This window comes from Serratia marcescens (genome assembly GCF_001902635.1).
In the GTDB taxonomy this organism is placed as follows: domain Bacteria; phylum Pseudomonadota; class Gammaproteobacteria; order Enterobacterales; family Enterobacteriaceae; genus Serratia; species Serratia marcescens_F.
In genome coordinates this window covers 1-55,953 of sequence record NZ_MJAO01000024.1, presented here as the reverse complement: position 1 = coordinate 55,953, position 55,953 = coordinate 1, and the positions used below count along the sequence as shown (strand labels likewise).

General features: G+C 58.7%; 57 protein-coding genes and 2 pseudogenes (1 of these 59 only partly in view). 28 read left to right on the top strand and 31 right to left on the bottom strand.

All coding sequences use genetic code 11. The features are described from left to right. Window positions 1-168, top strand: the 3' portion of a protein-coding gene (locus BHU62_RS20285) for a GlxA family transcriptional regulator (RefSeq protein WP_088776073.1). Its footprint begins 813 nt before the window's first position; 168 of the gene's 981 nt are visible here — the last part of the coding sequence; the start codon falls outside the window, past its left edge; its stop codon occupies window positions 166-168. 2 nt (window positions 169-170) lie between these two features. Here BHU62_RS20285 and BHU62_RS20280 read toward each other — a convergent pair whose 3' ends face one another. The 4 genes from BHU62_RS20280 to BHU62_RS20260 form a co-directional block, all read right to left on the bottom strand. After that, window positions 171-443, bottom strand: coding sequence for a hypothetical protein (locus BHU62_RS20280; protein ID WP_025160263.1), 273 nt, complete (start codon window positions 441-443; stop codon window positions 171-173). Window positions 444-516: 73 nt separating this feature from the next. Then, a complete protein-coding gene (yddG, locus tag BHU62_RS20275; RefSeq protein WP_073533986.1) occupies window positions 517-1,410 on the bottom strand; it encodes an aromatic amino acid DMT transporter YddG in 894 nt (297 codons plus the stop codon). A gap of 92 nt (window positions 1,411-1,502) precedes the next feature. Next, entirely contained in the window at window positions 1,503-2,873 is a 1,371-nt protein-coding gene (locus tag BHU62_RS20270; RefSeq protein WP_073533985.1) for an APC family permease, read from the bottom strand. 308 nt (window positions 2,874-3,181) lie between these two features. Beyond that, the gene (locus tag BHU62_RS20260; protein WP_073533984.1) at window positions 3,182-4,600 is read right to left on the bottom strand and encodes a glutamine synthetase family protein; all 1,419 of its coding nucleotides are present in this window, start codon (window positions 4,598-4,600) and stop codon (window positions 3,182-3,184) included. A gap of 219 nt (window positions 4,601-4,819) precedes the next feature. Between BHU62_RS20260 and puuD the strand changes: the two genes are divergently transcribed. Genes puuD through BHU62_RS20240 form a run of 4 tightly spaced genes read left to right on the top strand, consistent with a single transcriptional unit; the run spans window position 4,820 to window position 8,939 of the window. Continuing rightward, window positions 4,820-5,581, top strand: coding sequence for a gamma-glutamyl-gamma-aminobutyrate hydrolase (gene puuD, locus BHU62_RS20255; RefSeq protein ID WP_025302552.1), 762 nt, complete (start codon window positions 4,820-4,822; stop codon window positions 5,579-5,581). Further along, a complete protein-coding gene (gene puuR, locus BHU62_RS20250; RefSeq protein WP_049288046.1) occupies window positions 5,578-6,135 on the top strand; it encodes an HTH-type transcriptional regulator PuuR in 558 nt (185 codons plus the stop codon). Before puuD ends, puuR begins: the two co-directional genes overlap by 4 nt. A gap of 15 nt (window positions 6,136-6,150) precedes the next feature. Beyond that, window positions 6,151-7,647: an aldehyde dehydrogenase PuuC gene (puuC, locus tag BHU62_RS20245; protein ID WP_073533983.1), complete on the top strand. Its 1,497-nt coding sequence runs from the start codon at window positions 6,151-6,153 to the stop codon at window positions 7,645-7,647. Between the two features lie 11 nt (window positions 7,648-7,658). Beyond that, window positions 7,659-8,939 (top strand): NAD(P)/FAD-dependent oxidoreductase, encoded by a 1,281-nt coding sequence (locus BHU62_RS20240; RefSeq protein WP_073533982.1) that lies wholly within the window; start codon window positions 7,659-7,661, stop codon window positions 8,937-8,939. A 43-nt stretch (window positions 8,940-8,982) separates the two neighbouring features. Here the strand turns inward: BHU62_RS20240 and BHU62_RS20235 are convergent, their stop codons facing one another. Together BHU62_RS20235 and BHU62_RS20230 are read right to left on the bottom strand one after the other, a co-directional pair. Further along, a complete protein-coding gene (locus tag BHU62_RS20235; RefSeq protein ID WP_073533981.1) occupies window positions 8,983-9,738 on the bottom strand; it encodes an SDR family NAD(P)-dependent oxidoreductase in 756 nt (251 codons plus the stop codon). Between the two features lie 315 nt (window positions 9,739-10,053). Next, entirely contained in the window at window positions 10,054-10,482 is a 429-nt protein-coding gene (locus BHU62_RS20230; protein WP_073533978.1) for a universal stress protein, read from the bottom strand. 251 nt (window positions 10,483-10,733) lie between these two features. On the opposite strand from BHU62_RS20230, the gene BHU62_RS20225 reads away from it, so the two are divergent. Both BHU62_RS20225 and BHU62_RS20220 read left to right on the top strand, forming a co-directional pair. Then, window positions 10,734-11,411, top strand: coding sequence for an isochorismatase family protein (locus BHU62_RS20225; RefSeq protein ID WP_073533975.1), 678 nt, complete (start codon window positions 10,734-10,736; stop codon window positions 11,409-11,411). A gap of 490 nt (window positions 11,412-11,901) precedes the next feature. Next, window positions 11,902-12,843: a hypothetical protein gene (locus BHU62_RS20220; protein WP_073533970.1), complete on the top strand. Its 942-nt coding sequence runs from the start codon at window positions 11,902-11,904 to the stop codon at window positions 12,841-12,843. 191 nt (window positions 12,844-13,034) lie between these two features. Here the strand turns inward: BHU62_RS20220 and BHU62_RS20215 are convergent, their stop codons facing one another. After that, window positions 13,035-13,679 (bottom strand): Qnr family pentapeptide repeat protein, encoded by a 645-nt coding sequence (locus BHU62_RS20215; RefSeq protein WP_073533967.1) that lies wholly within the window; start codon window positions 13,677-13,679, stop codon window positions 13,035-13,037. Window positions 13,680-13,830: 151 nt separating this feature from the next. Continuing rightward, the gene (locus BHU62_RS20210) at window positions 13,831-14,040 is read right to left on the bottom strand and encodes a hypothetical protein (RefSeq protein WP_073533964.1); all 210 of its coding nucleotides are present in this window, start codon (window positions 14,038-14,040) and stop codon (window positions 13,831-13,833) included. 139 nt (window positions 14,041-14,179) lie between these two features. On the opposite strand from BHU62_RS20210, the gene BHU62_RS20205 reads away from it, so the two are divergent. After that, window positions 14,180-14,530 (top strand): GFA family protein, encoded by a 351-nt coding sequence (locus tag BHU62_RS20205; protein ID WP_073533962.1) that lies wholly within the window; start codon window positions 14,180-14,182, stop codon window positions 14,528-14,530. A 13-nt stretch (window positions 14,531-14,543) separates the two neighbouring features. Here the strand turns inward: BHU62_RS20205 and BHU62_RS20200 are convergent, their stop codons facing one another. The 5 genes from BHU62_RS20200 to BHU62_RS20180 all read right to left on the bottom strand — a co-directional run bounded on the left by BHU62_RS20200 (window position 14,544) and on the right by BHU62_RS20180 (window position 18,913). Then, entirely contained in the window at window positions 14,544-15,716 is a 1,173-nt protein-coding gene (locus BHU62_RS20200; protein ID WP_073533959.1) for a Gfo/Idh/MocA family protein, read from the bottom strand. Window positions 15,717-15,730: 14 nt separating this feature from the next. Next, a complete protein-coding gene (locus tag BHU62_RS20195) occupies window positions 15,731-16,654 on the bottom strand; it encodes a TIM barrel protein (RefSeq protein ID WP_073533957.1) in 924 nt (307 codons plus the stop codon). A 181-nt stretch (window positions 16,655-16,835) separates the two neighbouring features. Then, window positions 16,836-17,873, bottom strand: coding sequence for a LacI family DNA-binding transcriptional regulator (locus BHU62_RS20190; protein WP_415915717.1), 1,038 nt, complete (start codon window positions 17,871-17,873; stop codon window positions 16,836-16,838). A gap of 66 nt (window positions 17,874-17,939) precedes the next feature. Further along, the gene (locus tag BHU62_RS20185; protein ID WP_073533952.1) at window positions 17,940-18,356 is read right to left on the bottom strand and encodes a DUF2000 domain-containing protein; all 417 of its coding nucleotides are present in this window, start codon (window positions 18,354-18,356) and stop codon (window positions 17,940-17,942) included. A 98-nt stretch (window positions 18,357-18,454) separates the two neighbouring features. After that, window positions 18,455-18,913, bottom strand: coding sequence for a hypothetical protein (locus tag BHU62_RS20180; protein ID WP_073533950.1), 459 nt, complete (start codon window positions 18,911-18,913; stop codon window positions 18,455-18,457). Window positions 18,914-19,139: 226 nt separating this feature from the next. Between BHU62_RS20180 and BHU62_RS20175 the strand changes: the two genes are divergently transcribed. Together BHU62_RS20175 and BHU62_RS20170 are read left to right on the top strand one after the other, a co-directional pair. Continuing rightward, window positions 19,140-20,330 (top strand): CynX/NimT family MFS transporter, encoded by a 1,191-nt coding sequence (locus BHU62_RS20175; RefSeq protein WP_073533948.1) that lies wholly within the window; start codon window positions 19,140-19,142, stop codon window positions 20,328-20,330. 277 nt (window positions 20,331-20,607) lie between these two features. Then, window positions 20,608-21,723 (top strand): AI-2E family transporter, encoded by a 1,116-nt coding sequence (locus BHU62_RS20170; protein WP_073533946.1) that lies wholly within the window; start codon window positions 20,608-20,610, stop codon window positions 21,721-21,723. A gap of 61 nt (window positions 21,724-21,784) precedes the next feature. Here BHU62_RS20170 and BHU62_RS20165 read toward each other — a convergent pair whose 3' ends face one another. Continuing rightward, window positions 21,785-22,204, bottom strand: coding sequence for a GNAT family N-acetyltransferase (locus BHU62_RS20165; protein WP_073533944.1), 420 nt, complete (start codon window positions 22,202-22,204; stop codon window positions 21,785-21,787). Between the two features lie 113 nt (window positions 22,205-22,317). Between BHU62_RS20165 and BHU62_RS20160 the strand changes: the two genes are divergently transcribed. Beyond that, window positions 22,318-22,608, top strand: a complete 291-nt coding sequence (locus tag BHU62_RS20160; RefSeq protein ID WP_073533940.1) for a hypothetical protein — start codon at window positions 22,318-22,320, stop codon at window positions 22,606-22,608. 30 nt (window positions 22,609-22,638) lie between these two features. On the opposite strand, the gene BHU62_RS20155 is transcribed toward BHU62_RS20160, so the two are convergent. The 3 genes from BHU62_RS20155 to BHU62_RS25065 all read right to left on the bottom strand — a co-directional run bounded on the left by BHU62_RS20155 (window position 22,639) and on the right by BHU62_RS25065 (window position 24,761). Further along, window positions 22,639-23,541 (bottom strand): HNH endonuclease, encoded by a 903-nt coding sequence (locus BHU62_RS20155; protein WP_073533938.1) that lies wholly within the window; start codon window positions 23,539-23,541, stop codon window positions 22,639-22,641. Between the two features lie 151 nt (window positions 23,542-23,692). Further along, window positions 23,693-24,136, bottom strand: coding sequence for a cell envelope integrity protein TolA (tolA, locus tag BHU62_RS20150; protein ID WP_073533936.1), 444 nt, complete (start codon window positions 24,134-24,136; stop codon window positions 23,693-23,695). A gap of 217 nt (window positions 24,137-24,353) precedes the next feature. Then, window positions 24,354-24,761, bottom strand: coding sequence for a hypothetical protein (locus BHU62_RS25065; RefSeq protein ID WP_139282306.1), 408 nt, complete (start codon window positions 24,759-24,761; stop codon window positions 24,354-24,356). A gap of 327 nt (window positions 24,762-25,088) precedes the next feature. Here BHU62_RS25065 and uspF point away from each other — a divergent pair, with 327 nt between their 5' ends. Continuing rightward, complete coding sequence (gene uspF, locus BHU62_RS20140; RefSeq protein WP_073533934.1) at window positions 25,089-25,523, top strand: universal stress protein UspF; 435 nt, start codon at window positions 25,089-25,091, stop codon at window positions 25,521-25,523. A gap of 163 nt (window positions 25,524-25,686) precedes the next feature. Here uspF and tnpA read toward each other — a convergent pair. The 3 genes and pseudogenes from tnpA to BHU62_RS20125 form a co-directional block, all read right to left on the bottom strand. Next, a pseudogene (gene tnpA / locus BHU62_RS20135) lies at window positions 25,687-26,146 on the bottom strand (IS200/IS605 family transposase). Between the two features lie 186 nt (window positions 26,147-26,332). After that, a complete protein-coding gene (locus BHU62_RS20130) occupies window positions 26,333-26,893 on the bottom strand; it encodes a hypothetical protein (protein ID WP_078062089.1) in 561 nt (186 codons plus the stop codon). Between the two features lie 60 nt (window positions 26,894-26,953). Beyond that, window positions 26,954-27,097: pseudogene (locus BHU62_RS20125) on the bottom strand (NlpC/P60 family protein); the annotation flags it as partial. 130 nt (window positions 27,098-27,227) lie between these two features. Here BHU62_RS20125 and BHU62_RS20115 point away from each other — a divergent pair. Next, window positions 27,228-28,327, top strand: a protein-coding gene (locus tag BHU62_RS20115) for an IS3 family transposase (protein ID WP_088776072.1) whose coding sequence is annotated in 2 segments (ribosomal slippage) — window positions 27,228-27,480 and window positions 27,480-28,327 — 1,101 coding nt in all. Because the reading frame shifts where the segments join, the coding sequence is not laid out codon by codon here. 490 nt (window positions 28,328-28,817) lie between these two features. Here BHU62_RS20115 and icd read toward each other — a convergent pair. Further along, window positions 28,818-30,071 carry an NADP-dependent isocitrate dehydrogenase gene (icd, locus tag BHU62_RS20110; RefSeq protein WP_015377612.1) on the bottom strand — a complete coding sequence of 418 codons (1,254 nt, stop codon included), beginning with the start codon at window positions 30,069-30,071 and terminating at the stop codon, window positions 28,818-28,820. Window positions 30,072-30,202: 131 nt separating this feature from the next. On the opposite strand from icd, the gene rluE reads away from it, so the two are divergent. The 4 genes from rluE to mnmA all read left to right on the top strand — a co-directional run bounded on the left by rluE (window position 30,203) and on the right by mnmA (window position 32,586). Continuing rightward, window positions 30,203-30,829 carry a 23S rRNA pseudouridine(2457) synthase RluE gene (gene rluE, locus BHU62_RS20105; RefSeq protein ID WP_073533929.1) on the top strand — a complete coding sequence of 209 codons (627 nt, stop codon included), beginning with the start codon at window positions 30,203-30,205 and terminating at the stop codon, window positions 30,827-30,829. Beyond that, window positions 30,801-30,923, top strand: a complete 123-nt coding sequence (locus BHU62_RS25535; RefSeq protein WP_265341106.1) for a hypothetical protein — start codon at window positions 30,801-30,803, stop codon at window positions 30,921-30,923. The genes rluE and BHU62_RS25535 overlap by 29 nt, the downstream gene beginning before the upstream one ends. Before the next feature lie 9 nt (window positions 30,924-30,932). Continuing rightward, window positions 30,933-31,379, top strand: coding sequence for an NUDIX hydrolase (locus BHU62_RS20100; RefSeq protein WP_073533927.1), 447 nt, complete (start codon window positions 30,933-30,935; stop codon window positions 31,377-31,379). Between the two features lie 106 nt (window positions 31,380-31,485). Beyond that, complete coding sequence (gene mnmA / locus BHU62_RS20095; protein ID WP_073533925.1) at window positions 31,486-32,586, top strand: tRNA 2-thiouridine(34) synthase MnmA; 1,101 nt, start codon at window positions 31,486-31,488, stop codon at window positions 32,584-32,586. A gap of 47 nt (window positions 32,587-32,633) precedes the next feature. On the opposite strand, the gene kup is transcribed toward mnmA, so the two are convergent. Next, window positions 32,634-34,502 (bottom strand): low affinity potassium transporter Kup, encoded by a 1,869-nt coding sequence (kup, locus tag BHU62_RS20090; RefSeq protein ID WP_073533923.1) that lies wholly within the window; start codon window positions 34,500-34,502, stop codon window positions 32,634-32,636. A 331-nt stretch (window positions 34,503-34,833) separates the two neighbouring features. Between kup and hflD the strand changes: the two genes are divergently transcribed. After that, a complete protein-coding gene (hflD, locus tag BHU62_RS20085) occupies window positions 34,834-35,460 on the top strand; it encodes a high frequency lysogenization protein HflD (RefSeq protein ID WP_004941196.1) in 627 nt (208 codons plus the stop codon). Window positions 35,461-35,482: 22 nt separating this feature from the next. Beyond that, window positions 35,483-36,853, top strand: a complete 1,371-nt coding sequence (gene purB, locus BHU62_RS20080) for an adenylosuccinate lyase (protein ID WP_073533922.1) — start codon at window positions 35,483-35,485, stop codon at window positions 36,851-36,853. A gap of 51 nt (window positions 36,854-36,904) precedes the next feature. On the opposite strand, the gene BHU62_RS20075 is transcribed toward purB, so the two are convergent. The 3 genes from BHU62_RS20075 to BHU62_RS20065 all read right to left on the bottom strand — a co-directional run bounded on the left by BHU62_RS20075 (window position 36,905) and on the right by BHU62_RS20065 (window position 39,708). After that, on the bottom strand, window positions 36,905-37,609 hold the full coding sequence (locus BHU62_RS20075; RefSeq protein WP_073533921.1) for a GNAT family N-acetyltransferase: 705 nt from the start codon (window positions 37,607-37,609) through the stop codon (window positions 36,905-36,907). Window positions 37,610-37,624: 15 nt separating this feature from the next. Beyond that, complete coding sequence (locus BHU62_RS20070) at window positions 37,625-38,077, bottom strand: GNAT family N-acetyltransferase (protein WP_073533920.1); 453 nt, start codon at window positions 38,075-38,077, stop codon at window positions 37,625-37,627. Between the two features lie 116 nt (window positions 38,078-38,193). Further along, window positions 38,194-39,708, bottom strand: coding sequence for a PLP-dependent aminotransferase family protein (locus tag BHU62_RS20065; RefSeq protein WP_073533919.1), 1,515 nt, complete (start codon window positions 39,706-39,708; stop codon window positions 38,194-38,196). 139 nt (window positions 39,709-39,847) lie between these two features. On the opposite strand from BHU62_RS20065, the gene BHU62_RS20060 reads away from it, so the two are divergent. Continuing rightward, window positions 39,848-40,612, top strand: coding sequence for a GntR family transcriptional regulator (locus tag BHU62_RS20060; RefSeq protein ID WP_073533918.1), 765 nt, complete (start codon window positions 39,848-39,850; stop codon window positions 40,610-40,612). 21 nt (window positions 40,613-40,633) lie between these two features. On the opposite strand, the gene BHU62_RS20055 is transcribed toward BHU62_RS20060, so the two are convergent. Next, entirely contained in the window at window positions 40,634-41,653 is a 1,020-nt protein-coding gene (locus BHU62_RS20055) for an ADP-ribosylglycohydrolase family protein (protein WP_073533916.1), read from the bottom strand. A 420-nt stretch (window positions 41,654-42,073) separates the two neighbouring features. On the opposite strand from BHU62_RS20055, the gene phoP reads away from it, so the two are divergent. The 3 genes from phoP (at window position 42,074) to BHU62_RS20040 (ending at window position 45,414) form a co-directional block, all read left to right on the top strand. Further along, a complete protein-coding gene (phoP, locus tag BHU62_RS20050; RefSeq protein WP_004941169.1) occupies window positions 42,074-42,745 on the top strand; it encodes a two-component system response regulator PhoP in 672 nt (223 codons plus the stop codon). A gap of 5 nt (window positions 42,746-42,750) precedes the next feature. Then, window positions 42,751-44,208: a two-component system sensor histidine kinase PhoQ gene (gene phoQ / locus BHU62_RS20045; RefSeq protein ID WP_073533912.1), complete on the top strand. Its 1,458-nt coding sequence runs from the start codon at window positions 42,751-42,753 to the stop codon at window positions 44,206-44,208. An 84-nt stretch (window positions 44,209-44,292) separates the two neighbouring features. Then, complete coding sequence (locus tag BHU62_RS20040; protein ID WP_033638200.1) at window positions 44,293-45,414, top strand: cupin domain-containing protein; 1,122 nt, start codon at window positions 44,293-44,295, stop codon at window positions 45,412-45,414. A gap of 41 nt (window positions 45,415-45,455) precedes the next feature. On the opposite strand, the gene BHU62_RS20035 is transcribed toward BHU62_RS20040, so the two are convergent. The 5 genes from BHU62_RS20035 to pepT all read right to left on the bottom strand — a co-directional run bounded on the left by BHU62_RS20035 (window position 45,456) and on the right by pepT (window position 52,078). Beyond that, entirely contained in the window at window positions 45,456-46,544 is a 1,089-nt protein-coding gene (locus tag BHU62_RS20035) for a malate/lactate/ureidoglycolate dehydrogenase (RefSeq protein ID WP_073534009.1), read from the bottom strand. Window positions 46,545-46,806: 262 nt separating this feature from the next. After that, window positions 46,807-47,064: an immunity protein gene (locus tag BHU62_RS20030; RefSeq protein WP_073533908.1), complete on the bottom strand. Its 258-nt coding sequence runs from the start codon at window positions 47,062-47,064 to the stop codon at window positions 46,807-46,809. Continuing rightward, window positions 47,064-49,220, bottom strand: a complete 2,157-nt coding sequence (locus BHU62_RS25325; RefSeq protein ID WP_236720691.1) for an S-type pyocin domain-containing protein — start codon at window positions 49,218-49,220, stop codon at window positions 47,064-47,066. Before BHU62_RS25325 ends, BHU62_RS20030 begins: the two co-directional genes overlap by 1 nt. A gap of 204 nt (window positions 49,221-49,424) precedes the next feature. Next, window positions 49,425-50,567 carry a tail fiber domain-containing protein gene (locus tag BHU62_RS20020; RefSeq protein ID WP_073533905.1) on the bottom strand — a complete coding sequence of 381 codons (1,143 nt, stop codon included), beginning with the start codon at window positions 50,565-50,567 and terminating at the stop codon, window positions 49,425-49,427. A gap of 281 nt (window positions 50,568-50,848) precedes the next feature. Next, entirely contained in the window at window positions 50,849-52,078 is a 1,230-nt protein-coding gene (gene pepT / locus BHU62_RS20015; protein ID WP_073533902.1) for a peptidase T, read from the bottom strand. Between the two features lie 57 nt (window positions 52,079-52,135). On the opposite strand from pepT, the gene BHU62_RS25060 reads away from it, so the two are divergent. From BHU62_RS25060 to BHU62_RS19995, 5 genes are all read left to right on the top strand, one after another. Then, complete coding sequence (locus tag BHU62_RS25060; protein WP_139282305.1) at window positions 52,136-52,426, top strand: hypothetical protein; 291 nt, start codon at window positions 52,136-52,138, stop codon at window positions 52,424-52,426. Between the two features lie 8 nt (window positions 52,427-52,434). Then, the gene (gene potA, locus BHU62_RS20010; protein WP_073533901.1) at window positions 52,435-53,550 is read left to right on the top strand and encodes a spermidine/putrescine ABC transporter ATP-binding protein PotA; all 1,116 of its coding nucleotides are present in this window, start codon (window positions 52,435-52,437) and stop codon (window positions 53,548-53,550) included. Continuing rightward, a complete protein-coding gene (potB, locus tag BHU62_RS20005) occupies window positions 53,534-54,394 on the top strand; it encodes a spermidine/putrescine ABC transporter permease PotB (protein ID WP_073533900.1) in 861 nt (286 codons plus the stop codon). Before potA ends, potB begins: the two co-directional genes overlap by 17 nt. Further along, on the top strand, window positions 54,391-55,173 hold the full coding sequence (potC, locus tag BHU62_RS20000; protein WP_047727722.1) for a spermidine/putrescine ABC transporter permease PotC: 783 nt from the start codon (window positions 54,391-54,393) through the stop codon (window positions 55,171-55,173). The genes potB and potC overlap by 4 nt, the downstream gene beginning before the upstream one ends. A gap of 227 nt (window positions 55,174-55,400) precedes the next feature. Beyond that, the coding region (locus BHU62_RS19995) for an extracellular solute-binding protein (protein ID WP_139282304.1) at window positions 55,401-55,953 on the top strand (553 nt) is incomplete at its 3' end.

The window sequence follows — 55,953 nt, the reverse complement described above, 5'->3', positions numbered from 1 at the left end:
GCACGCAGGTTGTTGGAACAAGGGGCATTGGCGCCGAAACAGGTGGCGGCGCATTGCGGTTTTTCCAGTGCGGAACTGATGCGGCGGGCGTTTATCCGCCGGCTGGGCGTGACGCCGGCGGACTATCGAAAGATGTTTCTCAGTAAAACGCTGCGGCGCGATGACTGAGATCAGTTCACCGCCGGCACCGCTTTGGCGATGTTTTCCTGGCGGAACGCCACCTCTTCACCGTTTTTGACTTCCCAGCTGGCGACCGGAATGTCGGTCTTAGGCGCCGCCGCAACGACCGAACCGTAAATCAGCTTGTCGTCGCGGCGCAAAATATACACGTCGAGCTGATACTCATGCCGCAGATTCGCCGTGGTCAGGCGCACGGTATCGCCGCGCTCATAGTGATGCGCGTCGATGTCGGGTTGCTGAATAAATTGAATGTCGCTTCTCATCGTCGTCGTTCCTTCAGGCAGCATTGCTAGTTAAATTCTAGTTCAACATTGCGGCACCGGCGGATAATTTCCGTTAATTTCCACGGGTTGCCCGCCAACAGATCAGCGAGCCGAGGGTGACCATCGCCACGCCTTGCCAGAAATTGACGGTCAGCGAGGTGTGCAACACCAGCGCGGCGAACACCGCCGACAGCACCGGGGTAAAATAAGAGACGGTGGCCAGCAACGTCATGTTGCCGTGCAGAATGCCGACGTTCCAGGCGGCGTACCCCGCTCCCATCGCCACCCCGGCGCACAGCAGCGTCACGGTCACGCCGGCGCTGAACTGCATGCCGCTTTCCGCGCTGAAGGCATACTTCAGCCACAGCGCCAGCGCGGTCAACACGATGAACACCACCACGCCGTTGCTGCCCTGGGCGATCTTCTTGGTCAGGTTGCAGTACAGCGCCCAGATCACCGCGCCGCTGAATGCCAGCGCGTAGCTCAGCGGGTTACTGCGCACGTTGGCCAGCATCTGCGCCGGCGACCAGCCGCCCTCGCCGCTCATGATCCAGCCGATGCCGAACAGCGACAACAGCAGCCCCGGCAGCAGCCACCATTTGGCCTTTTGCCCGTTGATCGCCAACGCCATCAGCACGGTGAAACAGGGCCACAGGTAGTTGATCATACCCACTTCTATCGCCTGCAGGCGGGTATTGGCATAGCCGAGCGACAGCGACAGACAAATTTCATAGCTGACGAACAGCAGGCTGCCGATGATGAGATAAGGCCGTGGAAAGCTGCGCCATTTTGGCACGCCGAGCGCTACCAGCAGAAAGGCCGCGCTGACGCTGTAGATCATCGCCGCGCCGCCGATTGGCCCCAGCCCTTCGCTGACGCTGCGGATCAGGCCGACGACGCTGCTCCACAGCACAATGGCCAACAAACCGAACAGCGTGGCGCGGGTGCGCGAGGGCAAAGCGGGCATAAGGCAGGTCCAATGGGTTATTTTTTATCAGGTTTTTCACTCTACTGTCGCACGCGCCAAAAAGAAAGGCGGGAAACTCCCGCCTGATGGATTTATTGCTGCGGCTGCCGCTCGAGCTGCGGTGGCGGCTGGCGAAAACGCCGGGTCAGCCAGGCCAAATAGCCGAAGCCCAGCGTTGCCCAAATAAGCCCCATGGTCAGCGAACTCTTCTCCAGGTTCAGCCACAGCACGCCCACCGTCAGCGCGCCCACCAGCGGCAGGAACAGGAAGTTGAAGCGATCCTTCCAGCTTTTATTGCGCCCTTCGCGGATAAAGAAGTGGCTGATCACCGACAGGTTGACGAAGGTAAAGGCCACCAGCGCGCCGAAGTTGATCAGCGCCGTGGCGGTCACCAGATCGAACGACAGCGCCGACAACGCCACCAGCCCGACCATCAGCACGTTCAGCGCCGGCGTGCGCCACTTAGGGTGGATGTAACCAAAGAATTTCTCCGGGAACACGTTGTCGCGCCCCATTACGTACAGCAGGCGCGAAACGCTGGCGTGCGACGCCAGGCCGGAGGCCAGCGTATTGATAAAGGTCACGCAGAGGAAAATCGACTGGAACAGCTTGCCGCCGACGTACAGTGCGATCTCCGGCAGCGCGGCGTCGGGCTGGTGGAAGCGTTGAATGGACGGGAAAAACAGCTGAATGAAGAACGACACGCTGATAAAGATCACCCCGCCGTACAGCGCGGTCAGGAAGATGGCGCGCGGGATCACCTTGGCGGCGTCGGGCGTCTCTTCGCACAACGTGGTGACCGCGTCAAAACCGAGGAACGAGAAGCACAGAATGGTGGCGCCGGTGATGATCGGCAGCAGGTGCGCATTCTCGCTGAGGAACGGCCGCAGGCTCCACACCGTGCCCATCCCCTCGCCGTTGTGCAGACCGCGCACCACCAGATAGATGAACACCAGAATGATCGCCACCTGCGCCAGTACGAACAGGGTATTGAAGTTGGCCACCAAATTGACGCTCTTGAGGTTGATGGCGGTAATCAGGACAACGAAGCCTACCACCCACACCCAGGGCGGCACTTCCGGGAACAGCGCGGTCAGGTAAATCTTCGCCAACAGCGTGTTGATCATCGGCAGGAACAGATAATCAAGCAACGACGACCACCCCACCAGAAAACCGACGTGCGGGTTGATCGCCTTCTGCGCATAGGTGTAGGCGGAACCGGCGGTGGGAAACTGGCGCACCAGTTTGCCGTAGCTGATGGCGGTGAACAGCACGCCGGCCAGCGCCAGCAGGTAGGAGGTCGGCACATGGCCGTCGGTGAGGCCGGAGACGATACCGAAGGTGTCGAACACCGTCATCGGCGTCAGATAGGCCAGGCCCATCATCACCACCTGCCACAGCTTGAGGGATTTGCGCAGCTGCGGTTTGCCCGCCAGGCCACCGTCGATGGCTTTAATCGTCATGGCGTTTCCCCTCTTGGTCCTCTGCTGTCAACCGTGCAACGTCATTCAGAGAGGCCGCGGGGAAACTGCTGCTCAGGCGGCGGGACAAACGATTCGGGGTCGCTGCCGGGCGGCCGGCGGCCGGCCCGTAGGCGCTGCGGCACAGGCAAACGCCTGCGCATGGGGATGGCTGAGTCATGGTTATTTCCTCGTCGGCGTCCTGTACGCCGTGATAGAAGAAATTCTGTACCGCTGCGCGCAGCCTCACCGGCCACAGGAGAGCCAGTGAAATGCGCCGGACGCGCGCGGTAGTCGCAGGGTGAGCGGGATCAGGCGTTTTTCAGCATCCACTCGATTTCGGTTTCGGTGATCAGGCGCTCGAACTGCACCAGCTCATCGGTTTTGCAGGCCAGATAGACATGGCTAAAGCGTTCGCCCAGTAGCGCATTGAGCACCGGCTGATGTTCGAACTCGTACAGCGCGTCGCTCTGGCGGATCGGGAACGGCAGCCCGTCCTGTTCCAAACCGTTGCCGGTCACCGGTTCAGGCAACGGCAGCGCGGTTTCCAGACCATAGACGATGCCGGCCAGAATGGTCGCCATCACCAGATAAGGGTTGGCATCGGCCCCCGCCACGCGATACTCCACGCGGTGGTTGTCGCGATCGCCGCAGGGAATGCGCAGCGCCACGGTGCGGTTGTTATGCCCCCAGGAGGCCTGGGTCGGTACATACATGCCGGGCTGGAAGCGGCGGTAGGCGTTGACGTTCGGCGCCAACAATGCCATCGAGGACGGCATCAGGGCGATCATGCCGGCCAGCGCCTGTTTCAGCAGCGCCGAATCCTCACCGTCGTCGTCGGCGAACACGTTGTTGCCTTGCGCGTCCAGCATGCTGATGTGCACATGCATGCCGCTGCCGGCGTGCTCCTCATATGGCTTGGCCATAAAGGTGGCCTGCATGTTGTGGTTCTCGGCCACCATGCGCACCAGCCGCTTCAACGCCAGCGCATGATCGCAGGCCTGCAGCACGTCGTCGGTATGATGCAGGTTGACCTCGAACTGCCCCGGCGACGCTTCCGCCACCGCGCCGTCCGCCGGAATGCCCTGCAAACGCGCCAGCTCGTCGATCTCGCTCAGCACGTCGGCGAAGTGGTTCAGGTTATCGACGGAGTACACCTGGCTTTGGGTATTACGCTCCTGGGTGCCCGGCGCGCACGGCGGCTGCAGATACCCCTCCGCATCGCGTTGACGATCGATGAGATAGAACTCCAACTCTACCGCTACCACGGGGGATAGCCCGCGCTGACGCAAACGCTGCCACACACGGTTCAGCACATTGCGCGGTTCAACGTCAAAGGGAGTGCCATCTTCATCCAGCATGGTGAGCAGCACCTGTGCGATATACTGCGGATCCGCCGCCGACGGCGTCAGCGTGCCCGGTACCGGCACGCAGACGTGATCCGGTTCGCCCAATTCCTGCCCTAATCCCCCCTCTTCCACCACGTTGCCGAGAATGTCCATCGCAAACACCGAGGCCGGGAAATAGCAGCCTTTCTCCAGTTTGAGCAGGCCGCCGACCGGAATGCGTTTGCCGCGGAAGCTGCCGTTCAGATCGGTCAACAGCACGTCGACATGTTGGGTTAACGGATAACGTTCCAGGTACTTCTTCACTTCGCGCTGGAACGCACTACTTCGTCTCTCTTCACTGTGCTGAACAAAGTTTTCCACTTCTACGATGTTGGTCTGCATGGTTCACCCGCCGTTTGTGTTTTGCTGTCGTCGATGTTTATTGACCGTCTTGTTCAATATAATGCCCACAAATGAAACGTAGATGAAACAAATTTGTTTTGCAAGTGTTACTTTTGGTTTGAATATTGGCCAATCGACTGCTAGATTTATAGAATATTGAACGAAATCGGCGGTAGAGAAGCTTATCGTTCATAATTTCGAACGTACCAAGGGGATAGCATGGACAATATATTTAACAGACCAGTCATCGGCGTCGTCATGTGCAGGTATAGGTTAAACGGGCACCTCACACAGACCTTGCAAGAAAAGTACCTGAATGCCGTTATCACCGCCGGCGGCTTGCCGATCGCCCTGCCGCACGCGCTGGCGGAGCCGGAAATGCTGGCGGAACTGCTGCCGCGCCTCGACGGCATTTTGCTGCCGGGCAGCCCCAGCAATGTGCAGCCGCACCTTTATGGTGAAAACGGCGATGAGCCTGACGCCGATCCTGGCCGAGACGCGTTGAGCCTGGCGCTGATCCGCCAGGCGTTCGACAGGCGCATTCCCCTTTTCGCCATTTGCCGCGGCATGCAGGAGATGGTGGTCGCCACCCAAGGCACCCTGCATCGCCGCCTGTACGAACTGCCCGAGCTGCTGGAGCATCGTGAAGATCACGACCTGCCGCTGGAACAGCAATACGCCCCCGCCCACGAAGTCATCGTTCAGGAAGGGGGGCTACTTTCGCAACTGATACCGGATTGCAACAGATTCTGGGTGAACTCGCTGCACGGCCAGGGCGCCAAAACCCTGGGCGCGAGCGTTCGCATCGAGGCGCACGCCGCCGACGGGCTGGTGGAGGCGATCAGCGTGCGCGATCAGCCCTTCGCGCTCGGCGTGCAGTGGCACCCGGAGTGGAACAGCGACGAGTACGCCCTGTCGCGCCTGTTGTTTGATGGTTTCATCACCGCCTGTCGGAACTATCAAAAGGAAAAACGCCCATGAGCGACGTCAGCTTGGCACCGGGAAAACGTCTGTCGCAGATCCGTCAACAATTGGGGTTGTCGCAGCGCCGGGTCGCCGAACTGTCTGGGTTAACCCACAGCGCCATCAGTACTATCGAGCAGGACAAGGTCAGCCCGGCCATCAGCACGCTGCAAAAATTGCTGACGGTGTACGGTCTGTCGCTGTCGGCGTTTTTCGCCGAGCCGGAAAAGCCGACGGAGCCGCAGATCGTAATCGGCAGTGACGATCTGATCGAAATCGGCAGCCAGGGCGTTTCGATGAAGCTGATCCACAATGGCGACCCGAACCGCACGCTGGCGATGATGATTGAGACCTACGAGCCGGGCACCACCACCGGCGAGCGCATCAAACACCAGGGGGAAGAGATCGGCACGCTGCTGGAAGGCGAAGTGGTGCTGCAGGTCAACGGCCAGAGCTATCACCTGCTGGCCGGGCAGAGCTACGCCATCAACACCGGCATCCCCCACAGTTTCAGCAACACGTCGGCGCGCATTTGCCGGATTATCAGCGCCCATACGCCGACGACATTCTGATCAACGGAGCCAGGCATGAACTTTCACCATTTGCAGTATTGGCAACAACGGGCGCAGGCCCTGAAGATTGAGCACCAGCTGTTTATCGACGGCCGCTACCAGCCGGCCGCCGCGGGGAAAAGTTTCGCCGTGGAAGATCCCGCCGGTCGCCGTGAGCTGGCACAGGTCGCGTGCGGCGAAGCCGCCGACATCGATCGGGCGGTCAGCGCGGCACGCACCGCTTTTGAACGCGGCGATTGGGCGCAGGCCGCGCCGGCGCAGCGCAAAGCCACGCTGCTGCGCTTCGCCGAGCTGATGGAACAGCATCACGAAGAGCTGGCGCTGCTGGAAACGCTGGACACCGGCAAACCGATTCGCCACAGCCTGCGCGACGACGTGCCGGGCGCCATTCGCTGCATCCGCTGGTACGCCGAAGCGATCGATAAGGTCTACGGTGAAATCGCCCCCACCGGCCGCGATGCGCTGGCGCTGATCGAGCGCGAACCGATCGGCGTGGTCGGCGCCATCGTGCCCTGGAACTTCCCGCTGCTGCTGGCCTGCTGGAAACTTGGCCCGGCGCTGGCCGCCGGCAACAGCGTGGTGCTCAAACCCTCCGAGAAATCGCCGCTGAGCGCCATCCTGCTCGGCAAACTGGCGCAGCGGGCCGGGCTGCCGGACGGCGTGCTGAACGTGGTGCCCGGCTATGGCCACGACGCGGGCAAGGCGCTGGCGCTGCACCGCGACGTCGACGCCCTCACCTTTACCGGCTCCACGCCGGTGGCAAAACAGCTGATGATCTACGCCGGTGAATCGAACATGAAACGCGTCTGGCTGGAAGCCGGCGGCAAGAGCGCCAACATCGTCTTCGCCGATTGCCCGGATCTGGATCAGGCCGCCCGCAGCGCCGCCGCCGGCATCTTTTATAATCAGGGGCAGGTGTGCATCGCCGGCACTCGCCTGCTGGTGGAGGCGAGCATTCAGCAAGCGTTCCTGCAGGCGCTGCGCAAACACGCGGCGGCCTTCGTTCCCGGCGATCCGCTCGATCCCGCCACGGTGATGGGCACGTTGATCGACAGCGGCCACTGCGAGAAAGTGGCCGGTTATATCGAGCAGGGGCTGAACCAGGGCGCCGCGCTGTTCCTCGACGGGCGCCACCATCCGCAGGGCGACCATGCCGGCTATCTGGGGCCGACCATCCTCACCCAAGTGAACAACGCCATGAGCGTAGCGCGCGATGAAATCTTCGGCCCGGTACTGGCGGTGACTACATTCGACGACGAGCAACAGGCGCTGCAGCTGGCCAACGACAGCGACTACGGCCTCGGCGCCGCGGTCTGGACCCGCGATCTGGCGCGCGCGCACCGCATGGCGCGCCAACTGAAAGCCGGTACGGTGTTCGTCAACAACTACAACGACGGCGACATGACCGTGCCGTTCGGCGGCTATAAACAGAGCGGCAACGGCCGCGACAAATCGCTGCACGCGCTGGACAAGTTCACCGAATTGAAAACCACCTGGATCTCGCTGGAATAAGGGCTCATATCATGACTGAACACGTAAAAAGCTATTATGCGGCCACGGCCAACGCCCATCAGCCCTATCCGCAACTGAATGAATCGATCGAATGCGACGTCTGCGTGATCGGCGGCGGCTATACCGGCCTCTCCTCCGCACTGTTTCTGGTGGAAGCCGGTTACAACGTGGTGCTGCTGGAAGCGGCGCGCATCGGATACGGCGCCAGCGGCCGCAATGGCGGCCAGTTGGTCAACTCTTACAGCCGCGACATCGATGTGATTGAAGAGCGCTACGGCGCGGAAAGCGCCCGCTTGCTCGGCAGCATGATGTTTGAAGGCGCGGAGATCATCCGTAGCCGCATCAGCCGCTACGCCATCGACTGCGACTACCGCCCCGGCGGCATCTTCGCCGCACTGAACAACAAACAGTTCCATACGCTGATCGAACAAAAGCGCAACTGGGAGCGCTACGGCAATACCCAACTCGAGCTGCTCGATGCGGATCGGGTACGCCAGGAGGTCGCCAGCGATCGCTACGTCGGCGCACTGCTCGATCACAGCGGCGGCCACATCCATCCGCTCAACCTGGCGCTGGGTGAAGCCGAGGCGATTCGCCTGCAGGGAGGGCGCATCTTCGAACAATCGGCGGTGACGAACATCCGCCACGGCGAACCGGCGCTCATCAGCACCGCCAACGGCCAGGTGAAGGCGCGCTTCGTCATCGTCGCCGGCAACGCCTATCTGGGCGATAAGCTGGAACCGCGGCTGGCGAAGCGCAGCATGCCGTGCGGCACTCAGGTGGTGACCACCGAGCCGCTGGCACCGGAGATAGCGCAGGCGCTGATCCCGCAGAACTACTGCGTGGAAGACTGTAACTACCTGTTGGATTACTACCGCATCACCGCCGATCATCGCCTGCTGTACGGCGGTGGCGTGGTGTACGGCGCGCGCGATCCGGACGACATCGACAACCTGATCCGGCCTAAGCTGCTGAAGACCTTCCCGCAGCTGAAAGGGGTGCGTATCGACTATCGCTGGACCGGCAACTTCCTGCTGACGCTGTCGCGCATGCCGCAGTTCGGCCGGCTGGAGAATAACGTGTACTACATGCAAGGTTACAGCGGCCACGGCGTGACCTGCACCCATCTGGCGGGCAAGCTGATCGCCGAGCTGATGCGCGGCGACGCCGAACGCTTCGACGCCTTCGCCAAGCTGCCGCACCTGCCGTTCTTCGGCGGGCGCAATCTGCAGATCCCGTTCACCGCCATCGGCGCGGCTTACTACACGCTGCGCGACCGCATCGGCGTCTAAAACAGCAGGCCCGGTCATCCTGACCGGGCCTGTGCGTTAACGCTTAAACGATCTTCGGTTGGCCGTCCGAGGCGGTCGCCCCGCCATCGACCGGGATGTTGGCGCCATTGATAAAGCTGGCGTCGTCGCTGGCCAGAAACGCCATCACCGCCGCCACTTCTTCCGGCTCCGCCGCGCGGCCCAGCGCGATGCGCTCATTGAACTTGTCGCGGATTTCCTGCGGCCAGCCATTGGTCATGTTGGTTTTCACCAGGCTCGGGCAAACCGAGTTGATACGCACGCCGTCACCGCCGTGATCCAGCGCCATGGCGCGCGTCAGGTTGACCACCGCGCCTTTCGCCGCGCAGTAATAAGCCGCACCCCAGTCGCCGCCCAGGCCGGACACCGACGCGGTATTGACGATGCAGCCTTTGGTTTTCAGCAGGTGCGGCAACGCGAATTTGGAGCAGAACACCACGCCGTCGATATCGACCCCGGCGATGCGACGCCAGTCGTCGATGCTGGTTTCCAGCACACTGCCCGCCACGTGCACGCCGGCGTTGTTCAGCAAGACATCGATGCGGCCCAGTTTTTCCGCCACCTCGTTCATCATTTTTTCAACCGCGATGTGATCGGACACGTCGATGTGCACCGCCATCGCCCGGCCCTTCGGCAGCGAAGCGGCTACCTTATCTACCGCCTCTTTGGCCCAGTCGGCCAGCACCACGATGGCGCCTTCGGCGGAGAACCGCCGCGCCGCCGCTTCCCCCATGCCGTTGCCCGCACCAGTGATAACCACGACTTTATTGTCAAAACGCATGAGACCTCCTCCATGTGAACGTATTTATATAAGTCATACAAATCTCATTACCCCGAGGATAAGACGCCCCTCCGCTGAGAGCCAGTCAAAACGTGCGGTTTATTAACTAAAAGGAGGTATAGCAGCCATTTCAATGCGCTGGATTAACCTTTATCGGATTTTAGCCAACGCATTGATGGATAAAATAAAATTACGGCAATTCACTATTCGCAGAACGGATTGTCAGCAAGGGGGATTATTGCGGGCGTGAACATATAGCCACCAAGAGATAAGCGATGTGAATGTAAAACGGCAGCCGCCCGCAGGCGGCCGCGGCTATTTCTTCTCGATAGGGATCACCAGCAGATCGACGTTCAGCTCGTTAATCGCCTGGCGCGCCGAGGAAACCAACCGGCTCCAGATATCGTGATGATGACCGAAGATCACCAGATCGAACCCCTTATCCTTCGCCACCCGGTTCAGTTCCTCCGTCAGCGCGCCGCGGCTGACGATCACCTCTTCGACCGGATAGGAGGACTGGCCTTTGATCGCGTTGAGCATGTTCTTCACCCGTTCCGAAAACGTGCGATCGGTGTAGTTGTAATCTCCCACGCCCAGATCGACGTAATACCCGGCGCGATGAATATCGATATAGATCAGGGAAAGCTTGGCATTGAGCGCGGCGGCCAGCCTGGCGCCCTTGCCGAGCAGGAACTCGGCATCTTCGCTGAGATCCGTGGCGACAACGATATGCTGATAAGCCATGATGGCGGCCCTCGCATCAAACCCGTGAACAGAATGGCGCTCCCTGCCGCATGTTTCTCATGCACTTTAAGTTTAGCTCAGCGTCGGGCCCCTCGCCCGCCCGACATTGTTGCATCTATGGAACGATGCATCCCGCCTTTGCGCTCTACCGGATTTTTCTCCCTGCCCTACACTGTAGGCAAGTGCTGAGTTTCAGCCTTATCAATCAAGGCAAATGCCTGCTTACCTTACAATGACAGAAGGAAAAAACCATGAGCACCCCAGCCAACTTCAACGGCCATCGTCCTGTTATTGATGCCAATGACGCGGTCATGCTGCTGATCGATCACCAAAGCGGCCTGTTCCAAACCGTCGCCGACATGCCGATGACCGAACTGCGCGCCCGTGCCGCCGCGCTGGCCAGCATTGCCACCCTCAGCAAACTGCCGGTGATCACCACCGCCTCAGTGCCGCAAGGCCCCAACGGCCCGCTGATCCCGGAAATCCATCAGAATGCGCCGCACGCGCAATACGTCGCCCGTAAAGGGGAGATCAACGCTTGGGACAACCCGGACTTCGTGGCGGCGGTCAAGGCCACCGGCCGCAAAACGCTGATCATCGCCGGCACCATCACCAGCGTCTGTATGGCCTTCCCGTCCATCAGCGCGGTGGCCGAAGGCTATAAAGTCTTCGCGGTGATCGACGCCTCAGGCACCTACTCGAAAATGGCGCAGGAAATTACCCTGGCGCGCGTGGTACAGGCCGGCGTGGTGCCGATCGACACCGCCGGCGTAGCCTCCGAGCTGCAAGGCAGCTGGAACCGTGCCGACGCTCAGCAGTGGGCCGAGGTCTACACCCACATCTTCCCGGCTTACCAACTGCTGATCGAGAGCTATCTCAAGGCCCAGGACGTGGTGAAAAACAACGAACCTCTGGACTCGCAGCGCTGAGGTCATCCTGGTAAAACCCGGCGCCAGGCCGGGTTTTTCTTATCGGCAGCCCGCCCTCTCTGGCAAAAACGCCTAATTTCGCTTGCCGCTGAAAAATTTTTTAAGTAAAAACTGAAAAAAATAAAATCCCCCGATAAAAAGCCATAACCAATGGTTTTAAATAGATAATGCCTTCATTTTTTCAAAAACGAGTGCATGAATGGTGAAAATAAAAATGGTAAGCAACCGGGATTAATAAAAGAGGAATTGAATCCCTTGTGAAATTAATTATGATACTTAACAGTGAAATATCCTCAAGCAGCACACAAACCTATAAAATAGAGTGCTAATAAATCATGCACTCATCATGACCCATTAAATAAAAGCCACCCCGGTCCGCGGGCTTAAATTAAATAATCACCTATACTCTTTCTGCTGCGAAAATATCGCAGGCACCTCTTTATTATTCGTCATGCCTTTTATGACAACCACAGCAATAAAGGAGTTAACTATGGGTACCCTGGTTCAAATTAACGTACAAAATAACAGCCCTGCTCTGCAGAACTTCTTCTTTTTCCAGCAACCTTCCGTTTATGTCGGCGGCGCAGAGGTCTATTCAAACAGCCTTTTATCAACAACTATCCTGCCTTCTTCTCAAGGCGGTAGCGTCTATACCTTCTTGCTGGATTTTCAGTACTACGCCGGCGTGCAACAGCAGGTCGCCCCGCCGCAGATCGGGCAACCGTCCGGTTACTCATCAGCGATTCAGCCGATCGACCTCACCCCAGCGGCAGGAGGAGCCGCAACCAACAACAGCACGAACATGATTGTCAGTCCCGCGCTCGGCCTTACACCTGCGACCCAAGCGCAAGGGGTACAGCCCGGCGCATTCCGCATCGTTTCTCCGACCTATAATCCACTACTGGAAAAGTACAATGGCGGCTCTGCCGTACGGTTGGTCAACGGTACCGTCGTGCTGTCGAACTTCGTTACGGTCAATCCCGGCAGCAACCTGGATTGCCAGCCCATTCTGCAATTCTACGTACAAACCGGGAATTACACGTCAGGCACCGTGATGAACTTCACCAGTTCCTCGGTCAACGCCGCACTGTGCGATGCCACAACGGGTTTCCTGACCTTCAACGTCACCTATAACGCAAACGGCACCTGGACCGTCGTGCCCAGCACCAATCGCGCCGTATTACGTTCCCATACCAGCGAAAGCGCACACGTCCATGCCGTGGCACCAAACGCTGAAATCAAAAACGAAGCAGGAACCAGAGTGATCAGCCAGGGATATGCGAATAACTTCCACTCGCCGATCACCATCAGTAACCTGACTGATCAATCTGCCATTCATCTTCATGGTGAATACCAAATCGGGCAACCCGGAGGGCATTTCACTGGGCGGATGTGTATTGCCAAAGCGGATGGCAGCGCCACATTTAAATAAATAACGCCAGGCACTTAACGACTCTATTATATACATCACCTTCCGGTGATGATTAGATACGTTACGTGTTTTCATGTCACAGTGGTTAATAAGCCTTTAACCACTGTTTTATATCAACGCCATAATCTAACGAGCATTACGAGTACCAACATATATAAACAATGACGCCGGCGGGAGGCGAGCAATAACTTTCAGCCAATAACCGCAATCCCCAATCGTTCCAGCAGCAGCGCCGCCTGGTGGCTGTCCATTTTTACCCCCTGCAGATCGGTAGTACGCAAATCCAGCTCGCCCAGTTCCGAATTGCTCAGATCGCACTGGGTGACATCAGCGGTGCGCCAGTCAAAACCGGAGAACTCACCGCCGGACAGATCGGATCCGCTGAAATTGGCGCCGAGCACTTGTGCGCCGTGCCAGCGGTTTTCCCACAGTTCGCATTTCTCCAACACCACCTTGGCGAAATTGGCGTAACTCAGGTTGCTTTTGGTGATATAGGCGCTGCAAAACCAGGTGCGGCTGGTGATCATATTCATAAAGCTGGCGCCGCGAAAATCCGCCCCCTGCGCGCGGCACTCGCGGATCTCCAGCCCCAACGCGCTGGCGTGGCGGAAATCGGCCATCGACAGATCGCAGCTTCTGAAGCTGGCGTCTTTCAATATGGCGCGGCTGAAATTGCCGCCCTGCCGGCTGTCACGATCGTAAAACTGGCAACCGATAAACTCGGTGCCGGTCAGATCGGCGCCCGAAAAGTCACACAGCATAAAGCTGCCGTTTTCAATCTTCTCACCGGTAAAACGGTTACGGCCGATCTTTTCACCTTTCAACACCAGACTCATCGCAACGCACCTGATTATTTATACAGTAGCGTCGTATTTAACCTTAATTCGACCCGTTTGGGAACCCGAACGTCCGGCGAAAAAAAAGGAGCGCCGATAACGAAGCAAAAAAAAACCGCCCGAGGCGGGCGGTTGGCGCTGTGGCGAGCCGTTATTTCAGGGCTTCCTGAATGGCGTCGGCCATCGGGCCAATGTGCTTTTCCGCCGCCTTCAGCTGGAAGTCCACGCCGTTGCCGTCGTTGGTATCCGACAGTGTGGCCTTGATCAGCTCCAGCGCCGCCTGCACCGCCACCAGCCGCTTGTGCTGCTCGTCCGTGACCGGTTTGGCGCCCATGTTCGTCGGATAGTAATGCTCTAACATCGCGTTCTCCTTTTGATGACGTTAACCCCTAACCTACCAGAAAACCGTGCATTTACTAAGGAAATCGAACCGAACGCGGCCAGGTGGCGATAAATTGCACTATACTGGGCAAACCATCCCTTGCCACAGGTCAATCGCCATGTCATTCCAGGGAAGCTGCCACTGCGGCGCCGTCACCTTTACCGTGGACGCCGAACTGCCTACCGAAGCCCTCAGCTGCAACTGTTCGATTTGCCGCCGTAAAGGGCTGCTGCTGTCCTTCTTTCCCATCACCGCCTTCACGTTGAACAGCGGCGAAGACCAGCTCAGCGCCTATACCTTCAATCAGCACAAGATCCGCCATCAGTTCTGCCGGATTTGCGGTGCCCAGCCCTTCGCCTACGGCGCCGCGCCGGATGGCGCCGCGATGTGCTCCGTCAATCTGCGCTGCGTGCCCACCGTCGCGTTGGAGGCATTGAAGATCAACACCTACGACGGCGCCAGCGTCTGAACGAGCCGAACGCTCAGTCGAAGGCGACCCAACCGGCATCGGCTTCGGCGGAACGCACGCAACGTTCCACCCACTTCACCCCCAGCGCGCCGGCCTGCACGTCCGGATACCAGAATCCTGCCAGGAAGGCCGTGTCGCGCCGGTCGGTGGCGTCCATCGCCAGCGCGAAGCGGCGGTAGAGATTCGACCAGGCTTCAAACAGCCCTTCCGCATGACCGCCGCCGATGCGATCGTCCGCCTGCGCCAGGGCGCTGAGATACGGCATGCCGCGTTCAAGGATCCTTACCGGCTCGCCCTGCACTTCAAAGCGCAGTTGGTTGGGCTGTTCGTCCCACCATTCCAGGCTGGCCTTTTCACCGACGATACGCACCTTTTGGCCGTGCATCGAACCGCAGTTGACCGCCGAGCACCACAGCGAGCCAATGGCGCCGTTGTGGTACTCCATCAGCACATAGGCGTTGTCCTCCAGCGGCGCGCGCGACGGCACAAAGCTTTGCCGGGCGCACATCAGCCGCCGGATCTTCAGCTGCGGCGCCATGGTTTCCGCCAGGAACAGCGTGTGGGTCGCCAAATCGCCCAGCACATAGCTGGGGCCGACAAAGCGCGGATCCACCCGCCAGCGAGTGCTGGGATTGTCCTGCTCTACCGGCGCAGCGTGAAAGCCGTGGGCGAACTGCATATTCACCAAGCGGATCTCCCCCAACAGGCCGTCGGCAATCATTTGCCGGGCCTGCAGAATCAGCTGATGCCCGGCATAGCCGTAGGTCACGCCGATGACTTTGCGCTGCCGCTCGCACAACGCCGCCAGCGCCTGCGCCTCTTCGACGCTGAAACACAGCGGCTTCTCGCACACCACGTGCAGCCCCGCCTCCAGCGCCGCCCGGCAAATGGCGTAATTGGTGTTGTTCGGCGTGGCGATAGACACCGCTTCAATGCCATCCACCCGGGCCGCTTCGGCGCGGAACATCTCGGCGAAGTCCGCATAGCAGCGCTCCGTCGCCACGCCCAGGCTCTGGCCAAAAAGACGCCCGCGTTCCGCGTCGATATCGAACGCCCCGGCCAACAGGGTAAAAGCGCCGTCGCGCAGGGCAGCCGAACGGTGGATGTACCCGATCTGGCTGGTAGCGCCGCCGCCGACCATGCCCCAGCGCAGCGATCTTGCCAAAGGTTTGCTACCGTTGATCATGTGGTGTCTCCCGATTAAAAGCCGAGGCTGCGCAGGTAGCGCAAGCTGGCCGTGACGTCATGCAGGCTGCCCTGCACATTGCGCGGATCGCGCTCCTGCTCGATAGTGATCCAGCCCCGGTAACCGCGCTCGGCCAACAGTGCGCGCAACCGCGGATAATCGATCGCCCCGCTGCCCAGCGGGCACATGACGCCTTCGGCGCAGGCGGTGAAAAAATCGACGCCGCGCGCCAACACCTCACGGAATACCTGCGGATCGACGTCCTTGAAATGCAGATAGTCCAGGCGATCGAAGTGCTTGCTCAACCAGGCCGCCGGATCCAGACCGGCGTAATACAAGTGGCCAGTATCCAGACAAAGTCCGGCGGTGCGATGCGGAATGTCCGCCACCAACCGGTCGATTTCATCGGCGAACTCGATACAGCCGCCGGCATGTGGGTGCACCACCGGCCGCACGCCGTATTCCCGCCAGGCCAGCTCGCTGATGCACGTAATGTGCTCGATCATCCGCCGCCATTCGGCGTCCGCCAGACGCGGCGCCAGATCCGAACGCCCGGCAAATCTGGCGCGCTGCGGATTGCCGAAATCGATAATCACCAGAAACGGCGGTGCAGCGCACTCGTTCTCGGTCGGCTGCGCTTTGGGCGCCAACGACAGGTTGCGGCAGATCCGGTGGGTCAAGGCCAGCAGGCGTTCAACGTTCGCCTCGCTGACCAGATCGTCGAAAATCGTGCCGGCTACCAGCGACAGGTGATGCTGATGCAGCGCGGCGCTCAACGCTTCGCTCTGCGTCGGCAGATAGCCCCACGGCCCCAGCTCGATGCTGCGGTAACCGGCCGTCGCCGCCTCCTGCAGTACGGCGCCATAGGGCGGCAAATGAGGATTGTTCGGATCGTCCACGCCCCAACTGCAGGGCGCATTGGCGATAGGCAAGGTCATGGTGACGGCTCCTTTCTGCGGGGGGAATGACGGCAGTATCAAATAAAAATTTCAAAACAAACAACAATGAAAATTTTATTCTTTGATAGCGATCGCGTTATTTTTGATGTTTTTTTTGATAGTTTTTAATCAAATATAGGCGACACGCGGCCGCGCCGTATGAGGTCGGCGATGACGGCCGTCAGAGGTTTTCTTTGGTGATCAAATCGAAGCGATGGGTGACATGACGCAACCCCGGTTGCTCGGCGGCGGCGGCAAGTGTCTCGACGATCGTGGCCGCCAGTTCGGAAATACGATGGCACAGCAGCAGATCAAGCGTGCCGTCGATCAGCGCCATTTCACCGCCCTGCACCGGGCCGTGGCACACCAGCGTGATGTCATGCTGCCGGCCGCTCTCTCGCAGCGCCTGAGTGATGCCTTCCACGCCGCCGCTTGGCGCATACAGCGCCACCAGCCCTGGATGGGCCGCCAGCAGTTCACGCGTCACCCGGCGCGCGGTCTCGGCATCTTCATGACTGCGCATCGGCTCCAGCACCCGCTGGGCGCTCATCTGCTCGCGCAAATAGGAGCGAAAGCCGATCTCGCAGGTTTCCTGACAGATAAAGCGGTTGTCGCCGATAATCACGCCGACGTCCCCCTGGCGCCGACACAGGCGATCCACCGCCCAGGCGGCGGTGCGGCCGGCCTTGTGATTATCCAGACCGATGTAACCGGAGCGGCTGGGCACCGATAAGTCCGACAGCAGCGCGAAAACCTTGATGCCCGCCTGGGCGGCCTCTTCGACGGCATAGTGGATCAGCGGATGGTCCAGCGCCAACACGCCGATCGCCTCCACCTGATGGCTCAGTTGGGTAATGGCGGCGGCGGTGTCGCCGATGGCGTTGAGATCGTGAAAGATAAACTGCGGCGGCTGCCCCGGCTCATGATAAACCGCCGCTTGCGCCAACAGTTCATCCGCCAATTGGGCATAGAAAGAGTGTTCGCGCCGCAGCAGGATAAACCCCATTTTCACGCACTGCTGCGGCCTGCCCAACACCGCCGACAGACAGTGGGACTTTTCCAGCGCGAACCCCAACTTTTTCGCCGCCTCAATCACCCGCCGCTGAGTGGCGGGCCGCACCGAGGCGCGCTGATTGATCACCCGATCGACGGTAGCGACGCCGACCCGCGCCTCTCTGGCGATGGCCGCCATGGTGGTTTTCTTGCCGCTCATGCTCATCTCCATCAATGATTTGATGGAAAAATATCATAGCCGCGGCGGGCCGGGATGTGACGCCTTTCGCGATTAGCGGTAGACGGAGAATTTCTTGGTCAGCGGCTTAAGCTGCTCGCTGTCGCCGTACAGCGCCGCCGCCACAAAATCCAGCTGCTCGTAAGGGGTGCCGGCGGTGTCGGCGATCTGTTGTTCGGCGGAGTGCGACAACATGGTGGTGGTGAAGAAGTTGAACAACACGCCCTCTTCCTTGCACTTCAGGATCAGGTTGCTGAGCTGGCTGCCGTTCTTGGCCTGCAGGATCACGATCGGATAGTGGCTCATATTGGCGCTGACGCCGTCAAGACTGCTCGGGTAGTGGTGAAACTCACGCGGTTCGATCAGATCGGTGATGCCCGCCGTCAGATGGCAGGAGGCGTTAAACAGTGTGGCCGGTTCGTGGTTGCGGTTAAGGATGATATAAAATTTTTTCTCGTTGTCGCTGTACATACTCTTCTCCTTGAATAGACAGCCAGTTTTACCCAACCCGCGCCCGGATTCAAGACGAGATAAGGAGCCGCGACCGGCCCCTCGACTGCATTTCACTGTCAGGCGGCGCTTTCGCCCGGCCCCCACGGGTGTGCCACGCGATGCAGCACGGTGATGCTCTGCAGGATGGTACCTCCGTCGATCGCTTTCATCTGTCCGTCGCGATCTTTATAGTGCGTTGGCTTGGCGCCGTGGAAGAAAATGCCGGCGTTGACCTGCACACCCAGATAGCCCGCGCTGGCCGGCAGAGGCTGTACATCGGTCCAGGAGGTGGACACCGGCACAAACTGGAAACCAGTCCCCGTTTGCGCATACAGCGGGCGCAGCAGTGTAACAAAGGCCATCAACGGCGGTACCGCTTCTTTGAAGATCTGTACCGGCCGATCGACCGTCATCAGATAACCGTGCGGCTGTTCCTCAACCGTGTCGACGCTCAGGCTGCTGCCGATGTCATCGCCCCGGCCGCCATAGCTCCATTCGATAGCCGTTTCCCCACTCTCATACATCGTCTCTGACATACACTACCCCTTATAAAATTAATCAGGCACGCTCGCTGCGTGCCGGAACAGTAAAGCGCTGGGGGGGACGAACGTCCACGCAGGCCGGCATGCTGGCGAACCAAACAACAAAGGCCCGCAACAGCGCTCTAAATGGATAATTTCACCGCGTGACAGCGCAGCATTTGAACGACTTTCATCGGCGTACCGGCGCATAGTGATGGCGTTACCGCCACTGGAGAGTGTTATGACCGCGATCAAACCGGACACCACGCCCTGGGCAGCCGTCGTCAACGTGCTGTTCGCCGGCATCGCCGCGGCGCTGCACGTGGGCAAAGCCACCATCGCGCTACCGGCGCTGCAGGCGCAGTTCGGCCGCTCGCTGGAGGCGCTGAGCGGGGTCATCTCGGCCTTTCCCTTCGTCGGGGTATTCGGCGGCATCGCCGCCGGGCTGCTGGTGCGCCGCTGGGGCGACCGACGCCTGCTGGCCTTGGGACTGCTGATCATCAGCGCCGCCAGCCTCGCCGGCGCCACGCTGCACGACTTCGCCGGATTGATTGTCAGCCGCTTTGTTGAAGGCCTCGGCTTCGTGATCGTGGTGGTGGCCGCGCCGGCGGTGCTGAACCGCATCGTCGCACCGGCCCAGCGCAGCCTGGTGTTCGGCATCTGGAGCACCTTTATGCCGGCGGGCATCGCCATTTCGCTGTTTATCGGCCCGCACCTGGCCGGCTGGCAGCAGAGCTGGCTGGCCGGTGCGGCGTTAACGCTGTTGGCCGCCCTGCTGCTGCCGCTGACCACGCCCCGACGTGCCGCCGACGCGCACACTCCGCCGTTGCAGCTGCGGCAAGCGCTGGCCACACTGCTGCGGGCACGCCAGCCGCTGTTGCTGGCGCTGATGTTCGCCGCTTACAACCTGCAGTTTTTCTCGGTGATGACCTTTTTGCCGATCTTCCTGATGCAGCGCATCGGTCTGTCGCTGGCGGCCGCCGGCGGCGTCAGCGCGGCGGCGGTGGCGGCGAACATCCTCGGCAATCTCGCCGCCGGGGTGCTGTTGTCGCGCGGTCTGCGCGCCAGTCGTCTGCTCGCCGCCACCAGCCTGCTGATCGGGGGCATTGGCGTTGGCATTTTCCTGCCGATGACGCCCAACGGTTTACTGATCCCGCTGTGCTTCCTGTTCTGCGCCATCGCCGGCATACTGCCCGCCACCATTCTGGCCGCCACGCCGACGGCGACGGCGGAGCCGACGCTGCTGCCGCTGAGCCTCGGGCTGGTGATGCAGGGGAACTATCTCGGCCAGGTGATCGGCCCGGTCGCGCTCAGCGCCATCGTGGCCGCTGCCGGTTGGGCGGCCCCGGCCTGGCTGGTGCTGGCAGCGGCGCTGTTGGGGGCGCTCTTGGCGCTGGCTTTCGGCCGTAGGCGGCCCCATACGGCGGGATAACGGGCGGGTGCTGCGCGTGTTATAAGCATGGGCTGGCGCTGGCCAGCGTTATCGCGAAGACGACAAGCGCCATGCAAAGAATAAGCACAACCAATAAGTTTTGTTAATTACTTAGCCCTCTTGCTTTCCCTGCAACGCCGCCTGTCCATCATGCTTTTTCCTTCGTATGGCGACGGTATACCCCGTTAAAAATCCTCTATCGGTTAAGCGTTAGCGATGATAGTGTGGTTTTCATTCAGAGCATTCAGGCTGAAAATTCATCTTTTGAGGGACGACTATGATGTCTAAAGGCATTTCCAAAGGATTCTTTATTCTGATCCTGTTCATCGTCACCGCCGCCTTTCTCGACGTGCTGGGGCCTTACTACTCCTCGGTGCTGTGGGCCATCATTCTGGCGGTGATTTTCCATCCGGTGAAAAAGACGCTGAAGCAGTACGTCGGCGAACGCAACGGCGTAGTTTCGCTGCTGACGGTGGCACTGATCTGCCTGATCGTGTTCACGCCGTTGGCGATCATCGCCTCGTCGCTGGCGATGGAATTCAACGTGATCTACACCAAGCTACAGGCCAACAATAGCCAACTGCCGACCATGCTGGCAGACTTTATGCGCCACCTGCCTGGCTGGGCGCAGCGTTTCCTGGCGGAGCATAACCTCAACAGCGCCGCCGAGATCCAAAAGCAGCTTTCCGACGTGGCGCTCAAGGGTGGGCAATATCTGGCGGGCAGCGTGTTCCTGATCGGCAAGGGCACCTTCAACTTCGTCGTCGGCTTCGGCGTCATGTTGTACCTGCTGTTCTTCCTGCTGAAAGACGGCCCTTATCTGGTGAACCTGGCGCTCGAAGCGCTGCCGCTTTCCCAGCATGTGAAACACCATCTGTTCGTGAAGTTCGCCGCGGTTTCCCGCGCCACCGTCAAGGGCACGGTGGTGGTCGCCGTGGTACAAGGCGCGCTCGGCGGGCTGGCGTTTTACTTTACCGGCATCGACGGCAGCCTGCTGTGGGGCGCGCTGATGGCGTTCCTGTCGATCATACCCGCCGTAGGCTCCGCGATTATCTGGGTGCCGGCGGTGATCTACTTCTTCGCCACCGGCATGTTGTGGAAAGCCATCTTCCTGGTGGTGTTCTTCGTGGTGGTGATCGGCCTGGTGGACAACATCCTTCGCCCGCTGCTGGTGGGCAAAGACACCAAAATGCCGGACTACCTGATCCTGATCTCCACCCTGGGCGGCATGGAGGTTTACGGCATCAACGGTTTTGTCATCGGCCCCTTGATCGCCGCGCTGTTCATCGCCTGCTGGAACATTCTCTCGGGCCGCGACAGCGAGGAGAACATCGAAGAGATCGACGAAGAGTTTATCGAGGAAGGCAAAAACCATCCCGACGCGGCGGAGTAAACCTCTCGCGCCGTATTATGCAGGGGCCCGTTTGGGCCCCTTTTTTGTCTGTGGTTCCGTATCAGCGCGCCGGGATAAAAAATACCCGCTCCGGGTCACCGTCATCGAGATTGTCAATCTGGCCGCTGGCGACAAATCCGGCGTTCAACAGCAGCCGCTGCATCGGCAGGTTGGAGCGATTGGTGGAGGTGAACAGCTTGGGGTGCCGGCAGTGGGATTTCAACGCCGCAATCAACGCCTGCCCGACGCCCCGGCGGCGATAGCGCTCGCCGATCATCAGCATCTCGATAAAGCCGCAGCCGAAGAAATGATAGTGCAGCACGCCGTAGCCCATCACCACGCCCTGTTCTTCGGCAAGATAACAGATGCCCTGCCCACACCAGGTGCGGATCTGCGCCGCGCGCGGCGGCTCATGCTGGGCAACGCTGTCGAGGGCGATCAGGGCCGCGGCATCGGTTTCAGTGGCAAGACGAACAGGCATGTTTTGGCCCCTTGTGGCGGTCAATGTAGGGACAGCTTTTACATCCCCACCGAATTTTGTAATTCTATTATAGAGTTAACGATACACACGCCAAGGAAGGAAAGCATTTCTCGATGAGAATACCGCAAATATCCGCCGCCCTGCTGTTTACCCTGCTGCTGGTGGGCTGCCAGTTCCGCAAAACCGTGTTCCCGCCGCCGTATATCGGCACCCCGCAAGAGATCAGCACCTACGAAGTGAAGGGGCTGACGTTCGTCACCACCGTCACCTTCAGCGGCCTGTTTGCCGAAGAGCTGGTGCGCGAGTACGCGGAGAAACACCACTATCGCTATTACGTGATAACGATGCGCAGCAACGGTTTTAAAGACCGGAGCGAGCGCGTGAGCGCGATGATGTATCGCTAGAAGCACCGGCCCTGTCTTGGCGAGACTGCATCAGGGTTCAGCTTCAAAACCCCATCTCGCTCGATGCCGCCGCAGGTAGGCTTTGTTCTTTTCAGACAACCCGCTAATGTTCGCATCCAACGGGATCTTTAACTCATCTAACAAGCTGCTCTTCGTCTTTGGATACAGCAAACGCCCATTGTCGGCAAAACTTATCATGCCGCGATCGAACAGCTTGTCCAGATTGGGGATTAACGGCAGACCATTGTGCGGATCCACTTTCTCTTCTGGGGTCGCAATCGACCAGGCAACGATATGAGAAGCGATGAGAATGGACGGCTCCGCAATCCCCGTGACCGCACACCGGTTTCCCCACCGCTTAAACATTTTATCGCGATAGGGGCCATGCCCAAGCCGCGCCTGAATCACCGCTTCCTTCTCACTACCGATCTCTTTGGCGATTTCGACCGTATCTGCATGGAAATTGATCGAGAGATTTTCCGAGATAAAACCGGCGATCAGCATTGCTGCCGGTGCGGGGATCTCACACATATAGTTTTCGGTGCATCCCCCCTTAACATTAAAAACGTGCGGAAAGCTGGCCTGATTATGTAAGCGCAAGAAGGCCTGACGGAACAGGGAAATCTCGATGGGCAGCTCAAGACACGTCAGTTCCAAATCGATTTTGGTACCCGATATATTAGAACGGCCCGCAGTCCGGTTTTCAGGCCGCGGTGCAGAATAAGCATCGCCTACCGCCGTCGCCACACCGATAATCTTCCTGGCCTCGTTGCAAAAAATCAGGTCGCCTGCTTTGACTTTTTTGACCGTTTCCCACCCGGCGGGTTTAAACATATTCCCGGTCTTATTTATTCCATATTGCGGCGCCCAAAGGAATTCGCCCTCTAAAACCTCCGCAACGCTGCCACCGATGTTTACCCAGAAAAAACGCATTGTCACTCTTCTATAAATAGGGGTTTCAACGATTATCGTCAGCATTCATGCAGGGCTTTAGCGATATCCACAAATTAACGCTGGGTGACGGCAATAAAAAATCCCGGCCTTGACCGGGATAGCGTTGCGCAGAAACAGCACTGCTTATTCACTACGGGCGAAATTCCAATATGATGATTTGGAACGCATTATGGATCTCTGGCGTTGGCGGCTTAGGCAGACGCGCATCGGCAACCGCCTTCATCGCCGCACGGCAAAGAGCCGGATCGCCACCTTCAGTTCGAACACCGATTGGCATGCCGTCCGGCGCCAGCGTAATACGCAATGCACAGCGTTGGCCTGAGTAGATGGCGGCGTCTTTTAAATGGCGTTGAATCTCAGCTTGCACCTGAGTCATGTAATGTAATTCCTCTTTCCCCGGCGCAGGCGTCTTTGGGTCGCCAAGGTTGGCGAGAAGACCATCGACCTCTTTATTATTCATCGGAACGTTTTGGTTGGGGGCAGTGTTCTTGGCGCATCCCGTTAGTGCCAGCGCGATCATCGTCGCCAATAATGTGGCGATGCCGGTTTTGTAGCCTGAATGCGTTATTTTCATATCCCTGTCCTTATGGATGAATTATCAGCGGCGAAATCAGTTAACGCAGGGCCACTCAAAGAGCCCCGGCCAATACGTTATACAGGATCAGCATGAACCGCCACTGACCTTAAAACTTTCGCCAGGTACTGAGAAGTCCGTCACTCCGACACCGGCTCGCACTGGTTTTCGCCAGCAATAACGTATGAATAGACAGCGACGGTATACACGTTTTCACTCATCCTTTGTAAGCACTGCACATAAATTTCAACACGGTCTTTTGGCTCACAATGCTGAGATAAACCGGATCGCTGGATGCCATGTTCACGAACACCCAGCTGGTTACGCCGTCAACGGTTCTGGCAAAGCTCAAAGTATCAATGCCCTGAACGTCGTCCCGGTCGACAAAACGGAATACGGCGCTGTTAATGGTGACGGTTTGCGATGCACCATTCATCATGGCAGTGATTTGGGTTCCTGCTTGCGTGTTGCATTCCAAACGAACCAAGGGTGAAGGCGCTTGCGCGACGGGGTTTGATTCAGCGTACTTTGCTTTCGCCCTGGCCACTCTCTCATCGGCAGTTTGCGTGGCACATCCGCCAATAAATAAAGACAAAATCAAAGCAGTAACGGTTTTCTTGGTCATTTAAACTATCTTTTTACTTGATAACGATATTACTGATTGTAACAAAGAAGAAGCCCGATAGCTCCTTTTCTGCTCAAACGCCCAGCACGCTGCTACGTGCTCAACGATAGCAGTGCCGAACGCTGAGCATTTCAGCAGATTAGCATCCTCCACGCCTGTAGCGACCCGACCAGCCGCTTCTAACCTATTGCCACGACAGCAATTTCCGCATACTTTACCTTTTCGGCGACCCATTTCTTTGGTTCTGCCATACCGATCGCCGTTTTTTTGGCGTCTGGAAGCTATACTTTGATAAGTGGAGTTATTTGAAAACGATAAGGAGGGAGTATGTATAAAACTATCTTGGTTCCAGTGGATATTACCGAGCCCGAATTAACACAGCAGGTCATCCCGCATGTCAACGCGCTCGCCAGGCTCGAAGACTCCCACGTCCATTTCCTGGCTGTGATCCCGTCGCGCGCCACCTACGCCGCTTTCGGCTTTGCCGCCACGGCAGCGATAGAAACCAAAGACGAAACCATTGCGCTAGCGACCGAGGGGCTGACAAAAGCGGCAAAAGAATTCAGCGTGCCTGAAGATAGAGTGACCACGCATGTTGCCATAGGCGATCCTAAAGATCAGATTCTGGAACTCGCCGCTTCGCTTAACGCAGAGATTATCGTGATGGGTTCAAACCGCCCTTCTGCGATCACTTACCTCCTCGGCTCCAATGCCACCGCCGTCGTCCGCCACGCCAATTGCCCGGTGCTGGTCGTCCGTTAATCGGCTAGCGCCGCTCAATGAGCCAGCCCGAGACCTCATTCACAGTTAAACCATAATAAATATCCTCCGGCATAGCTGGAGGTTTTTCATATGCGCCTGTAAGGCTCTCTTACCAGCCGCGCCCTAACAGGCGCATAGCAATCTGACATTTGCGTTTAGACCGTTACTTACTGCCCGTAAACGGGCTACCTGGATACGGGAGCGATAGTTGCTCCCCTAATTTATCCTGCTCCAACTGATGTTTTATGTAATCCTGTATCTTTGCTGTATTTTTACCCACGGTGTCTACGTAATACCCTCGACACCAGAACTCTCGGTTACGATACTTGAACTTCAGATCGCCAAATTGCTCGTAAAGCATCAGGCTGCTTTTGCCCTTCAGATATCCCATAAAGCTCGATACGCTCATTTTCGGCGGGCTCTCCAGAAGCATATGGGTATGATCTGCACAGCATTCCTGCTTCCAGGATCGTGACGTTTTTCCATTCGCACAGCTTTCTTAATATGCTGCCTATTGTTCTACGTTTTTCCCCGTAGAACACCTGTCTCCGGTACTTTGGGGCAAACACTATGTGATATTTACAGTTCCATCTGGTGTGCGCTAAGCTCTTTTCGTCCCCCATAGAGACCCCCTTTTGATTCTTTGAATGAACCTTTGCAGTTGCCAGACCGCAAGGTTTTTCTAACAAATCAAAAGGGGTTTTAAAAGCCTACTCAAAACTGTAAGCTTTACGGAACCCCCAGCCTAGCAGGGGGTTTTCGGTGCATAAAAAAACCGCGCATAGCGCGGCTTTCTTGTCGAATAAATTTTATTTAGTGAGCCAGTACTTCAACTTTTTTACAAACTCGTCTTGAACAGCTTTAGGGAGTTTGTATTTAATGTATGTGATATCTGATTGATGCTCACCAAAAATATAAGAATCACGATTTGACTTTGATATTGACTTGATTTTATTGGCTAAATCCATCACACCACCATCATTTAATGACAGGCCATCATCTTTTGATATCAATAAGTTATGATCAAACCCATAAAATGAAAACTTGTTTTCTTTCTGTGATTTCAACTGAACAGATACATCACTAGCGCAATGCTTGCACTTAATTGCTTCAGGATTTATTTTTTCGGCACAGAACGGGCATTTTACATATGAATCAGTTGCCTTAGAAGACGACTTCCCAAAGATGATCATCAAAATGGCGCAAATAGAAATAACTGATGATATCAGCAAGTGATTTTGTTTAGATGCAATCAAGCCGATATTATTGACACGTTCACCATACCCAGTAAAAACATAGGTGTCCATGTTAAAAGCTATCAACAGCCAAACGACACCTATTGCCAGCAATAAAAATCCAAATTCTCTCATTTAATCCTTTTCCTATAGAATAACAACCCCCATCAATGTTAGCAGTTGAAGTTAAGATATTCACCCGTTAAAACGCAAAACCGTGATCGTCCGTTCTTGCCAATATCCGCCGTAGGAGACACGGTTACTGAGCTGACCATACATGTGATGGATCATAATCCCGTCACCCAGGTAAACAGCGGCATGGTTCGGTTCAGGTGCCTGTGTAAGTATCCCGGTAAAACGGACCATTCACTTTTAGAGATCCTCTAGCATTGATCTCTTCCCTTTGTTCAGTACCGGCGTAAAGTAGAGTTTTCGGCCTTTCTTCTCCTGAAAAAAGAGGTCATCTGATATGAAAAAGACCCGTTATACCGAAGAACAGATCGCGTTTGCCCTGAAACAGGCTGAAACCGGCACCCGCGTGGAGGAAGTGTGCAGAAAGATGGGGATTTCCGAAGCCACTTTTTACAATTGGAAGAAGAAATTCGGTGGCATGGGCGTAACGGAACTTCGTCGCCTGAGGCAGTTGGAGGAAGAAAATCAGCGCCTTAAGCGTCTGGTGGCAGATCTGAGTCTGGACAAAGAGATGCTGCAGGAGGTCATCAAAAAAAAGTTCTGAGGCCGGCCCAGAAACGGGAAGCGGTATCCTGGTTGCTGGAGGCCTACCGCATCGGGCTGCGGCGTGGCTGTCGTCTGATGATGCAGAGCCGCACGGTCTATCACTATCAAAGCCGGCGCGACGACCGCGCCATCACGCAGCGGATAAGGGAGATAGCCGAAACCCGCATTCGCTACGGCATGCAGCGCATTCATATCCTGCTGCGCCGGGAAGGCTGGCTGATTAACCATAAGAAAACCCACCGTATTTATTGTCAGGAAGGGCTGAATCTACGGACAAAACGCCCCCGACGACATGTCACAGCCAGGCACAGACTGGCGCGTCCGGCAGTGACGACGGCCGATCAGTGCTGGAGCATGGATTTCGTTGCTGATAATCTGTTCAACGGGCGTCGGATCCGTGCGCTGACTGTAGTCGATAATTTTAGTCGGGAATGCCTGGCGATAGAAGTGGGACAGGGCCTGCGGGGTGACGATGTCGTTGCGGTAATGGCGCGGCTGAAGCAATTACAGCAGCGAGTCCCCGAACGGCTTCAGACCGACAATGGCAGCGAATTTATCTCAAAGGCGTTGGATAAATGGGCGTATGAAAATGGCATCACGATGGACTTCTCCCAGCCGGGAAAGCCGACGGACAATGCGTTAATCGAATCATTTAACGGTAGCTTCCGTGACGAGTGTCTGAACGTTCACTGGTTTCTGTCACTGGAAGATGCGCAGGAAAAGGTCGAGTGCTGGCGACAGGAATATAACCGGCAAAGACCCCATTCTTCGTTAAATAACCAGACTCCGGAGGAATTTGTCCGAAGTCTGCAAAAAAGCCCGGATCTCTGATTTAGTCTGGCGCTGATTTGGGGAAGAGATCAAAAAAGCCCGGATCTCTGATTTAGTCTGGCGCTGATTTGGGGAAGAGATCATTCACTGAGTCTCCGTATACCATTATGAAAGTGGGCCTGTAATTTCATAGGGTACAGGCTTCTAATGTTCCAGCAGAATTAAGCACACAATGCCGCGCAAGCGGCATCTTTCATTCCAGCGGTGACTGGAATCGTTCGAGTTCTGATGCGCCAGCTTCCGCTCCTTGCTCAAAATGGCCCTTCAGTCTTGGCTTGTGCAGTTACTGGTTTTGTTTCAAACAAACAATTAACTTACGAGCGGGAGTAACCCTTTTCTATGGTTTTGAGTGAACTTCACTCTTTAGTTTGAAACATATCAAAAGTGTGAAAATGGCCGAGTTTTGATAACGTTTTGATAACCGTAGCAATTTTAATAATAAAAAAGGGAACCATTAGGTTCCCCTTTCTTATTCAAGCGCCAAACACACTTACATGTGTTTAACGATAGCGTCGCCAAACTCTGAACATTTCAGCAGCTTAGCGCCTTCCATCAGGCGTTCGAAGTCGTAGGTCACGGTTTTGGCAGCGATAGCACCTTCCATGCCCTTAACGATCAGGTCAGCCGCTTCGAACCAGCCCATGTGGCGCAGCATCATCTCTGCGGACAGGATGATGGAGCCTGGGTTTACTTTGTCCTGGCCGGCGTACTTCGGCGCGGTGCCGTGAGTCGCTTCGAACAGCGCGCAGTCGGAGCCGATGTTGGCACCCGGGGCGATGCCGATACCGCCGACCTGGGCAGCCAGGGCGTCGGAGATGTAGTCGCCGTTCAGGTTCATACAGGCGATCACGTCGTATTCTGCCGGGCGCAGCAGGATCTGCTGCAGGAAGGCGTCGGCGATCACGTCTTTAACCACGATCTCTTTGCCGGTGTTCGGGTTCTTGATCTTCAACCATGGGCCGCCGTCAATCAGCTCGCCGCCGAACTCTTCGCGCGCCAGCTCATAGCCCCAATCCTTGAAGGCACCTTCGGTGAACTTCATGATGTTGCCTTTGTGAACCAGGGTCACGGAGTCACGGTCGTTGGTGATAGCGTATTCGATCGCCGCACGCACCAGACGCTTGGTCCCTTCTTCGGAGCATGGCTTCACGCCGATACCGCACTGCTCTGGGAAGCGGATTTTCTTCACGCCCATTTCGTCGCGCAGGAATTTGATCACTTTGTCCGCTTCGGCGGAGCCGGCTTTCCACTCGATGCCGGCGTAGATGTCTTCGGCGTTTTCGCGGAAGATCACCATGTCGGTCAGCTCAGGCTGTTTCACCGGGCTTGGGGTGCCCTGGTAGTAACGCACCGGGCGCAGGCACACGTACAGGTCCAGCTGCTGACGCAGGGCCACGTTCAGAGAACGGATGCCGCCGCCGACCGGGGTGGTCAGGGGGCCTTTGATGGCGACGCGGTAGTCGCGGATCAGGTCCAGAGTTTCGTCCGGCAGCCACACGTCTTTACCGTAAACGTGAGTAGATTTTTCGCCGGTGTAGATTTCCATCCAGGAGATTTTACGTTCGCCGTGGTAAGCCTTTTTAACGGCCGCATCAACCACGTGGATCATGGCAGGAGTCACGTCAACGCCGATGCCGTCGCCTTCGATGAACGGGATGATCGGGTTATGAGGAACAACCAGTTTACCCTGGGCGTCAACCGTGATTTTTTTACCTTCTGCCGGAACAACTACTTTGCTTTCCATCAACCTCTCCTTCAAGCGCAATTTTGTTAATGCTTTGTAAGATGCGTGTAGATACTACTTGAATATTCGGTCCGCGCCAATCCGAAACGGATTCGGTTATAATGCGCTTATCATCCGTAATCTCAACTGTTATGAAAAAATTCTCTGTTAGAAATCACAACGTTAAACGATTCAGCAAGCCGAATGCCGCCAAACCCGCCGCGCCGAAAGGGCCGCGCCGAATTGTGTTATTCAACAAGCCCTTCGACGTGCTGCCGCAGTTCACCGACGAAGCCGGCCGCGCCACGCTGAAAGAATACATCCCCTTCCCCGACGTTTACGCCGCCGGGCGCCTGGATCGCGACAGCGAAGGGCTGCTGGTGCTGACCAACGACGGCCAGCTGCAGGCGCAGCTCACCCAGCCGGGCAAGCGCACCGGCAAAATCTATTATGTGCAGGTCGAAGGCGCACCGCAGGAGAGCGATCTGGCACCGCTGCGCAGCGGCGTCACGCTGAAAGACGGCCCCACGCTGCCCGCCGGGGTGGAGTTGGTGGCCGAGCCGCAGTGGCTGTGGCCACGCAACCCGCCGATTCGCGAACGTAAATCCATCCCCACCTGCTGGTTGAAAATCACCCTGTATGAAGGGCGAAACCGTCAGGTGCGTCGCATGACGGCGCATATCGGGTTCCCTACCCTGCGCCTGATTCGCTACAGTATGGGTAATCTTTCGCTGGGCTCACTGCAACCCGGTGAATGGAAAACCCTCGATTCTCTGTAGCCCGACCGAGGGAGGCGTCATGAAGCACACCCTGACCGCGCTGTTGTTCGCCGAGTTGGACGGCATCTACCGGCGCATCGACAAACCGCTGTAAGGAGACCGCATGTTCAAACCGCACGTCACCGTGGCCTGCGTGGTGCACGCCGCCGGCAAATTTCTGATCGTCGAAGAGACCATCAACGGCAAAGCGCTGTGGAACCAGCCGGCCGGCCACCTGGAGGCCGACGAGACGCTGGCGCAGGCCGCCGAGCGTGAGCTGTGGGAAGAAACCGGCATCCGCGCCACGCCGCAGGCGTTCCTGCGCCTGCACCAGTGGATCGCGCCGGATCGCACGCCGTTCCTGCGTTTTTGCTTCGTTATCGAGCTGGAACAACCGCTGCCGACCGAGCCGCACGACAGCGACATCGATCGTTGCCTGTGGCTGAGCGCCGAAGAGATTTTGCAGGCGCCCAACCTGCGTTCCGCGCTGGTGGCGGAGAGCATTCGCAGCTACCAGCAGCCGGAGCGCTACCCGCTGTCGCTGGTCGGCAGCTTCGCCTGGCCGTTTTAAGGGCACCGGGCAGCACAAGATGAACAGTGCGCCGGCGCGGCCAACGTGGTAAAATCCTGCGCTTGTTTTTATCAGCACGGTTCGTGTTCAAGTTCGTGAGATCCCCATGTCAGACAACAGCCAGAAAAAAGTAATCGTCGGTATGTCCGGCGGCGTCGACTCTTCCGTTACCGCCTATCTGTTACAGCAACAGGGCTATCAGGTCGCTGGGCTGTTTATGAAGAACTGGGAAGAAGACGACGACGAAGAGTACTGCTCCGCCGCGACCGATCTGGCCGACGCGCAAGCGGTCTGCGACAAGCTGGGCATCGAACTGCACACGGTGAACTTTGCGGCGGAATACTGGGACAACGTGTTTGAGCTGTTCCTGGAAGAGTACAAGGCCGGCCGCACGCCGAACCCGGACATCCTGTGCAATAAAGAGATCAAATTCAAAGCCTTCCTGGAGTTCGCCGCCGAAGATCTGGGGGCCGATTTCATCGCCACCGGTCACTACGTGCGCCGCCAGGACGTGGACGGCAAAAGCCGCCTGCTGCGCGGCGTCGACGGCAACAAAGATCAGAGCTACTTCCTCTACACCCTGAGCCACGAGCAGGTGGCGCAAAGCCTGTTCCCGGTCGGCGAGCTGGAGAAACCGGAGGTGCGCCGCATCGCCGAGCAATTAGAGCTGGTCACCGCCAAGAAGAAAGACTCCACCGGCATCTGCTTTATCGGCGAGCGCAAGTTCCGCGACTTCCTCGGCCGCTACCTGCCGGCGCAACCGGGCCCGATCGTCAGCGTTGACGGCCAGACCGTCGGCGAACACCAGGGCCTGATGTATCACACCCTCGGCCAGCGCAAAGGGCTGGGCATCGGCGGCATGAAAGACAGCAGCGAAGATCCGTGGTACGTGGTGGATAAAGACGTGGCCAACAACGTGCTGGTGGTCGCGCAGGGGCACGATCACCCGCGCCTGATGTCTACTGGCCTTATCGCGCAACAGCTGCACTGGGTCGACCGTCTGCCGCTGAACGGCCCGTTCCGCTGCACGGTGAAGACCCGCTATCGCCAGCAGGACATCCCGTGCACCGTGACCCCGCTTGACGACGAGCGCATCGAAGTGCGTTTCGACGAGCCGGTCGCCGCCGTCACCCCCGGTCAGTCGGCGGTATTCTACCAGGGCGAAATCTGCCTCGGCGGCGGCATCATCGAACAGCGCCTGGCGTAACTCCCCTGCCGAACAAAAACGCTGCGTTTATCGCAGCGTTTTTTTATTCAGAACTCCACCTGCGCCCCCAGTTCGATCACCCGGTTAGGCGGGATTTCGAACAGATCCGGCGCCCGCAGCGCGTTGCGCTGCAATAGCTGGAACACTTTGCCGCGAATGCGCAGATACCAGGGGCGTTTGCCCAGCACCAGCGTATCGCGCGACATGAAGAACGAGGTTTCGCTCATGGTGAAGCTCATTCCCTCCAGCCCGCAGCGGTAAAGGATATCCGTCACGTTGGGCGTCTCGCGCCAGCCGTAGCTCGCCACCACTCGCCAGAAACTCGCCGACAGCCGTTCGATCGTCACCCGCTGCACGTTGTGTACGTACGGCATATCGGTGCTCACGATGGTCAGCAGCACCACGCGCTCATGCAGCACCTTGTTGTGCTTCAGGTTGTGCAACAGCACCAGCGGCACCGCGTGCGGCGTGCGTTCCATAAACACCGCAGTGCCCGGCACCCGCTTCGGCGGCGCCTTCTCCAACGACTCGATCAGCGCGGTCAACCCTTCCTGATTGTCGCGCAACCGGCGGATCAGGCGCGAGCGTTCGGTCTTCCAGGTCAGCATGATCAGCAGAATGATCAACCCCAGCGCCACCGGCAGCCAGCCACCGGTCGCCAGTTTGATCAGGTTGGCGCCGAACAGCGGCACGTCGATGCACAGCATGACCAGCAACATCAGCCCGCCCAGCGCGCGCGGCCAGCCCCAGTTTTTCACCGCCACGATGCTCAGCAGAATCGATGACAGCAGCATGGTGCCGGTCACCACGATGCCGTAAGCCGAGGCCAGATTGCTGGAGTGTTTGAAGCTGATAATCACGATCAAGACCGCCGCGAACAGCAGCCAGTTCACCACCGGAATATAGATCTGCCCGGACTCCTGATCGGAGGTATAGATGATGCGCATCGGCGGCAGGTAGCCCAGCCGCACCGCCTGGCGCGTCAGCGAGAACACGCCGGAGATCACCGCCTGCGAGGCGATCACCGTCGCCAAGGTGGCGATCACCAACAGCGGGATCAGCGCCCAGGTCGGCGCCAGCAGGAAGAACGGGTTGTTGATCGCCGCCGGGTTGACCAGCAGCAACGCCCCCTGGCCGAAGTAGTTCAGCACCAACGCCGGTGCCACCAGCGTAAACCACGCCAGACGGATCGGTTTTTTGCCGAAGTGGCCCATATCGGCGTACAGCGCCTCGGCGCCGGTAACCGACAACACCACCATACCCAGCGCGAAGAACGATACCGCCTTGTACTCGAGGAAGAAATTCACCGCCCAATAAGGGTTCAGCGCCCGCAGTACGCCGGGGTGATGCAGAATGCCGCCGATGCCCAGCAGCGCCAGCGTCAGGAACCAGATGACCATCGCCGGAGCGAATAATTTACCGACGCTGCCGGTACCGTGCTTTTGGATCACGAACAGCGCGGTCAACACCAGCAGCGACAGCGGCACGATAAAGCTGTCCAGCTCGGGGGCGATAATCTGCAGCCCTTCAATGGCCGAGAGCACCGAGATGGCCGGGGTAATCACCCCGTCGCCGTAGAAAAAGCTGCCGCCCACCAGCCCGATCAGCACCGCCGCCGGCACCCAGCGCGCATCCAGGTTGCGGATCGCCAGCGACATCAGCGTCAGAATCCCCCCCTCACCGTCGTTGTCGGCGCGCATCACGAAGCAGACGTATTTAATAGACACCACCAGCGTCAGCAGCCAGAAAATCAGCGACAGAAAGCCGTAGATCGAGGCCGGCGTCATGGTGATGCCCTCCTCCGCCGTCAGGCATTCGCGCAGGGTATACAGCGGACTGGTACCGATATCGCCGTACACCACGCCGATGGCCGCCAGCGTCACCGCCGGCAGCGGCTGCTTGTTTTTCACGTGCATATAAAGGTCTTTATTTGAGGGCTCACGTTGGCAGTATAGATGCAGCCGCCGCACTTTATTTGCCGCCGCAACAATAAGTTCGCGCCGCCGCACCGGCGATTTTCGCCGCCTATTTGCGCAGTTCTGCGCCGCACGGCGCATCCGCCTCGTTACCGGCGTATTAGACGCTGGGTTTACCCTCGATTTTGTGGCATGATCCGCGGCATTCGTTGTCATCGTTGTTACAGCCACGCCCGATCGTTACCGTTCGCGGCCGCCGCCGTTACCCCGGCGATACACACAACCTTATGCAGTAAGCCATGTACCGTTCACAGCGTTTACAGGAGTAATCGTGGCGAAGAATTATTATGACATCACGCTGGCGATGGCGGGTATCAGCCAGTCGGCGCGTTTGGTTCAGCAGCTGGCCCATGAAGGGCAATGCAACCGCGAAGCCTTTCAAACCTCGTTGAAAAGCCTGTTGCAAATGGACCCGCCCTCCACGCTGGCGGTGTTCGGCGGCGAAGAACGCAATTTGATGGTCGGCCTCGAAACCCTGATGGGCGTGCTTAACGCCAACAACAAAGGGCCGGGCGCGGAACTGACCCGCTACACCATCAGCCTGATGGTGCTGGAGCGTAAGCTCAACGCCAACAAACAGGCGATGAACACGCTCGGCGAACGCCTCGGCCAGCTCGAACGCCAGCTGGCGCACTTCGACCTCGAGTCGGACACCATTATCAGCGCGCTGGCCGGCATTTACGTCGACGTGGTCAGCCCGCTCGGGCCGCGCATCCAGGTGACCGGCTCGCCGGCGATCCTGCAAAACCCGCAGGTGCAAGCCAAGGTTCGCGCCACGCTGTTGGCCGGCATTCGCGCCGCCGTGCTGTGGCAACAGGTCGGCGGCAGCCGCCTGCAGTTAATGTTTTCCCGTAATCGTCTGTTCAAGCAGGCGCAAAATATCGTTGCTCATTGTTAATCGATCCCAGGAGTTGCTACCGATGGAATTATCCTCACTGACCGCCGTTTCCCCCGTTGATGGACGCTACGGTGATAAAGTCAGCGCACTGCGCCCCATTTTCAGCGAATACGGTCTGCTGAAATTCCGCGTACAGGTTGAAGTACGTTGGCTGCAAAAACTGGCGGCCTGCGCAGAAATCAAGGAAGTTCCCGCTTTTGACGCCGACGCAAACGCTTTCCTCGACAAAATCGTCACGGAATTCAACGAAGAAGACGCTCAGCGCATCAAAACCATCGAGCGCACCACCAACCACGACGTAAAAGCGGTCGAGTATTTTCTGAAGGAAAAAGTGGCGGCGGTGCCTGCGCTGCACGCAGTATCCGAGTTTATCCACTTCGCCTGCACTTCCGAAGACATCAACAACCTGTCGCACGCGCTGATGCTGCAAAGCGCCCGTCAGGACGTGGTGCTGCCTTACTGGCGTAAAATCATCGACGCGCTGAAAGGGCTGGCGCTGGAATACCGCGATATCCCGCTGCTGTCGCGCACCCACGGCCAGCCGGCTACCCCGTCGACCGTCGGCAAAGAGTTCGCCAACGTGGCTTACCGCATGGAGCGCCAGTACCGCCAGCTGGAGCGCGTGGAAATCATGGGTAAAATCAACGGCGCGGTCGGCAACTACAACGCCCACATCGTCGCTTACCCGGAAGTGGACTGGCACCAGTTCAGCGAAGCGTTCGTGACCTCGCTCGGCATCACCTGGAACCCGTACACCACCCAGATCGAGCCACATGACTATATCGCCGAGCTGTTCGACTGCGTGGCGCGTTTCAACACCATTCTGATCGACTTCGACCGTGACATTTGGGGCTATATCGCCCTGAACCACTTCAAGCAGAAGACCATCGCCGGCGAGATCGGCTCCTCCACCATGCCGCACAAGGTCAACCCGATCGACTTCGAAAACTCCGAAGGCAACCTGGGCCTGGCCAACGCCGTGCTGGGCCACCTGGCGGGCAAACTGCCGGTTTCCCGCTGGCAGCGCGACCTGACCGACTCCACCGTGCTGCGTAACCTGGGCGTGGGCCTGGGCTACGCGCTGATCGCCTATCAGTCCACCCTGAAAGGCATCAGCAAGCTGGAAGTGAACCAGGCGCATCTGCTGGACGAACTGGATCACAACTGGGAAGTGCTGGCCGAACCGATCCAGACCGTGATGCGCCGTTACGGCATCGAGAAGCCTTACGAGAAGCTGAAAGAGCTGACCCGCGGCAAGCGCGTGGACGCGGCCGGCATGCAGGCGTTCATCGACGGCCTGGCGCTGCCGGAAGAAGAGAAAACCCGTCTGAAGGCGATGACCCCGGCCAACTACATCGGCCGCGCCACCACCATGGTCGACGAGCTGAAGTAAGCGTGTTAGCGAGATAAAAGCAAGGCGGCCCGCGGGCCGCCTTTTTCATGGCTATTCGCCGCGCAACACCTGCAGCCGGGCAATCTGCCGCCCCTGCGCATCGAAGTTGTCCGCACTCAGCCAGCGCGCCAGCGCCTGCCGCACCGCCGGCCAACGGTCAGCGGTGATGGCGAACCAGTCGGTATCCCGGCTGCGCCCCTTGACGATCACCGCAAAGCGGAAGTTGCCCTCGTAACGGAAGCCAAAGCGCAGCGCGGCCTGGCGGGACGGCGCGTTGTGGCTGTCGCATTTCCACTCGCAGCGGCGGTAGCCCAGCGTGTCGAAGGCGTAGCGCAGCAGCAGCGCGATGGCTTCGGTAGCGCTGGAGCGCTGTTTCATCAACGGCGACCAGCTGACGTGGCCAATCTCCAGCACGCCGTTGACCTCGTCGATGCGCATCAACGCCACCGTCCCCACCGGCACATCGCTGGCGGCGTCGAACACCGTCAGATTGACCAGCGCCGGGTTGGCCTGCAGCGTCTCCAGATGTTGCAACATCGCCGCCGGCGTGTCGGGCCGCTCGATAGACAGATAGGTCCAGTCGCGGCCGTCCGGCGCCCGTTGAAACGCCTCGAACAGCGCGGCGTAATCCCGCTGCGGCTCAAGCGGCGCCAGCGAGCAGAAACGCCCGCCGAGCGTCGCGCCGCCCGGGCGGCGAGCCGGCTGCCAATCCGGCATCGATTCGCCAACCGGCTGACCATAACGATTCATTGCCATACACGCCTCCTGCGGTTAACGGGTATAAACGATAAACGAGCTTCTTCTGCCGATTTTGTCGTACAGCGAGCGCGCCGGCGCGTTGTACTCCTGGGTCATCCAATAGACCCGATCGCTGCCGCGCGCCTCCGCCAGCCGATACGCCTGTTCGAACAGTTTTTCCGACACTTTATGGCCGCGCGCCTGCGGCGACACATAGAGGTCTTCGATATAACAATAGCCGACCGCGCTCCAGGTGGACGGGTGGAACACCAGGTTCATCAGCCCCAGCAGCCGGCCGTCGGCGTCCGCCGCCACCAGCCCGTACACCTGTTCATCCTGCCCCAGGCGTTCGAAGGTGCGATCGGTCACCTGCGGCGCCACGTCGGCGCGGTAAAAATCGAGATAGCCTTGCCACAGCGCCAGCCATTGCGCTCTGTCGTCGCCATTGATTCTGCGGATAGTCACTTCACGGTTTGATGGATTCATAGCGCCTCACGGGAGTAAGATATTATTTCCATTAGGGAAATAATCGGATAGCGGCAGAATACACCGCACGGCGGCGGTGCAATACGGACCAATCTAAAACGAAGAGCAGACCAATTTTAGCCATCGCTTTCCACCGGCAGCGCGTTGAACACCTGCGCCAGCGTGGCAATAAAACGCGCGATCTCATCCGGCGTATAGGCCGAGAAGCCGAGCACCAGAGCCCCGCGCTGCGGCGGGCCGGTGTAGAAATCCGCCAGGCCGTACAGCCGCATCCCCCGTTCGGCGGCGGCCGCCACCAGCCGCCGTTCCGTCGCCGCATCGGCCAGCGGACAAACCAACTGCAGCCCACCCTGCGGCAGCGCCGGGCGCGTCCAGGCAGCCAGGTGACGATGCACCGCGTTGTACAACACGTCCAGCCGCGCCTTGTACAGCGTGCGCATATTGCGCAGATGCTCGGCGTAGCCGCCCTCATGCAGGAAATGGAACAGCGTCATCTGCGCCAGCGCCGACGTGTAGCCGTCCTGAAACTGCCTGGCGGCGACCAACGGCCGCACCAGCTGCGGCGGCGCAATCATAAAACCGATGCGCAACCCCGGAAACAGCGTCTTGCTGAAGGTGCCGATGTACAGCGTGCGCCCGCCGCTGTCCAACCCCTGCAACGCCGCCTTGGTTTGCCGGTCGTAGTTGAACTCGGCATCGTAATCGTCTTCGATGATCCAGGCCCGCCGGTGCTGTGCCCACTGCAACAGCGCCAGCCGCCGTTCGAGACTCAACGAATACCCCAGCGGGTAGTGATGAGACGGCGTGATGTAAACGCCCCGTCCACCGCCCGAAGCGTGCATCAGTTGCCCAACGTCCAGCCCCTGCTCGTCAATGCCGATCGGCCGCGCCTGCAACCCCGCCGACTGCACCAGCTTTTTCGCCCCCTGGTAGCCAGGTTCTTCGACGAACACCGCATCGCCGGGATCGAACAGCACCTGGGTACACAGCGCCAGCGCCTGCTGAGAGCTGGTCACCACAATCACCTGCTCTGCCGTCGCCTTGACGCCCCGCTCCCGCTGCAAGTAGTGCGCGATCTCCGCACGCAGTTCCGGCAACCCCTGTGGATCGGCATACCCCAACAGGCGCTCGCCGTGCCGCCGCAGCGCCTGCTTTTCCCGCAGCAGCCATTGATCGATGGGAAATGCCCGCAGGTCCGCCAACGAGGGCGTCAGCGACGCCTGGCGGCTGGTGTGCGGCGTATGGCTGACCGCCAGCAACGCCCTGCCGCGATCGCTCAGCTCGCGCTCCGCCAACCGCGCTTCCTGGTCGGCCTGCGGCGCCAGCAGTTCACGGCCAAGCAGCGTATCGCAACGATAACGCACAAAACTGCCGCTCCCCACCGTTCGGCTGATATACCCCTCCGCCTCCAGCCGCGCGTAGGTCTGTTCCACCGTATCGCGCGCCACCGTCAGCCGGGCCGCCAGCGCGCGGCTTGGCGGCAGCTTCGCCCGCCAGGGCAGTTCCCCGGCGGCGATCAGTTGCAACAGGGCCTGATGCAGCGCCGAACGCCGGGTCAGGCCTTGCCGACGCTGCTGTGCGAAAGCAGCCAGGATCGCCGCGTCGTCCGCGTGTCGTGGGGTGTCGCTCATGGGCTGTCTGTTTCTCCGAACTCGGGGCAATGGTTCACTACTCTACCTCATTTCACGCCGCCGGCGGCGGCAGTTGCGCTGCCCGGCGAAATCCCCTTAAATAGGCCATCGCATTGAGGCAACAGGACTTCAGTCGGCTATGAGCAAGGAGATCAACCAGCGTTTGCTGGACAAACTGCAGCGAGATCTGGCCAGCGCGGGCGCGATGCCGCTGTATCTGCGTTTCAACGCTTCGCTACGCCAGGCCATCGAGCAAGGATTGCTGAATTCGGGGGATTTTTTGCCTAGCGAACGCCTGTTCACCGAACAACTCGGCATCTCGCGCATCACGGTACGCAAAGCACTGGCCTGCCTGGAACAGGACGGCATCATCGGCCGTTCGCGCGGTTACGGCACCTTTATCCAACCGCAACAACCCGAACCGAAGCTGCGCTATTCATTGGCAGACGTCAAAGGGTTCTCACGCGAGGTGATGATGCAGGGGCGCCGGCCGGATACGCAGTGGATCAGCCGCGAACGGGTGCCGGCCAGCGCCGAACTGGCAGAGAAGCTCCAGCTGGCGGCCAGAACGCCAATCTACAAACTCAAACGCATTCACTTTATCGATCGGCGGCCGATGTCGGTGGCGGTGTCCTACGTGGTGATGGCGGCGATTGCCAATGTCGACGAGATCGGTATCTCGCTGTACGACTATTTCCGGCGCAATAACGTGGAAATGGGATCGTTGCGCAGCCAGGTCAGCGCGGCGATGGCCGACGACGATATCCGTCAGGCGCTGCAGCTATCGGAACCGATGCCGCTGCTGATCGTGCGCCAGACGCTGTTCGATCACCGCAAACAACCGATCGAATACAGCGAAAGCTTCTGCCGCAGCGACATGTACGAGTTTACCAGCGAAAGTTGACTCGCTGCGTCACGCGGTAGCTTAGGCCTCACCCTGCCGACGGCGGCGAAAACGCGCGAACGCCAGGGCATAGGCCTCGACGTCCAGCTGATTCACCCGCTGCAATTCCGCCAGCAACGCCGGCTCAATCGCACCGGCGCCGTGCAGCGCGCCGCAGACAGCGGTGGCCATCGCGCCGATGGTGTCGGTGTCGCCGCCCAAATTGGCGCACAGCACGGCGCACCGGGTAGGGTCGGTTTGCGCCAGCTGCACCATCGCCAGCGCCGCGGGCACCGACTCGATGGTACTCACCCCGGCGCCGATCAGTTGATACACCCGCTCGGAAGCCTGCTCGGCGCCGGCGGCTTCATCCACCACCTGAAATGCCAGTTCGATGCGCGCCGCCAGCGAGGGGCTGAACGTCGTTTCCTGGCGGCGTTGGGCATACTCCGCCACGCCCGGCAACGCCAGGCGAATTGAGGCCCAGTCAGCCCCCTCCACCGCCCGCGCGACGGCCCAGGCGATCGCGACCGCACCGGCAACGGCGATGTCGGATTTGTGCGTCGGGCTGGAGGCCAACCACACCTGGTGGCAGAAATCCTCCAGCGGCGCGGAAGGCAGCACGCAGCCCAGAGGCGAAATGCGCATCGCCGCACCGTTGGTGATTCCGTTGTTTTCCAACTCGGCGATCGGCGTTCCCGCTTTTTGTTCGCTCAGCGCCAGTTTGGAGCTGGGGCCGAGGATGTTCTTGTTGAAGGCGTCAAAACTCTCCACCCAGCGGATCACGTTGCGGGCGATCAGCTCCGGCACTACCTCGCCTTCCGCCTCCAGCAGCGCATCGGCCAGCGCCAACGCCATCGAGGTATCGTCGGTGTACTGCCCGGCCTTGAAGTAACAGGCGGCCGTGTTCTCCGCCGGCCCGTCGAGGAAGCGATCTATCCAGCCGAAGTGGCGCTTAACCCGCTCACGCGGCCACAGCTCGGAAGGCATGCCGAGCGCATCGCCCAGCATCTGTCCGTAAAGTGCGCCCGCTATGCGTTCTGCCTGGGTTAACTGCTTCATCCGTCGCTCCTGAAAGTGTGCCGATGGGATCGTGATTGGGCCATCATGACCGGCGCAATAATGGCGATAGCTTAATAATACCTTATTAGTACCTTTGACGCTTTTCAAGCGCATCGGTTCACGTTTTGCCCCTGCCGCCAATGCCCGGCGCGTTTAAGTTGCGTTTAACGTTGCCCCGCCATTGTTTATCCGACGTTTACCAGAGCATGCCGATAATGTCGGCGAACAAATTGATAGCGCTTATTTTCATACATTGCTCCGGCTCTCTTGCGGGCCGGGCGGGTTATACCTACCATAGCCTAAGCATTTTTTGCCAATAGGGTTCAGGTGGCCGCGCTATCCCCTGACACGCCGCAGAGCGTGTCCCCTTTTATCGCGTGGGTGACAGGACGTTCACCCGCATAGTCACAGGAGTTCGCCATGCGAGTACTGGTTGTTGAAGACAATGGTTTGCTGCGCCACCACCTTTCCGTTCAGATGCGTGAGATGGGTCATCAGGTCGACGCGGCCGAAGACGCCAAGGAAGCCGATTATTTCCTGCAGGAACATGCGCCGGATATCGCCATCGTCGATCTCGGCCTGCCGGGCGAAGATGGCCTGAGCCTGATCCGCCGCTGGCGTGCGCACCAGACCAAGCTGCCGATCCTGGTGCTGACCGCCCGCGAAAGCTGGCAGGACAAAGTGGCAGTGCTGGAAGCCGGTGCCGACGACTATGTCACCAAACCGTTCCACCTCGAAGAGGTCATCGCCCGCATGCAGGCACTGATGCGCCGCAACAGCGGTCTGGCTTCGCAGGTGATCGTACTGCCGCCGTTCCAGATCGATCTGTCACGCCGCGAACTGAGCGTCAACGATCAGCAGATCAAGCTGACCGCTTTTGAATACACCATCATCGAGACCCTGATCCGCAACGCCGGCAAGGTGGTCAGCAAGGATTCGTTGATGCTGCAACTTTACCCGGATGCCGAACTGCGCGAAAGCCACACCATCGACGTGCTGATGGGCCGCTTGCGTAAAAAGGTGCAGGCGGAATACCCGCATGAAGTGATCACCACGGTGCGTGGCCAGGGCTATCGTTTTGACGCGAAGTGAACATAATGTTCAAAAAGGATAAAAAACCGTTTTCGCTGCGCGCCCGTTTCCTGATGGCGACCGCCGGGGTGATCCTGGCGCTGTCGCTCTCTTACGGTTTGGTGGCGGTCGTCGGCTATATCGTCAGCTTCGACAAGACCGCCTTCCGCCTGCTGCGCGGCGAGAGCAACCTGTTCTTCAGCCTCGCGCAGTGGAAGGACAACAAGCTCACCATCGCCATTCCCCCCGATATCGATCTCAACTTCCCTACGCTGGTATTTATCTACGACGATAAAGGCAACCTACTGTGGAGCCAGCGCAAAGTGCCGGAGCTGGAGAAGCTGATCAACAAGGAGTGGCTGGAGGAGTCCGGCTTCTACGAAATCGATACCGACACCCGCGTCAGTAGCGAAGTGCTGGGGGACAACCCCAAAGCGCAAAACCAGCTGAAAAATTACGACGATACCGATCAGAACGCACTGACCCACTCGGTGGCGGTCAACACCTATGCCGCCACGCCTCGGCTACCGGCGCTGACCATCGTGGTGGTCGACAGCATTCCGCAGGAGCTGCAGCGATCCGACGTGGTGTGGGAGTGGTTCAGCTACGTGCTGTTGGCCAACCTGCTGCTGGTGGTGCCGCTGCTGTGGCTGGCGGCCTACTGGAGCCTGCGGCCGATCAAGGCGCTGGTCAATCAGGTGGGCGAGCTGGAGAACGGCGAGCGCGATCAGTTGGATGAGAACCCGCCCAGCGAGCTGCGCGGGCTGGTGCGTAATTTGAACATTCTGGTGCGCAACGAGCGCCAGCGTTACACCAAGTATCGCACCACCCTGTCGGATCTGACCCACAGCCTGAAAACGCCGCTGGCGGTGCTGCAAAGTACCCTGCGCTCGCTGCGCAGCGGCAAGCAGACCACCATCGAAGAAGCCGAGCCAATCATGCTGGATCAGATCGGGCGTATCTCGCAGCAGATCGGTTACTACCTGCACCGGGCCAGCATCAACTCCGGCCAGACGGTGCTAACGCGCGAGATCCACTCGGTGCCGGCGCTGCTCGACAGCCTGGTGGTGGCGCTGAACAAGGTTTATCAGCGCAAAGGGGTGGTGATCACGCTGGATATCTCGCCGGAAGTGACCTTTATGGGCGAGAAGAACGACTTTATGGAAGTGATGGGCAACGTGTTGGAAAACGCCTGCAAATACTGCCTGGAGTTCGTGGAGATCACCTCGCTGCACTCCGAGAAAAACCTCACCATCGTCATCGACGACGACGGCCCGGGGATCCCGGAAAGCAAGCGCCAGCTGATCTTCCAGCGCGGCCAGCGGGTGGATACCCTGCGCCCCGGCCAGGGCCTAGGCCTGTCGGTGGCGGCGGAGATCATCGAGCAGTATGACGGCGAAATCGTCATCAGCGACAGCCCGCTCGGCGGCGCGCGTATGCAGGTCACCTTCGCCCGCCAGCATGACACCCACCACAACGAGTAAATTATGCCTCTGCGGCCCCGATCCACGGGGCCAAACTTCCGTTATAATCGCACTCAGGCTCACTCCTCTCTCCTGGAATAGAACATGGATTATCAATTAGACCTGGACTGGAACGATTTTTTGCAACGTTATTGGCAAAAGCGTCCGGTGATTCTGAAGCGCGGCTTCAAAAACTTTATCGATCCGATCTCCCCGGATGAGCTGGCCGGGCTGGCGATGGAAAACGAAGTGGACAGCCGCCTGGTCAGCCACCAGGACGGCCGTTGGCAGGTCGCGCACGGCCCCTTCGAGAGCTTCGACCACCTGAGCGAAAACAACTGGTCGCTGCTGGTGCAGGCAGTGGATCACTGGCATGAGCCTTCCGCCGCGCTGATGCGCCCGTTCCGCCAACTGCCGGACTGGCGGATGGATGACCTGATGATCTCCTTCTCGGTACCGGGCGGCGGCGTCGGCCCGCATCTCGATCAGTACGACGTGTTCATTATTCAGGGCACCGGCCGCCGCCGCTGGCGCGTCGGGGAAAAAACGCCGCTGAAACAGCACTGCCCGCACCCGGATCTGCTGCAGGTAGAGCCATTCGACGCCATCATCGACGAAGAGATGGAACCGGGCGACATTCTCTATATTCCGCCGGGCTTCCCGCATGAAGGTTATGCGCTGGAAAACGCGCTCAACTATTCGGTGGGCTTCCGCGCGCCGAACGGCCGTGAGCTGGTGAGCGGCTTCGCCGACTACGTGCTGGCGCGCGAGCTGGGCAGCAAGCGCTACGGCGATCCGGACGTTAAACTGCGCGAACACCCGGCGGAGATCCTGCCGCAGGAAGTGGACGCCTTACGGCAGATGATGCTGGATCTGGTGCAACAGCCGGAACACTTCCAGCACTGGTTCGGCGAGTTTATCTCCCAGTCGCGCCACGAGCTGGATCTGGCGCCGCCGGAACCGCCGTATCAGGCCGGGGAAATCTACGAACTGCTGCAACAGGGTGAAGCGCTGCAGCGCCTGGGCGGGTTGCGCGTGCTGCGCGTCGGCGATCGCTGCTTCGTCAACGGCGAGCTGATCGACACCGACCAACTGCAGGCCGCAGACGCTCTGTGCCAGAACTTCAGCGTCGACGCTGCCCTGCTCGGCGACGCGGTGGACGACCCGTCGTTCCTGGCGCTGCTGACCGCGCTGGTCAACAGCGGGTATTGGTACTTTAACGACTGATTGCCGTCACGCGAACAAGCCACCCTGTCGGGTGGCTTTTTTTATGCCTGACGCGCCTGTGCGCGGTAATCCGCCAGTTCCCCCGCCGCCATGCCCGCCTGCTCCGCCGCCGCGCAAATCTGCCGCCAGGTCGTGGCATCGATCGGGATGCCCTGCTCCAGCCGCGCCGCGCGGTTGGCCTCTTCCCACTCTCCCGGGACGGCGATCGGCTGTTCGCCGCTCGGCGGCGACGCCTTGACCCAGCCGATAAACGCTTCGGCCTCGGCCTGCATTTGCGGCGCGTCGAAGGCCTGAGGATCGAGGATCAGGGTCGTCATGCAGTTGAAGATGGCGTCGCTGTCGGCTTTCAGCGTGGCGGCGTGGGTGGTGCGGCCGCCGGAGAGCGCGCCGCCGAGGATCTCGCACATCGCCGCCAGCGCATAACCTTTGTGCAAGCCGAACGGCAGCAGCGAACCGAACGGCGCTTCGTGCATCACCTTCGGTTCGGTGGTCGGCTGCCCGTGTTCGTCGATCAGATAGCCCGGCGCCACCGACAACCCTTTGTTATAGGCCACCCGTGTCTTGCCGAAGGCGATGCCGCTGGTGGCAAAATCCAACAGCAGCGGCGTGCGGCCCGGCCGCGGGAAAATGGCGCAGAACGGGTTGGTGCCGAAGCGGCGATCGCTGCCGCCGAACGGCGCCACCATCGGATCACCCACCACGTTGACGAAGTGAATCGAAATGAAACCGGCGCGGGCACACTGCTCCGCCCAATGGCCGATGCGGCCGATATGGTGCGCGTTGTGCAGCGCTACCGCCGCCAGGCCCAGCTTGCCGGCGCGTTCAATGCCCAGCGCCATCGCTTCGCTGGCCACCACCTGACCGAAGCCACGCGCACCGTCGAGCGTCAGCACCGCACCGGCGTCACGCACCACTTCGGCGTGCTGATTGAGCTGTAATTGCCCCTGCGCCAACGACGCCATGTAGCTGGGGATCATGCCGACGCCGTGCGAGTCGTGCCCGGCCAGATTGGCCTGCACCAGATGATCGGCCACCAGCTCGGCTTCACGTGCCGTGCTGCCGGCCTGGCGCCAAATCGCCTGAACGAACTGCGCCAAATGCGGGCTGGCGATACGGTATTCGGTGCTCATCATGCGGTCCTTATGCGTGGGGAATGGGCTTCCACACTATGCATAACGCCTTGTTGCGGCAAGCGATTATGCCGATCGCAAGCGTCCCATTTTAACTACAGTATCCGCACGTTAGCCTAAGCGACAAAAAGAGCGGGCGCCGCTACTTTAGCCACCCGGCAAGAGGATCGCGTTATGGAGCCCCCACCAGCCAAAAAGAAAACCCCCAACAAAATTTCGTTTGCGGGGGGTTAAAAATGCACGAATCAGACCATAACCACGGCTATTCGATACCGTATTTTTTCTCGGTTACGAATTTCGGTTCTTTCCAATTGGGGCCTTTAACTACTTTTCCATTTTTATCTTGAAGCACCCCTTTCTGGAATAATGCATCGTAAGTAGAAGAGAGTTCCCCGCTGGAAATTGCATCAAAGCGATTATAGGTATATAGACGATCCAATTTACGGTAATCAGAGGTCGGCCCCAAAAAAGTTAGCACATCTTCTACACTTTCATTTTTAACGATATCTTTTAAAGGCATTATTTCTTCCCTCCCATAGCATCTTTCAGCTCCTGTTCATATGCGGCTTGTAGGGCCCCATCTGTATAAAGTGCCTGTTCTTTTTCATTTATTCTATAGTCTTCAAGCGTAGCAGTATGTGTATTATTCCATACGGCCTTCTGTTCTTGAACACTGTGCGGAACCTCACCATCTTTTATGCCAAGATTCCTGTACCTCTCCAACTCTCTGATTTCATGAGTATAAAATCGCCTATCAGTGTCAGTAGGTTGTAGCTCCCCCTTCAAAATTTTATCCAAACGGTCAATCATCACTTGGTTTTCCGGGGTCTGTTCAAAACGCCCAGTATGCAGCTTCACCTTATCCACGCCGGCACGGTCGATGCTGGTTCCTTTCCAATCCAGATTCTGGATGGGGCCCCCTGCTTTATTGGTGTTGTATTCACGGCCACTGTACTTGCCCCTGGCGTTGGTTTCACCATAGGGCTTGCTCACCATTACATAGATGGCCTCTACACCGATCTCCGTCGCATCCGGCTGCCACAGGATAAAGTCTTGCAGATCCTGCACCACATCCGCCGGGAAGGTGGTGACCACGATGCTGTCCGCCTGCCTGATGCCGGTGCCGGTATGCACTGGCGATTTGGGCCCCGGTGAGCCGTTGCCGGTATGCGCCGGCGCTGCCGGCCCGGTAGGTACCGGGTTGATCAGTATCGTTCTGGCCGGCGCGCCCGCCACCGCCGGCAGCGTGATTTTGTCCAGCCCCGTCAGCTCATCACGAACGGGTCTGAATACCGGCACGCTCGGCGATACGCCTCCAACGCCCGTCCTGACGAAGTTGACGCTCTGTCTCCCATCGTCGTCGGTGGTGATAAACCCGCGCACCGGCAAATCGACCGAGGTCATGCCAGGCTGGATGGTCGTCATGCCCGCCGCCAGGCTCGCCTGGAGGGCAAACAGATTGACATCCCGCCCAGGCACCTGAGCACTCCCGGCTCCGGCCTCCGTCGGGTAGAAGCCGAGGGCAAAAGCGCCCAGTACCGCTCCGGCGGCGACTGCGGTGCCGGCGCGTATACTGCCAACTTCGTAGGCCGCCCGCCACGACGCGCTCGCTGACCAACCGGCCAGTTCGCTCGTGGTCGTCATCACACCTTGCCCGACCATCGACGTCTGCAGCATCGCAGGCGCACGGTTAAGCACCATGGCACCTGCAGCAGCCAGCGCAGCATTGGCCGCTTTTAGCTTTTCCGGGGTGTACGCCGGAGCATCCAGAATCCCCGCTTTGGCGAACAACGCTTTTCTTGCGGCTTCCGCCTTGCGGGCCTCTTCAGCCTTGCGGGCTTCTTCTGCTTTGCGAGCCTCTTCAGCCTTGCGAGCTTCTTCGGCTCTGCGGGCCTCTTCTGCTTTTCGAGCCTCTTCGGCTTTGCGGGCCTCTTCAGCCTTACGAGCCTCCTCGGCCACTTCTCGTTCTACCTGTTTAAATTGTTGGTAGGCCGAGGTCAAAGAAGGCACTTCGACATTACGTTGCCGGTAACCTGTGCGATCGCTCCCTTTTCCGCCGCCGTTGATCTCATACCGTTCCGTAATTTCAGTCATCACCCTATTATTATCAAGCCAGAAACCCGGTGGGATTTTTCCATTAAGCACCTCGGAATAGGTGGCTAATGACACCTTATCTTCAGCGGTAGAATTGTTACCATTATTGTTCCCGTTGGGTACGTTCTGATAATTACCGATTCTATGATTGGTATCGATATTACCAGCGAACACGATTCCGCCTTGAGCAGGCACTCCCACGCCAAGTACATTTTTAACTTGTGAGACAGAGGTAATAGCCTTACTGACGGCGGCTTCATCGGTTGTACGAATTTCACCAACCTGCACCTGTATTTTTCCGTCAGCCTCCACACTTTTCAAAGCTACTTTTGCATAAGGTGTAACCGCGCGTACTTTTTTTTGTAACTCCTTCAGGATATTACTAACTTTAGGATCATTTTTGATAGCGTTAACCTGTCGCCGTATTGCCGCTCCTTGGGAATCTCCACTGCTGCTACTGTCCCTGCCGCCGTTACCGTTCCCTTTACCACCATCCCAGTTGGTACTGTTATCTTTACCGGGATTTAAACTGTGTACTCCATCGATATGCACATCCCCCATGCCGGGAATATGTGTATCCATAGATCCACCCTGCCCTACATTGGGCCCCTGGTCTGAAGCCCCACCTTTAACACCGCCAGTTGGGCCACGGCTGTCTTTTCCGTCTCCGCCACTCATATGTCAGTCCTTTATTTCGTTATTCGGCAGCAGAGTAAATTCTTAAGTGCTTATTACCAGCAGCACCATCGATTAATACTCTGCGCAACCTACAAAAAATTTTATTAATCAGGCGTTCGCAATCGCTTTTTCCAAAGCAACCAATCGAGCTTCAAATGCTTCGCGCTCGGCATCTCGAAGTGAGCGCTCTTCCTTCAGCGCCTCGACCAGCAGCGCCACCACGCCGTTGATATTGATGCTGCGAGCATCTTGCAACACGCTGCCGTCGTTGAGCTTCAATTCGGTCTGGGTGACCGACTGTGGCAATACGCTCTCCACTTCCTGAGCGATCACCCCGGCTTCCGGCACGCCCTGTTTGAGGTAGGTGTAGCCGCCGATATTGGCCAGCTTGTCCAATGCGCCGTCAATTTGGGTAATGTCCGTTTTCATGCGGGCGTCGGAGCTGCTGTTCCATGCACCATTGGTGTAGGCATGACCGTTATTGCGGAATGCATACCAACCTTCACTGCCCTGATTGGTGACCTGAAGAACAACCTCGTGGTGTTGACCAATTCGTTCAATGTGGGTCATATTCACATACAAATTTCCTGCCCCCTGAATTTGCAGCGCGTTAGTGACACGAACGGTGTTGTTCTGTATTGCCTGGTTTCCCGTTGCAACAATCCAGCCACCGGGGTTCCGTTTGACCAACTGCCCGACAGAAAGCTCAGCGTTGGCTCTGACCTGGAGTTCGTTCCAGTTGCCTTTCATGTCACGATAGGAAAGCAGACCGTAATCCTGTTCATTGCCTACAAACCGTGAGCCCATCAGCATCGTTGAGGTCTTGTCGCCGCTGGTGAACTTGCTCTCAACAGGGGACGAATTATAAATTTGTCCATTGATAAGCGGGGTCGGGCCGGTGGTCGAGGTGGAGATACCTGCGTTGTGCGAAACCATCGCTCCGCCGGAAATATCCACCCCGTTGCGCAGGGCAACCCTGCCGGAAGCCAGGTTGAAAGAGAACGGCCGCAGCGTGTTCCATTGACCGTTAAGCGCCTGGCCACCGGTCGTCGTCAGCGCATAAAAATCGCGTCCATCATTACGCAGCATCACGCCGGTATTGCCATTTGCCAGCCGAAAACCGTTGGCCGATTTGGAGACGATCTCACCGTCGCTGACCACACGTTGGCGCAGTGTAGACAGTGATTTCAGTTCGGAGATATCTTCGTTAACACCGTTAATCACCTGAGCATTTTTCTTTTCTTCTGCCATGATTGTTACCCTCTTACGTCCTGTTTGATGGCGGTTAACAGCGCTCATTCCCCCAGAATTGCCAGACCACTGGGCTCACCGCACCGAAGCTGTAAAACCGGTTAAGCACACAGCAAACCTGTATGCATAACCAGCACTCTATCTCGATGGATAACGGGATTCCCTCACCGCGGGTTGTGTGGTGAAGGGGACAACAATGAGGCAGGGAACGATAAGAGAACGGCGGGCGTAGCAGAAAAGGGAATCCGGGCCGGCATGAGCCGGCCGGGGAACAAAGGTGTTTACCGCGCCCGCTCTGCGGCCAGCGCCGCGATGCGCATGATCACCGCCACCGCTTGCTCCATGCCCTCCAGCGTTACGAACTCGTGCTTGCCGTGGTAGTTGTAGCCGCCGGTGAACAGGTTCGGGCACGGCAGGCCGCGGAACGACAGCTGCGCGCCGTCGGTGCCGCCGCGGATCGGCTTCATCACCGGTTCGATGTCGCAGTCGCGCATCGCCTGCTGCGCCAGCGCAATCACGTGCGGGTGCTCCGCCACCTGCTCGCGCATGTTGTAATAGCTGTCTTCGATGCTCACTTCGATATAGCAATCGCGCGGCAAGCCTTTGCCGACCTCGCGGGCGATGTCCACCATCTTGCGCTTGCGTGCCTCGAATCCCTCGCGCTCGAAGTCGCGCAGTATATAGTGCATTTCGGCGCGCTCTACGCTGCCCTTGATGCTGCTGAGATGATAAAAGCCCTGGTAGCCTTCGGTGGTCTCCGGCGTTTCGTCCGCCGGCAGCGCCTGATGAATGCGGGTGGCCAGCGACAGCGCGTTGACCATCACGCCCTTGGCGCTGCCGGGGTGCACGCTGTTGCCGAGGATTTTGATCGTCACCGAGGCGGCGTTGAAGTTCTCGCACTCCAGCTCACCGACGCCGCCACCGTCCACGGTATAAGCCCATTCGGCATTGAAGGCCGCCACGTCGAACAACCGAGCCCCCTTGCCTACCTCTTCATCCGGGGTAAAGGCCACGCGAATGTCGCCGTGCGGGATTTTGCGCGCGCGCAGACGCACCATGGCGGTGAGGATCTCGGCGATGCCGGCCTTGTCGTCGGCACCCAGCAACGTTTTGCCGTCGGTGGTGATCAGGGTCTGCCCCAGCATCTGGTGCAGGATCGGGAACATCACCGGCGACAGCACCTCATCGCCGATGCCCAGCGCGATGTCGCCGCCGCGGTAGTTCTCGACGATCTGCGGATTGACATGCTTGCCGCTGAAATCCGGCGAGGTATCCAGATGGGCGATAAAGCCGACCGCCGGCACCGGCCAGGCGACGTTGCCCGGCCAGGTGCCCATCACGCAGCCGTGTTCGCTGAGCGACACCCGCTCGAAGCCGAGCGCGATCATTTCCTGCTGCAACGCACGCGCCAGCTTCAACTGCCCGTCGGTGCTCGGCACATGCTTTACGTTTGCTTTGGACTGGGTGTCGAAAGAGACGTAGTTGAAAAAGCGGTCAAGTAATTTGTCCATGGTAGCGGCCCCTCAGAATATCGCGTTTCATTATGCGGAACCGATCAGGATCAAATATTGCGTCAGGTCATTTTTAACCAGAATTCGCCAATATCATTAATCTTTGTGATGATTTCTGAGGGAAATAACACTGTCATCACAGGGTCATTTGTCGCTATCATGATGAAAAACGCGGCATCTGGGCCGGATCGGCTTTCAATTCCGGCATTCAGCGTCTATCATGCGCGCTCGAAAAATTTCCATTGGCGCAACTGGTTTGAGCTTCATTTGAACAGCGGGCGTTCCCGCAAGCTCCGGCAGTCTTTTCCAGTTGCGGTTCTATCTGCATTAGCCCACGGGATAGAGTAATACGATAAATGACTGAGACATCCTCTCTGACACCCCTTGTTGAACTGCATGCTTTGAGCAAAGCGTTCGATGGCAAAAACATCATTGCCGATCTCGATCTGACGATTAACCACGGCGAATTCCTCACCATTCTCGGCCCTTCCGGCTGTGGCAAAACCACGGTGCTGCGCCTGATCGCCGGGCTGGAAGACGCCGATCGGGGCCGCATCGTGCTCGACGGCCAGGACATCACCGCCATCCCGGCCGAACATCGCCACGTCAACACCGTGTTTCAGAGCTATGCCCTGTTTCCGCATATGTCGGTGTTCGACAACGTCGCCTTCGGCCTGCGCATGCAAAAGGTGCCGGCGGCCGAGCTGACGCCGCGCGTCGAAGAGGCGCTGCGCATGGTGCAGCTGGATGCCTTCGCACAACGGCGGCCGGGCCAGCTCTCCGGCGGCCAACAGCAGCGCGTGGCCATCGCCCGCGCGGTGGTCAACAAACCGAAGGTGCTGCTGCTGGACGAATCGCTGTCGGCGCTGGACTACAAGCTGCGCAAACAGATGCAGAACGAACTGAAGGCGCTGCAACGCAAGCTGGGCATTACCTTCGTGTTCGTCACCCACGATCAGGAAGAAGCGCTGACCATGTCAGACCGCATCGTGGTGATGCGCGAAGGCCGCATCGAGCAGGACGGCACGCCGCGTGAGATCTACGAAGAGCCGAAAAACCTGTTCGTCGCCAGCTTTATCGGCGAGATCAACATCTTCGACGCGCGGGTCTTACAGCGTCTCGATCCGCAGCGGGTGCGTGCCAACGTCGAAGGCCGCGAGTGCGACATCTATGCCGATCTGCCGGTGGAGCCGGGCCAAAAGCTGAAGGTGCTGCTGCGCCCGGAGGATCTGCGAGTAGAAGAAGTGAACGACAGCGCGCAGCACGACGGGCTGATCGGTTACGTGCGCGAGCGCAACTATAAAGGCATGACGCTGGAGTCGGTGGTCGAGCTGGAGAGCGGCAAGACGGTGATGGTCAGCGAGTTCTTCAACGAAGACGATCCGGACGTCGATCACTCGCTCAATCAGAAGATGGCGGTGACCTGGGTTGAAAGCTGGGAGGTGGTGCTGGCCGATGAAGAAATCGCGTAAAGTCTTCCAGAATGTGGTGATCGTCGGCGTCGTCGCCTGGCTGCTGTTGTTCGTGTTCATGCCGAACCTGATGATCATCGCTACCAGCTTCCTGACCCGCGACGACGCCAACCTGGTACAGATGGTGTTCACGCTGGACAACTATCGGCGCTTGTTCGATCCGTTGTACGCTCAGGTGCTGCTGCACTCGCTGAACATGGCGCTGATCGCCACCCTGTGCTGCCTGGCGATCGGCTACCCGTTCGCCTTTATCCTGGCGCGGTTGCCGCAGAAGATGCGGCCGCTGCTGCTGTTTCTGCTGATCGTGCCCTTCTGGACCAACTCGCTGATCCGCATCTACGGCCTGAAGCTGTTTCTCAGCACCCGCGGCTACCTCAACGACGCCCTGCTGTGGATCGGCATCATCGACAAGCCGCTGCGCATCATGTACACCTCGGAAGCGGTGATCCTCGGCCTGGTGTATATCCTGCTGCCGTTTATGGTGATGCCGCTCTACTCCAGTATCGAAAAACTCGATAAGTCCTGCCTGGAGGCGGCGCGCGATCTCGGTGCCAGCAAGCTGCAGACCTTTCTCCGCATCATCATACCGCTGACCATGCCGGGCATTATCGCCGGTTGCCTGCTGGTGGTGCTGCCGGCGATGGGGCTGTTCTTCGTCGCCGATCTGATGGGCGGCGCGAAAAACCTGCTGATCGGCAACGTGATAAAAAGCCAGTTCCTCAATATCCGCGATTGGCCGTTCGGCGCGGCCACCAGCATCTGCCTGACGCTGGTGATGGGGCTGCTGTTGCTGGTCTACTACCGGGCCGCCCGCCTGCTGAACAAGAAGGAGGATCTGGCATGATCGGTCGTCTGCTGCGCGGCGGCTTTATGACGCTGGTATACGCCTATCTGTATATCCCGATCGTCATCCTGATCGTCAACTCCTTCAACGCCTCGCGCTTCGGCATCAGTTGGCAAGGAGCCACCACCAAGTGGTACAGCACGCTGCTCAACAACGACAGCCTGCTGCAGGCCGCGGGCCACTCGCTGACCATGGCGGTGCTCTCCGCCACCTTCGCCACGCTGATCGGCTCGCTGACCGCGGTGGCGCTGTACCGCTACCGCTTCCGCGGCAAACCGTTCGTTGGCGGCATGCTGTTCGTGGTGATGATGTCACCGGATATCGTGATGGCTATCTCGCTGCTGGTGCTGTTCATGCTGCTGGGCATTTCGCTCGGTTTCTGGTCGCTGCTGTTCTCACACATCACCTTCTGCCTGCCGTTCGTGGTGGTGACCGTCTACGCGCGCCTGAAAGGGTTCGACGTGAAGATGCTGGAAGCCGCGCGCGATCTCGGCGCAAGCGAGTTCACCATTCTGCGCAAGATCATCCTGCCGCTGGCGATGCCGGCGGTGGCGGCCGGCTGGCTGCTGAGCTTCACCCTGTCGATGGACGACGTGGTTGTCTCCTCCTTCGTCACCGGGCCGAGCTACGAGATCTTGCCGCTGAAGATCTACTCAATGGTGAAAGTCGGCGTCTCGCCGGAGGTCAATGCGCTGGCCACCATTTTGCTGCTGCTGTCGCTGGTGCTGGTGATCGCCAGCCAGTGGGTGATGCGCGATCGCTCGCCCAAGGCCGAGTAGCCCTGCCCGCCGGGCGCTGCGGCGCCCGCCTATTTTATTGGCCGCAGTGATATGACAGCGGCCGTTTTTTATCGCCCAGGCTCGGTTAACCCGCTGATTTGCCGCTGGGATAACCGCCTTTACCCACCCCGCCCCGGCCCCTATAATGGCCCCTTTCTGGGGTATGGCGCAGCGCGCAAGCGGCTGCACATACGGGTTCGGCTCACTACTGCTGAAGGACACGCTGCATGAAAAAGTGGTCACATCTGCTCGCAGCCGGGATGATGGCGCTGAGTCTCTGCTCTGCAAACGCCTCTGACGGCAAAACGCTGTATTTCTATAACTGGACTGAATACGTCCCGCCGGGGCTGCTGGAGCAGTTCACCAAGGAAACCGGCATCAAGGTGATTTATTCCACCTATGAATCCAACGAAAGCATGTACGCCAAGCTGAAGACTTATAAGGACGGCGCGTACGATCTGGTGGTGCCTTCCACTTACTTCATCGCCAAGATGAGCAAGGAAGGCATGCTGCAAAAAATCGACAAGAGCAAGCTCAGCCACTTCAAGGATCTCGATCCTGCCCTGCTGAACAAGCCGTTCGATCCTAATAACGACTACTCCATCCCTTACATCTGGGGCGCCACCGCCATCGGCGTTAACAGCGACGCGCAGGATCCCTCTACCGTTACCGCCTGGGCTGATCTGTGGCAGCCGCAGTACAAGGGCCGCCTGCTGCTGACCGACGACGCGCGTGAAGTGTTCCAAATGGCGCTGCTCAAGCTGGGCTATTCCGGCAACA

Bases quoted from the DNA above. Each gene is read 5' to 3' on its own strand.
- BHU62_RS20170 (WP_073533946.1), top strand. From the start codon at position 20,608: ATGATGTCTAAAGGCATTTCCAAAGGATTCTTTATTCTGATCCTGTTC.
- BHU62_RS20230 (WP_073533978.1), bottom strand. From the start codon at position 10,482: ATGGCTTATCAGCATATCGTTGTCGCCACGGATCTCAGCGAAGATGCC.
- BHU62_RS20165 (WP_073533944.1), bottom strand. From the start codon at position 22,204: ATGCCTGTTCGTCTTGCCACTGAAACCGATGCCGCGGCCCTGATCGCC.
- BHU62_RS20160 (WP_073533940.1), top strand. From the start codon at position 22,318: ATGAGAATACCGCAAATATCCGCCGCCCTGCTGTTTACCCTGCTGCTG.
- BHU62_RS20225 (WP_073533975.1), top strand. From the start codon at position 10,734: ATGAGCACCCCAGCCAACTTCAACGGCCATCGTCCTGTTATTGATGCC.
- BHU62_RS25325 (WP_236720691.1), bottom strand. From the start codon at position 49,220: ATGGATACACATATTCCCGGCATGGGGGATGTGCATATCGATGGAGTA.
- puuR (WP_049288046.1), top strand. From the start codon at position 5,578: ATGAGCGACGTCAGCTTGGCACCGGGAAAACGTCTGTCGCAGATCCGT.
- puuC (WP_073533983.1), top strand. From the start codon at position 6,151: ATGAACTTTCACCATTTGCAGTATTGGCAACAACGGGCGCAGGCCCTG.
- tolA (WP_073533936.1), bottom strand. From the start codon at position 24,136: ATGAAAATAACGCATTCAGGCTACAAAACCGGCATCGCCACATTATTG.
- BHU62_RS20065 (WP_073533919.1), bottom strand. From the start codon at position 39,708: ATGAGCGACACCCCACGACACGCGGACGACGCGGCGATCCTGGCTGCT.
- BHU62_RS20060 (WP_073533918.1), top strand. From the start codon at position 39,848: ATGAGCAAGGAGATCAACCAGCGTTTGCTGGACAAACTGCAGCGAGAT.
- BHU62_RS20030 (WP_073533908.1), bottom strand. From the start codon at position 47,064: ATGCCTTTAAAAGATATCGTTAAAAATGAAAGTGTAGAAGATGTGCTA.
- BHU62_RS25065 (WP_139282306.1), bottom strand. From the start codon at position 24,761: ATGACCAAGAAAACCGTTACTGCTTTGATTTTGTCTTTATTTATTGGC.
- icd (WP_015377612.1), bottom strand. From the start codon at position 30,071: ATGGAAAGCAAAGTAGTTGTTCCGGCAGAAGGTAAAAAAATCACGGTT.
- uspF (WP_073533934.1), top strand. From the start codon at position 25,089: ATGTATAAAACTATCTTGGTTCCAGTGGATATTACCGAGCCCGAATTA.
- phoP (WP_004941169.1), top strand. From the start codon at position 42,074: ATGCGAGTACTGGTTGTTGAAGACAATGGTTTGCTGCGCCACCACCTT.
- BHU62_RS20260 (WP_073533984.1), bottom strand. From the start codon at position 4,600: ATGCAGACCAACATCGTAGAAGTGGAAAACTTTGTTCAGCACAGTGAA.
- BHU62_RS20220 (WP_073533970.1), top strand. From the start codon at position 11,902: ATGGGTACCCTGGTTCAAATTAACGTACAAAATAACAGCCCTGCTCTG.
- pepT (WP_073533902.1), bottom strand. From the start codon at position 52,078: ATGGACAAATTACTTGACCGCTTTTTCAACTACGTCTCTTTCGACACC.
- BHU62_RS20075 (WP_073533921.1), bottom strand. From the start codon at position 37,609: ATGGCAATGAATCGTTATGGTCAGCCGGTTGGCGAATCGATGCCGGAT.
- BHU62_RS20190 (WP_415915717.1), bottom strand. From the start codon at position 17,873: ATGAGCATGAGCGGCAAGAAAACCACCATGGCGGCCATCGCCAGAGAG.
- mnmA (WP_073533925.1), top strand. From the start codon at position 31,486: ATGTCAGACAACAGCCAGAAAAAAGTAATCGTCGGTATGTCCGGCGGC.
- BHU62_RS20195 (WP_073533957.1), bottom strand. From the start codon at position 16,654: ATGACCTTGCCTATCGCCAATGCGCCCTGCAGTTGGGGCGTGGACGAT.
- yddG (WP_073533986.1), bottom strand. From the start codon at position 1,410: ATGCCCGCTTTGCCCTCGCGCACCCGCGCCACGCTGTTCGGTTTGTTG.
- BHU62_RS20130 (WP_078062089.1), bottom strand. From the start codon at position 26,893: ATGAGAGAATTTGGATTTTTATTGCTGGCAATAGGTGTCGTTTGGCTG.
- BHU62_RS20035 (WP_073534009.1), bottom strand. From the start codon at position 46,544: ATGAGCACCGAATACCGTATCGCCAGCCCGCATTTGGCGCAGTTCGTT.
- potA (WP_073533901.1), top strand. From the start codon at position 52,435: ATGACTGAGACATCCTCTCTGACACCCCTTGTTGAACTGCATGCTTTG.
- BHU62_RS20055 (WP_073533916.1), bottom strand. From the start codon at position 41,653: ATGAAGCAGTTAACCCAGGCAGAACGCATAGCGGGCGCACTTTACGGA.
- BHU62_RS20185 (WP_073533952.1), bottom strand. From the start codon at position 18,356: ATGTACAGCGACAACGAGAAAAAATTTTATATCATCCTTAACCGCAAC.
- BHU62_RS20235 (WP_073533981.1), bottom strand. From the start codon at position 9,738: ATGCGTTTTGACAATAAAGTCGTGGTTATCACTGGTGCGGGCAACGGC.
- BHU62_RS20205 (WP_073533962.1), top strand. From the start codon at position 14,180: ATGTCATTCCAGGGAAGCTGCCACTGCGGCGCCGTCACCTTTACCGTG.
- BHU62_RS20100 (WP_073533927.1), top strand. From the start codon at position 30,933: ATGTTCAAACCGCACGTCACCGTGGCCTGCGTGGTGCACGCCGCCGGC.
- kup (WP_073533923.1), bottom strand. From the start codon at position 34,502: ATGCACGTGAAAAACAAGCAGCCGCTGCCGGCGGTGACGCTGGCGGCC.
- phoQ (WP_073533912.1), top strand. From the start codon at position 42,751: ATGTTCAAAAAGGATAAAAAACCGTTTTCGCTGCGCGCCCGTTTCCTG.
- BHU62_RS20155 (WP_073533938.1), bottom strand. From the start codon at position 23,541: ATGCGTTTTTTCTGGGTAAACATCGGTGGCAGCGTTGCGGAGGTTTTA.
- puuD (WP_025302552.1), top strand. From the start codon at position 4,820: ATGGACAATATATTTAACAGACCAGTCATCGGCGTCGTCATGTGCAGG.
- BHU62_RS20240 (WP_073533982.1), top strand. From the start codon at position 7,659: ATGACTGAACACGTAAAAAGCTATTATGCGGCCACGGCCAACGCCCAT.
- BHU62_RS20215 (WP_073533967.1), bottom strand. From the start codon at position 13,679: ATGAGTCTGGTGTTGAAAGGTGAAAAGATCGGCCGTAACCGTTTTACC.
- BHU62_RS20040 (WP_033638200.1), top strand. From the start codon at position 44,293: ATGGATTATCAATTAGACCTGGACTGGAACGATTTTTTGCAACGTTAT.
- purB (WP_073533922.1), top strand. From the start codon at position 35,483: ATGGAATTATCCTCACTGACCGCCGTTTCCCCCGTTGATGGACGCTAC.
- BHU62_RS20175 (WP_073533948.1), top strand. From the start codon at position 19,140: ATGACCGCGATCAAACCGGACACCACGCCCTGGGCAGCCGTCGTCAAC.
- potC (WP_047727722.1), top strand. From the start codon at position 54,391: ATGATCGGTCGTCTGCTGCGCGGCGGCTTTATGACGCTGGTATACGCC.
- BHU62_RS20070 (WP_073533920.1), bottom strand. From the start codon at position 38,077: ATGAATCCATCAAACCGTGAAGTGACTATCCGCAGAATCAATGGCGAC.
- BHU62_RS20270 (WP_073533985.1), bottom strand. From the start codon at position 2,873: ATGACGATTAAAGCCATCGACGGTGGCCTGGCGGGCAAACCGCAGCTG.
- BHU62_RS20210 (WP_073533964.1), bottom strand. From the start codon at position 14,040: ATGTTAGAGCATTACTATCCGACGAACATGGGCGCCAAACCGGTCACG.
- BHU62_RS20180 (WP_073533950.1), bottom strand. From the start codon at position 18,913: ATGTCAGAGACGATGTATGAGAGTGGGGAAACGGCTATCGAATGGAGC.
- BHU62_RS20020 (WP_073533905.1), bottom strand. From the start codon at position 50,567: ATGGCAGAAGAAAAGAAAAATGCTCAGGTGATTAACGGTGTTAACGAA.
- BHU62_RS20280 (WP_025160263.1), bottom strand. From the start codon at position 443: ATGAGAAGCGACATTCAATTTATTCAGCAACCCGACATCGACGCGCAT.
- BHU62_RS20200 (WP_073533959.1), bottom strand. From the start codon at position 15,716: ATGATCAACGGTAGCAAACCTTTGGCAAGATCGCTGCGCTGGGGCATG.
- rluE (WP_073533929.1), top strand. From the start codon at position 30,203: ATGAAAAAATTCTCTGTTAGAAATCACAACGTTAAACGATTCAGCAAG.
- potB (WP_073533900.1), top strand. From the start codon at position 53,534: ATGAAGAAATCGCGTAAAGTCTTCCAGAATGTGGTGATCGTCGGCGTC.